The following is a 57,671-nucleotide window of genomic DNA, read 5'->3' as shown; positions in this document are numbered from 1 at the left end:
GAATCTCATAAGTGGAGAAATTAGTTCTCTCAAAATTATCTTCTAAGACGTCACTTGGTTCACTGGTGATGAGATAGAGCAGCTTTTTGAAGAGCCAGCTGACCATGATATTGGTATAGGCATTGTTTGTTAGTCCATCGTCATCATTGCCCGGATATCCTTCATGAAATTCATCAGGTCCCATGACATTTGAAATAGAGTACTGCTCGGTAATTGGATCAAGCTTAGCTAAATCTAGCCAGAATTTACTGATCTCTAGGAGCATTTCCAAGCCGTAGTCTGCCATGAAATTTTCATCGCGAGTCAAGTGGTAATAGTTCCAAATATTATAAGCAATAGCTAAGGAAACGTGACGCTGTTTACGTGAATTGTCTGGGTCCCACTGATTAGTGATAGGGTTGAGATGGACCTCTTGAGATTGTTCATCCCCATACATCGCACTTTGCCAAGGGTACATAGCACCGTTATAATCACTGTCTGACGCATAATCTTTTGCAGCCCCTAAACGATTGTAACGATACATTAATAAACTTTTGACTAAGTCTGGTTGATGGAGGACGTAGTAGTCCAAATCGAATAATTCATCCCAAAAGATATGACCACGATAGCCTTCACCTGTTAGACCACGGGACCCAATCGAAGCATCAAGATATTGGTTAGCTTCGATTTGAGCTGCACAATTCATACTGTAAATGTTGAATCTGAGCAATTTTTGCGCCGTTATATCGCCTTTGATCACAATGTTTTCGTTATGCCAGATTTTTTTCCATGAGGCTGTAGTTTCTGCTTGAGCTTGGGCAAAGCTTGGCAAAAATTCGTGTTTTTCCGCCGCAAGCTCGACATTAATATCGGTTTCAAGGGAAGTATATATCGTGACCTTTTTTTCGAAAGAGTATTTTTGACCGGCAATCGCTGTGAAAGCAACTTGTTGTTCGGCAATTTCATCTTGATTAGTTACCGAATATTGAGGGTCCTTAATCGTTGAATAGTCAATATCAGTCTTAATTGCCACTTGGACTTCTGATTGGTTAGTGTGCAACAACATCAATGATTGGGCAGCCGAATTTTTGATCGTATCAACGACAAGATGTCGTTTGGCTAAGTTGCGATATCTTTCGACATTTGAATTGACAACGGTGCCATCTGTTTGAGTATAAATTGTCACTTTGCCAGAAAAGTTGAGCGGCTCAACGATGTATTGTAAGTAATAATCATGATAGTGAGCTAGTGAGGCCAGCTTTTTTTCGGTAATCTTTAATTCTTTGCCATCCAGCAATTTCACTAGCATATCGATCGTCAAAACACCTGTCCGCAAGTCTAAAGAACGATTGCTTTCTAGGATAAAGTCTTCATCGATTGTAAAAGGTTCGCCATCATCGATTCCAAAACTGATATATTGAGCATTAGGTAAGTTAACTAAGTCTTCATTGATGATGTCACGTCCGTTAATAGGTGTTGATAATTGATTGAACACACCTGCTACATAAGTGGCTGGATAATTGTCGTCATTTGCTTTGGCTTCAAGATAAGTACCCCGTAATCCCAAGAAGCCATTGCCAATCGTTTGCATAGATTCTTGACCGTATTGACGTTTACCGTGATTGACTCCATAGTAATCCAGATGCCAAGTGGAATTATCGATTTCTTCTTGAACCGCTTGGTGGATATCGTCATGTTCAAGTTCATCCAGATTGATCACGGGAATATGGAAGACGTCTTCTATGGCAGTGGCAAAGTCGACGATATTGTTTTGGAAAACAAAAATATTATTTTTGAGTAAAAATACGTTAGGATTAGTAATGATAATCACGTCAAAGGAGTCATTAAATGTCTCTTTAAATTTTTGTAGGATTTGATTTAATTCCATATCATCACTGAAAGCAAAAAAATTATCATCAATATTTTTTATATTATCGGCATAATAGAATTTAGTATCTGTGACCTTTAAATACATTGATTTCATCTTAAGATCCTCCGTAGAATATTAAAGTTAGATTGGAACAAGTCTTGAATATATGTTTAAACACATCTCTACGTAGACTATTATACAACATGGTAATCTATATTTAATGCAAATTTCATAATAATAAATCTTCTAACTTGATGTTTACACATATTCAGTTGTACTATAGCTTTGGTTGGAATGTAACCATTTACAAAACTAAAGGAGGTTTTTTCCAATGAAGGGTTCAGTTAAACTACTTGCTCCCGTTTCTGGGAAAGTCATTGAAATGACCAAAGTTCATGACCCTATGTTCTCTGCTAAAGATATGGGTGAAGGTTTCGGCGTTATCCCTAACGATTCAACGATCGTAGCTCCTGTCTCTGGTAAAGTTATGTTAGTTGCTTCAACCAAGCATGCTGTAGGCTTTACGACCGATGATGGTTTAGAAGTCTTGGTACATATGGGTGTTGATACGGTTGAACTCAATGGTACACCGTTTGAAGTTTTTATTAAGGAAGGCGACACGGTCAAAGCTGGCGACAAGATTGCCACAATGGATCTTGATGCAGTCAATAAGGCTGGTAAAGCAACCGATATTATTGTCGCTATCACTAATACTGCCAAGGTCGTTAAAGAGATTCATGTGACGACTGGTGATATTAAGGCTGGTGATGATGCAGCCGAAGTCTTACCACTTGCTCCTGGAGAGACTGCTGCAAAGCCAAGTGGCAAAGTCGATTATGACCAATTAGGTGCCGATATTGTTAAAAATGTCGGTGGAGTCGAAAATGTTCGCAGCGTTATTCACTGTATTACTAGAGTCCGTTTCTATCTCAAGGATGACAATAAGGCTAATGATGCTGTCATCAAAGGGATGAATGGTGTCATTGATGTCGCTAAAGCTGGTGGACAATATCAAGTTGTTATCGGACCAGCAGTTGTGGACGTTTATGATGCTGTTGTCAAGGCCTTAGGACCTGGTTTTGGAGACAGCGATGACGCAGTAGCACAACCAAAAGCTAAGGCTCCAGATGGTGTCTGGCCAAAAACTAAGTTTTATTTCAGCTCATTAATCGGTGTTATTACTGCAAGTATGATGCCAATTATCGGACTGTTAGCCGCTTCAAGTATTTTGAAGGGACTTTTAGCTTTAATCGTTTCCGCTAAATGGATTTCTGCTACGAGTTCAACTTATATGATTATTAATGCAATGGGCGATTCAGTCTTTTATTTCTTACCAATTTTAGTTGGATTCACAGCTGCAAAACGTTTAGGTGCAAACCAAATTATCATGGGAGTTATCGGTGGTGTCTTGGCTTATCCAACATTAGTTCAAGTCGCTACTAAATCGAGTTCAATGGCGATGAATATCAATTCAAACTTCTTTGGTATTCCGATTCATATTGCCAACTATACCTACTCGATCTTCCCAATGATTGCTGCCGCATGGATTGCTTCTAAGCTGGAACCATGGCTCAAGAAACACATCGTACTCTCATTGAGAATGATCCTCAGTCCTTTACTTGAAGTATTTATTGTCAGCGCAATCATTATTGTCGTTGTGGGACCTATTATTACTTTAATTAGTTCATACTTAGCTGCCGGAATCGTGGCAATGCTAGTAATTAGTCCAGCTATTTCAGGTCTGATCATTGGTGGATTGTATCAATGTTTGGTTATTTTTGGTCTACATTGGGCCGTTATTCCAGTGGTTGCCAGTCAAATTGCGACAACTGGACATAGTGCTTTGAATGCTATCGTTTCAACAACGATGGTGGCTCAAGGTGCTGCTGCAATGGCTGTCTTCATTAAGACTAAGAACCATATTGATATTAAGCAAATTGCTGGTGCTGCAACGCTATCAGCCTTTTCTGGTGTTACTGAACCTGCAATGTATGGTATTAAATTGAAGTATGGTCGTATTTTCTGGACTGCTAATATTGGTAGTGCGGTAGGTGGATTATTGACCGGCTTGTTACATGTTGATATGTGGGGCTTCGCCGGTTCATTGATCGGTTTTGCATCATTTATCAATCCTAAGGGAATTGACAGTAGCTTTACTGGTTACTTGATTGCTTCTGCAGCTACAATCGTTGTTGCCTTTGTATGTACTTATATGTTTGGCTTCAAAGAAGAAGATTTCGATCACAGTCATGAAGTTGAAAAAGTAAGTTTAGGTAGTCGTGAACCAGCTGCTACTAATTAATTTAAGAGTCTCTTAAAAACGATTTTTTTATTAGGATTTGTCATATAATAATGGCAAGTCCTTTTTTTGTACCGGAGGTGTAGCATTAATGGGTGAAGTTAAAATCAGACCCACTCGGCCTGAAGAAGTTGAAGAATTATGGGAAATTGGATTCAGTGACCCCAGGGCTGAATGGACTAAATTCAATGGACCTTATTTTAATCAGAAACTACCAACCAAGGAAGAATTCGTCAGTGTTTTAGCCTATAAGAATTGGATCAACCGTCCCAACCGACTATTGATTACTTATGATGATCAAATTGTTGGTTCAGTCGGAGCAGGTTTTGAAGATGGTGATTTGCATCGTTGGTTAGATATGGGGATAATTGTTTATCGTAGTGATTTGTGGGACCAACAGATTGGTAGCCGTGCTTTAAAACTTTTCATTGATTATCTGTTCAAATTATATGATTTACCACATCTAGGTTTGACGACTTGGTCAGGAAATCCACGCATGATGCATGTCGCCCAAAAAGTGGGGATGAAGCAAGAAGCTTGTATCCGTCAGGTCCGTTATTACCATGACCAGTATTACGATAGCGTTAAATATGGAATTTTAAGAAATGAATGGAAAGATTTGAAGAAACAATAGGATCGACAGCTAATTTGTGGTTGGGTCTGAAGTGTAGCTTCATTCTCAGGCAATAAACATTTCATTGAAGTGAACCAGCAAAGTTGGTTGGTTCACTGTTTTTTTGTCTCGAAAATAGTGGTTAATTTAAGGTCTCAAACTCGGGACCAATAAGGAGTTAAGTGGACAATGTTTGTCTGACTGCTTACAATTAAAAACGAGTTTCTACTTATATAATGAGGAGTTTTGATTTTATGAAATATATGCTTGGCGTTGACATTGGTACGACAAGTACAAAAAGTGTACTCTATGACCTAAAAGGTAAAGTGATAGCCCATGCCAATAGTGGTTATAAATTGTATCAAGAAGTACCAGATATGGCTGAAGAAGACCCAGAAGAAATTTTTGATGCCGTAATTGAAGTGATGAGTCAAACTTTGCGTCAGATTGATGTTAAAGCCGATGAACTAAAGGGCGTTTCCTTTTCTTGTGCCATGCATAGCTTGATTCTGATGGATAAAAATGATCAGCCTTTGACGCGAGCCATTACTTGGGCTGACAACCGGGCTGCCAAATACAGTGAAGAACTAAATGAAAATGGTTGCGGAGCTCAGATCTACGCAAAAACCGGAACCCCAATTCATCCTATGGCACCACTGTCCAAAATCTTGTGGTTACGAAATGAAAAGCCAGAATTATTCAAAAAAACTAAGAAGTTTATTGATTTGAAGTCTTATATCTTCTTCAAATTGTTTGGTGTCTATAAAATGGACTATTCGTTGGCCTCGGCTACTGGATTGTTCAACATTTTTACGTTGGATTGGGAAAAACAGGTTTTGGATCTTTTGCAAATTCAATCAGAGCAATTACCAGATCTAGTCGAGACAACCGACATGATCACTGGATTAAAACCTCAATTTGCGGATCTTTTAGAGATTGATACTCAAACACCATTCGTCTATGGAGCTAGTGATGGGGTACTTTCAAATTTAGGGGTGAATGCAATTGAGCCAGGAGTAGTGGCGGTAACAATTGGTACTAGCGGTGCCGTCCGTGTAGTAGTGGATAAAACTATCGTTGATCCTGATGGAAAATTGTTCTGTTATGCATTAACAAACGATAAATGGGTCCTTGGCGGCCCCGTCAATAATGGTGGGATCGTCTTTCGTTGGGTCAAGGATCAATTATTTGCCCCAGAAAGAATTACAGCCCAACAAATGCAAATTTCGGCTTATGATCTTTTGACACAAATTGCTGAAAAGATTCCCGCTGGTTCAGATGGTTTACTGTTTCATCCCTATCTTGGCGGAGAACGGGCACCGATTTGGAATGCCTATGCTAGAGGCTCATTTTTTGGCTTAACTAGAAAGCACACGAGAGCACATATGGTTCGTGCAGCCTTAGAGGGAATAGTTTACAATCTGTACGTAGTCATGTTGACAATCGAAAAACTTACCGGTAAACCCGTCAGTATTCAGGCAACTGGTGGTTTTTCACGGTCAAGTTTGTGGCGACAGATGTTGGCTGACATCTTTGAACAGCCAGTGACCATTCCCGAGAGTTTTGAAAGTTCATGTCTGGGAGCAGCGGTTTTAGGGATGTACGCTCTGGGTTATATTGATGATTTAGCGGCCGTAAAAAATATGGTTGGAGTAACCCACGTTCACCAGCCTAATCAAAAAAACTTTGAAGTTTATCGTGAATTATTACCGATTTGGATCAGATTGTCTGATATCTTATCTCCGGAATACAAAGAAATTGCAGAATTTCAAAAGCGACATGAAAAATAAATTAGAATGCAAAAAAAGTTTCAAATTTAACTTTTAAAAAAAGATGCCAATAATCCTTTTATATCAAGGACGGTGGCATCTTTTTTAATCTTTTTATAACCTAAACGTTAATGAAATAAATGAAAATGGCGCTGTCTTGTGTCGGATTATGTCAATTTTTATAAAAAAAGGATCGTTGAATTATCAACGCTAAGTACCATTTATGTTGCAATTATATTACTAAGATTACAGAAAACAGCTTTTTTGTAAACTTACAGACGTTGTCATGTAATATATTCCTGTTAGTATATGCAACATAGCAAATGAGGGCTAAGAAAAATATTTTATATATAAGGATGTAATCAATTCATGAAAAAAGTTTTATCAATCGCTTTAGTAAGTACTATGGCTTTAACAGCAATCGCAACAACTACTAAGACTGCTCAAGCTGCAGTAATACTCGACAGTAAACACGTTCAAGTTGAAGCAGGGGACACATACAAGAGCATCGCTGCTAATGCAGGTGTAACAATCGCTGAACTAGAACAAGCAAACGGCCGTGAAGTTGGCGGATTTGACTTGATTTTCCCAGGTGAAACAGTTACATTACCAGGTGCTACATCAACCCAAGCAACACAAACTACACAAACTACACAAACAACTGATACAAGTTATCAAGCACCAACACAATCAACTCAAACACAAACAACACAAGCTGCTTCACAAACACAAACAGCCACACAATCAACTACTGCTACTACAGGTACATCACAAGGAACATTCAAGATTTCATTCTATGATCCAGCTGTTTTAGGTTCAAACATGGGTTATGGTGGTGTTGCTGCTAACCTTTCAGTATTCCCTAAGGGTACAACACTTAAGATCACACTTTCTGATGGTACAGTTTTGATCAGAACAGTTAATGATACAGGTACATTTGCATACAGTAACCCTAACCAATTAGACGTTGCTATGCCAAATAACCAAATCCCTTCATACGGTGTAACAACTGCATCTGTTGAAGTACTTTAAGAATAAATTGTCAATTATTGAGAGACTTGATTAATTTCAAGTCTTTTTTTGTTTAATTCACACTTTGCAAAGTCAGTTCGTAAATCCTATACTAGTTAGCAAAGAGGGAGTGAATTAAATGAAAAATACAAGTTCTGATTGTACTGAAATTCTAGTCGGTAAAGCCGCTAGTATGGATGGTTCCACTATTGTCGCCCGTAATGAAGACGGTTATGGTCCAATCAATCCGATTAAGTTTGTTGCTCATGAAGCTCAAGATAAAAAAGATGCTTTTTATGTCTCGGTAACTACTGGTGTTAAAGTTCCGCTACCTAATCACTCTTACCGTTATACCGCTACACCACAAGCTGACCAAAGCGATGGTCAGTACGAAGAGGCAGGTATCAATGAGTTTAACGTTGGGATGAGTTCTACTGAAACAACCGCAACTAACGCTCGTGTCTTAGGTTATGATCCATTAGTAAATGATGGTATCAATGAAGAAGCTATGTTGACACTAGTTTTACCTTACATTAAAAGTGCTAAAGAAGGAGCAAAACGCTTAGGTGCCTTGTTGGAAAAGTATGGTACAGGCGAATGCAATAGTATTGCTTTTAATGACAAGGATGAAATTTGGCTATTAGAGACAGCTGGTGGTCATCATTGGGCTGCAATGCGCTTGCCAGAAGATACCTATGCAATTGTTCCTAACCAAACAGTCATGCAAGAAGTTGATGTCAATGACACTGACAATTTCTTAGTTGCCACTGATCTAGTTGATTTCGTTGAGAAACATCATTTGAATCCTCAACCTGGCCACTTTAATTTCAGAGATATCTTTGGAACTCAAGATGAGGCCGATGCTTATTACAATACACCCCGTACTTGGTACGGTCAGAAGTTATTCAATCCTGAGATCGAACAAGAACCAACGTCTCAAGATATGCCTTTGTTGAGAAAACCTACGAAGAAGATTTCAATTGAGGATGTTCAATTCTTCTTATCATCACATTACAATGGAACGAAGTATGATCCATTTGGAACCTTTGCTTCAGGAACTGCCGCACAACAACGTCAATTCCGTTCAATCGCAATGGATCGTAATCAAGCTTCTTCAATTTTACAAATTAGAAATGACGTTGACGAAAATCATGCTGCCATACAATGGCTATCAATGGGCTTCTTTGCTTACAGTCCATACGTTCCATTCTATACAAATATCACTGATACACCTGAGGATTACAAGAATACGACTAATGATGTCGACATTGATAATGTTTATTGGCTCGAAAAAACTTTGTCCGTCTTGATCGAACCACATTATCATGAATATTCTGACATGATCCATGCCTATTTAGATGGTTGTCAGTCATTTGCACGTCAGCGCTTAGAGGTAACTGATCGAGTCATCGATGGATTTACTGATGATGTTTCGGAGTTTTTGACTGAAAGCAATTTGAAGACCGCTACTGAAATATCAAGTCGTACTCACAAGCTATTTGACCAAATCGTTAAAAAAGGTTTGCTACTTTCTAAGACAACTTGGGAGAAGGGACAAAACCTTTAATCAAAAGACCGTTGAGGTCTTTTTTTGTTGACTAAAAATAAAAATGTTTTAGAATTTGAAGATAAGAAAAGTTTGGAGTGAATTTATGAGAAAAGTTAAGTGGATCATACTATTACTTTTAATCATGATTCCTATTTTTAGTAATCAACAAACTGTTAGTGCCAGCACCGAAAAAAGACAAACACCGACCCTTTTTTTCCATGGTTTTGGCGGTACACAGCGGTCAATGGATTATTTGATCGATCAATCTCAACGTGATGGCTTCGCTACAAGAACGCTGACCATCGTTGTAACGCCTGGTGGCAAGGTTCTAACTTATGGCTCTTGGCCAAAATCGGCTAAGAACCCTGAGATTCAAGTGTTGTTTGAGAATAACCACGAATCAGATTATCATCATACGGCTCAGTGGATTGATTCTATCCTAACGAAATTGCATCAAAAGTATGGTGTCGACCATTTTAATGCCGTGGCTCATTCTTGGGGTAATAATGCCATTATGTATTACTTAGAGAACTACAGTCAGAAAAGAAATCAGCCCCAGATTAAATCACTAGTCAACATTGCTGCACCGATGCAAGTTCTCCAGCGTGATATTTATCGTCGCAACGATTGGCGTTATTCGAACCAATTACGCAAAGATTTTCAGTCATATACCAAACCTAACTCTGAAATTAGAAAACTACCGATCCGAGAATTGAATATTATGGGACAGTTGAGTCCTGACGACCACTTTGACAAAGCAGTCCCCGTTTCATCTGCACGTTCTTTAAGAAAAGTCTTTAAAGGGCCTGACCAAAGCTATCAAGCACATCTATTCACTGGTCCCAAGGCAGAACACAGTGCTTTAACTCGTCGTAATCCTCGAGTTTTACATGAGATTGAGCATTTTTTATGGGAAGCTGATTAATATTCCGCAAATCTTTATAGCGAATTCATTAAATCGTCACATTTTTTCTTTAAAGTAGCAGTTAAAATATTAAATGAGTGAAAAATGGGTGATGCAATGAATTTTTTGATAATTGCAGTGATTTTTATTCTTGGACTCAGCTTAGTAAATTTTGGCGGTCACATGAAGAGTAGAATAGCCGCAAAAATCTTCTATTTGATTGGGACAGTCAACATCTTGCTGGCAATGTATATAGCTTGGCCAAAGTAAAAAAGAGGTCCAGTAAGTCTAGTTTTTGGAACCCAATATAAAAAAAGTGATCTAATTCGTATTTTGAATTAGGTCACTTTTATTTTTGCTCAGCAAGCTATATGTATGTGAATGAAATTGGTAGAGATAATCGTTTTATTCGACGGCAACTAATTGAACATTGTCGACGGAAGTAGACAGTTTTAATTTTTCGATCAATTCACCAATTGTCCCATTGAGGTGACTGATATCTAACGAGATGACCACTGTAGCGACGTTATGAATTGGAATATTTTGATTGATCGTTAAAATACTGGCATTCGATTCAGAAATGTCGACGAGGACCTTTGAAAGAATACCTTGTTCGTGATCAAGCATCATTGAGATAACGGCTTTACGGTCGTTCATCTCTTCATCAGGTAGGAAGACTAGATCCTTATATTTATAATAAGTTCCTCGACTGATGCCGACTTTTTTGACCGCTTCACTAACGTTATGAACTTTTTTTGTTTCGAGAAGATTTCTTGCCTTGATCACGCGATCAAATGATTCAGGAAGAATCGAGCTATCGACAATATAATATTTTTCCACAGTCTGAATCTCCTATCGATTTAAATTAACATTTAAATTATATCATTGAACAAGGTTTGTTTGGTTTAAAGATGAGGCTTTTTTTGCTATTCTAAGAGTGATCGGAGATGTTAATATTGAAGACTTTAGTAGTAGTATCTCATCCAGAGATTAATAATTCACAGACACAACAATTTTTACAAGAGGGTGCCAAACTACAAGATGTTACTTGGCATCATGTTGAGAGTTTGCAGTCGATCGATGTTGCTAAAGAACAGAAGTTATTATTTGAAAATGATCGGATTATCCTTCAATTTCCATTATACTGGTACGCTGCTCCTGAAGGATTGAAGCATTGGGAGGATCAAGTTCTGACCCGCAATTTTGTTTATGGTGATGGCGATGACAATTTAGCTGACAAAGAGTTTGGTATCGTGGTCAGTACCGGAATGCCCTTAACAGCTTTTCGTCGTGGTGGAAGCGAAAATTTCACGATCGATGAGATCATGGCGCCTTATTATGCGATTGCCAAACGGGGAAAAATGCAGATCATGCCTACCTTCACAATTGCTCAATTTCAGTATTTGACAGAAAAAGGCCAGATGCAATTGTTGATCGACTATCAGCGTTTTTTGACTCAAGAGTATCCTGATACGTTGACACATCGTCAAGAATGGTTTGAACGAGAATTTACCGATCGCTTTAAAAACTTTGATGGCACGAATTGTAATGAATGCGAAACGATTTTAAATACATTCATTCAACAATCAGAAGACATTGAACAGTTGAAAAGCACGATTGGTCTAATTAAAAAAGGGGAGGATGAGTAAGTATGGATGATAATGGTGCTTGGTTAAAAAACAAAGTCAACGAACTATCAAAAGAACAGCATTCTTACGAAAACCGAGCTTTTTTAGTAGCAATGGAGAATATTATTGACGAACAAAATCGCCGCTTGGAACAATTAAAAGGCGAAGTCGATGGACGGCTTTGGAATCATGAACAGTGGTAAAAAAAAGGACAGCTAATTCCTAATTTGGATTAGCTGTCTTTTCGCTTCTTAATGAACGAAGATAAACTCACGGTTATCTTTATTGAGAAAGGTCAAATCGTTGATATCAAGATTTAAATAGTCGTGAAAGCGGGTTTTCAAAGCATTAGCGGCCTTGACATGATCTTCTTTTCGGTCTGGTTGAATATTTTCCATATAGAAAAGTAAGTTTTTAGTGTCATCAGTTGCTGCAACTCTGGCACTATCACGCCAAGCCCAGCAGCGGGATAGGATATCTTTATCATCGCGATAAACTACTTCTCCTGGTAAGGCTTCTTCGATCTCATCTTCACCGATAGGCGTAAACTTTTCACCGCCTTTAGCAACGGTTAAATGAATATCACCTATGATGTTATCGAGATTTTCAGCTGCAATGGGGAAAGCGTACTCTAAAGAAACTGAGTTGTAGACATCAACAACTGGATTGATATTGCCGACACCTTTATTGTTCTTAGCGCGTTTTAGTAAATTTTCGACCGCGTTGCGAGCGCCTTTTTTGGTTTTGAACTTTCGATAAGCTTCTCGCCAAGCCGCAACAACCGGATTGACACTGATGGGATCGTCAGGAACCCATTTCTTAGCAATTTCATTGGCATTTTGAATCAAATCAGCTGGAACATTTGTTGCATCGTGATTATCAACGTTGTGAGCTGTCATAACGGCGATTTCTACCTCAGGGAAAATATCCCAAAATTCTTGATCTACAATAATTTTTTGCATCCGTAATCCCTCCGAAAGATTATATAAACCCATTATAAGCTATTACTAGCTGATATTTCAGAAAATCAAAAATTAAATAATTGACTAGCTGTAACTGTGTGAGTAACATGTTATGTGATTAAGGGAGGAATTTGCTGTGAACTATTTAATAACTGGAACCACTGGACATTTAGGTCATCAGATCTTGCAACAATTGTTGAAATTAGTACCAAAGAAAAATGTAACTGCTGGAGTTCATACAATTGCCAAGGCCAAGGCAATTAAAGATGCTGGTATCAAAGTGAGCCCAATTGATTTTAATGATCCTAAGACCTTGAATCAAGCATTCTCGAATCAAGATGTCTTGATTTACGTGCCTAGCAAAAGTCATGACAGTTTTAGTCGTGTGTCGGAATTAGAGCACGTCATCATGGCCGCTAAAACTGCCAAAATCAAACATTTCTTGGCGATGGGATTTATTGCCGATCAAGTAAATAATCCGTTTGCCTTGTCAGCTTTCTATGGTTATTTGCCCAGACGCTTAGCTAGCAGTGGTTTGAATTATACTATCATCAGAAATGCTTTGTATGCAGATCCATTGGTGCCATATCTACCTGAGTTGATCGAACGAAAAAATGTTATTTATCCGATGCAAGATCAGGCTTTGTCATTTATTAGTTTAACCGAGAGCGCGGCAGCGTTTGCCAAAGTTGCGGCAACTGAAACGCTAATGGTTACTGGTAAAGTTTATACTTTAACACAAGCTCGTAATTATACGATGCCCCAGCTGGCAGAAGTTTTGTCGAAAGTTTCCGGAACAAAGATTGGTTACCAGCCAGTCAGTTCGAGTGAATTTGCCCAAATGTATAATCAGGGTAACGAAGGTCATATGTTGGCGTCGATGTATGATGCTGGAGCAATTGGCTTGTTGAATGAGACTAGCCGAGATTTTGAGACAATTATGGGTCATGGACCATTGACTTTAGAGGAATATTTAAAACAGAATTATCAAGCATAAAAATAGCCACTGATTCGCATTTTTAGAATCAGTGGCTATTGCTAATTATTTAAGGTTTTTGCTTTTTGTTCGACTAAGATTGTTTCAATAATATCCTGTAGCGTAACATTGTTAAATTTTCTCAAGGCCGCCATTTTAGCTTCTTCATAATAATTACCGAGGACTTTTTGAATATTTCCTCCCACAATACATTCTGGATTGGTATTCGTGTCCAATGTGAACAGCTGTCGGTCGTTTTCGACTGCTAAATAGATATCTAACAGCGTAATATCTTTAGGTTCTCTGGCAAGGCGTGGTTCAGCTGTACCTTTCTTAGTTGCAATCAACTGATTTTCTCTGAGGTTACTCATCAAACGACGAACCACTACCGGTGAAGTTTGGATACTCTGAGCGATTAATTCGCTGGATAGTTTTTGACTCTGATAGACTTCAATGAATGCTAAAATGTGAACCGAATCACTGAAACGTGTGGAAACTCTCATAAAATATTACCTCAATCTGTAACTTTTATTATTACAACCGCTATATTAGCTACTTTTTAACAAATAGTCAATAATTTGGTGATATGCTAATGAATTGACACTAATCTAGGGATAAACTATATTATTCATGTTACTTAAAAAGTTACATGGAAGAGATTAACATGATAAAGTTTGAGCACGTTTCTAAACAATATGAGGGCACTCTAGCTATAAACGATTTAAATTTAGAGATCTCAGATGGAGACTTCTTTGTTTTAGTTGGTACGTCAGGTAGTGGCAAGACTACTACTCTGAGAATGATCAATCGATTGATCAAGCCAACTGCTGGGGAAATTCTCATCGATAATAAAAATATTGAAAACTATGATTTACAAAAAATGCGGCTGAATATGGGTTATGTTTTACAAAACATTGCCTTGTTTCCTAATTTGACAATTGAGGAAAATATCACGATCCAACCTGATTCTTTACACTGGCCAAAAGAAAAACGCCATCAAGTCGCTTGGGATTTATTGAAAAAGGTGGGGCTTGATCCTCAAAAATACGCCCAACGTTTGCCAAATGAATTATCTGGTGGGGAACAGCAGCGTGTAGGAATCATTCGAGCACTGGCAACAAGTCCCCAATTAGTCTTGATGGATGAACCGTTCAGTGCTTTGGACCCCATTTCTCGGACCCAATTGCAAGATCTAGTCTTGAGATTACACCGTGAGTTACAGACAACTTTTATCTTTGTGACCCATGATATGCACGAGGCGATTCGTTTAGGAGATACAATTGCAGTTTTGAGTAAGGGTAAATTAGAACAAGTTGGCAATCGGGATGAAATTTTGAACCACCCTAAAAATGATTTTGTTCGTGGCTTCTTTCAAAATGAAAAGAACGGCCAAAATACGGTCGGAGAAATCATTGACGCTGGTTTTGGTACGATCACTGATGAGGTCTTAAATTCGACCTTATTAAAATCCGATTCCATCAATCGTTTGGCCACTGAATTAAAGGAAAATCAGGGTGTAGTGGTCTTTAATGATGATAGTGAAAACTATCAACTCTCTACGGCTGACTTATTGGACTTCTTAGCTAAGGAGAGTGAGGAATAATGAGCGCATTAATTCATGTTTTACAAACCCAAAGTAGTGGTATTTGGGAAGCTTTGGGTCAACACATTTCAATTTCCTTGATTTCATTATTCATTGCTGCTGTAATCGCCATCCCTTTGGCTATTATTTTAATGACGCATAAACGGATTGCGGAAATAATTTTACAAATAACCAGTATTTTACAGACGATTCCAAGTTTAGCACTGTTAGGAATTTTGATTCCTATTGTAGGTATCGGGACAATTCCAGCGATAATTGCTTTAGTCGTGTATGCCGTGATGCCTATCTTTCAAAATACATATTCAGGTCTAACGAATATCGATCCTAACTTAGAAGATGCGGCAGAAGCCTTTGGTCTATCGCGTTCAAAAAAATTGTTAAAATTTCAATTGCCATTAGCAATGCCAATGATTATTTCAGGTATTCGTATTGCCATGGTCATGATCATCGGAACCGCCACTTTGGCAGCTTTGATCGGCGCAGGTGGACTTGGGACGTATATTCTGTTGGGAATTGAGACGAACAACAATGCTTTACTGCTCGTAGGTGCCATTCTTTCGGCCATTTTGACCTTGATTTTCAGTGGTCTGATCAAAGGTATTTCCAAATTGTCGCTGAAAAAAATGGGAATCTTATTTGCAACATTTGTGGTCGTTTTAGGCGGTTGGGCAGGATACCGCAGTATTGTTAAACCACCTGTCGACATTACAATTGCCGGTAAGATGGGTAGTGAACCGGAGATCTTGATCAATATGTACAAAGATTTGATTGAACAAGATAATCCGAATGTAAAAGTTTCCGTTAAACCAAATTTTGGTGGGACTTCATTTCTGTATAAGGCTTTGCAGTCAGGTTCAATTGATATCTATCCTGAATTTACGGGGACAGTTTTGCAAGCTTTAGTCACTACCAAACAGACTGTCAGTCATAATCCTGAAAAAACATATCAGCTGGCCAAATCTTTGTTGAAAAAAGAAGCCAATATGGAATACCTCACACCAATGAAATATCAAAATGGTTATGATTTAGCGGTGAAAAAGAGCTTTGCCCAAAAATATAATTTAAAAACCATCAGTGACTTAAAGAAAGTTGAACATCGACTTCACGCTGGTTTCGATCCCGATTTTTATCAACAAAAAGATGGTTTCCCAGGTATTCAAAAGAAATACGGCTTAGAAATAGCTAGCGTTAAGACGATGGAGCCATCGATTCGTTATAAGGCAATTGCTAATGGGAAAGTTAACTTAGTTGATGGCTATACTACTGATCCCGAAATTAAAGAGTACAACTTGGTAGCACTGAAAGATGATAAGAATCATTTCCCACCTTATCAAGGAGCACCATTGATGACGGAAAAATTTGCCATGGAACACCCTGAAATCAAGCGAAGTTTAAATAAATTAGCTGGAAAAATCAGTGAGTCTGATATGCAAAAAATGAATTATTTAGTAACTGTTAAGCATGAGAAAGCTTCAAAAGTTGCCCGTGATTATCTAGTTGCTCATGATTTACTTAAATAGTTGAGTTGAATACTCAACTTTTTTTGTGTCTAATGGCAATTTTGTTGTAACATAATCTTCATTGAGAAGGAGTGATTTTATCAAAAATTCAATACAGACAAGGATCATCGGGTTGGTTTCAGGCTTGGTCCTCAATGCGTTTGGCAATGGACTCTGTATTTCAGCCAACATGGGTAGTGGCTTGTGGACAGCTTCTGCAGTCAATATGACAAAGTGGTTTGGATGGAATACTGGATTATTATTATTCATTATCGGGGTGATCAATGCGATCACCAATCAATTTCTAATTCGTCGCTTTGATGGTCGGAGATTAATTGGGGAAATTTTATATGTGATGTTCTTTAGTTATTTTGTAAATGTTTTTACCGTTATGCTCAATGCAATCGGGGTACCAAACTTATCAGTCTTTGTGCGCACTATTTTGTCATGTTTAGGTGTGGCCTTTTTCTGTGTGGCGATTTCACTTTATCAAAGAGCCAATATAGTTATGCACCCTAACGATGATACGACGAATATCTTGCGATTCATGTATTTGAAAGGTAATTCAACAGCAGCCCAAATTATTGATTTTATTCCACCGATTATAATAATTATTATTGCCGGTTTAGCAATCCACAACGTATATTCAGTTAATATTGGAACAATTTTTTCATTTATCTTCAATGGAATTTTGATTGCGGCTTCAGATAAGTGGATCTGGCCTAGCTTAAAGCATAATTTTGCTACCAAGTTTGATTAAAATAATGATATTTGGTATATAAGTGAAATTTTCTCTAATTAGTTATATAATGATTACACAGGTAGAAAGGAAAACGCTTTCACAAAGTATGCCTGTGTGGTTTTAATAATTAATTAGGTGGTGCGTATTGATGAAATTGAATGACAATACCGAAGCAAAGAGAGTTCTATCGGAGCTGTATACCGATATTAATAATGCCAAGGACTTAGATAAAGAGGGATATACTAAGGACTTTGTCTTAAAAACATATAATTTATTAAATAAAAATTATTCTTTCCAATATTTATTTGGTAGATTACGTGATGATCGACAAGTTAAACATACCCTTAATCAACTTGAGGGTGGCGAAGAATATATGGAACAAATCAATCAATTTGCTCACAATGTTGGCTATGCAATTAATTAAAAATTGAATATTTTACCGAAACCTCAGCTTGCTGGGGTTTTATTTTGGCCTTTTTTAAATCTTTTGTTGTATTTGCAACAAAATGAGCGTACAATATTTTTTATTCGAAAGCGAGGCAATTATCATGGCTGATATTTTGAGATCGATTGGCGTAATAGCTCGTTCCTTAGATTCAATCAGTAACATTGAATTTAAACAATATAATTTGACCAAGGGACAATACATTTACTTGGCTAGAATTTATGAGCATCCCGGAATTATTCAAGAAAAGGTTGCAGAAATGATCAAAGTGGATCGAACTACGGCCGCAAGAGCAATTCAGAAGTTAGAAAATAATGGCTTCGTTACTAGAGAGCAGTCTGTTGACAATAAAAAAGAGAAGAAGCTTTTTGTAACGCAAAAGGGCAAAGATACTTATCCAATTTTGGCTCGTGAGGAGCATTATTCAAATGAAATTGCTTTGAAAGGATTGTCCGCCAGTGAGCGTAAACAGATTTTTCAATTATTGGAAACTGTTGAAAGTAATATTGCTGACAATTGGGAGTACGTCAAGAAAGGTAATAAGCGGATCTATTGATGATAACGATTAAAAGATGTACTTTAGACGACTTGGCCACTTTACAAAACGTCAGTATTGAAACCTTTACCGATACTTTTGCACAATCCAATACACCGCAAGATTTAGCGGACTATTTAGAGCAAGCTTACAATCTTTCTACCTTGCGAAAAGAGCTATTGAATCAACATTCGGAATTTTATTTTATTCTAGTTAATGGTCAAGTTGCGGGCTTTTTAAAGATAAATATTTTGGATGCACAAACGGAAAAGATGGCAGATTATTTTATCGAAATTCAAAGAATCTATGTCCGAACTAAGTTTAAACGACAGCATCTTGGAAGCCAATTGATGGATTTAGCTTTGAGGCGCGGGGTTGAATTACATAAACATCAAGCTTGGCTTGGTGTGTGGGAGAAAAACTTCACAGCTCAGAAATTTTACGAATCAAAAGGATTTAAACGTTTTGGTTCACATAGATTTTGTATGGGAGATTCAGTGCAGACTGACTATATTTTAACAAAGGATTTGAGGGAAAATGACACAAGTAATCGTAGATAAAAAATTTTGGGAGCTATTCCCAGAGGCACAAATAAGTACCTTGACCATTCATCAAATTGACAATCATGTCAACGAAAAGGATGATCCTTATTTTACCAAGCTGTTGAATGATGCAGCTCAAATTTCACAACAATATATAACCAATGAATCATTTAAAGATAATGAAGTGGTTGATGAATGGCGACAAGCCTTTCGTAAGTTCAAAACTAAGAAGGGTGTCCGTTGTTCAATTGAGGCGCTATTAAAAAGGGTCAGTCAAGGACGAGAATTTACACCAATTAACCCCTTAGTAGACATTTATAACAGTATTTCTTTGAAATATGGTGTGCCCTGTGGTGGTGAAAATATCAATGCTTTTGTGGGTGACTTACATTTAGGAGAGGCCAAAGGTGGCGAGAATTTTAAACCACTGGGTGCGACTGAAGATTCACCCGCATTACCAGGCGAGATAATTTATTATGATGAAGCTGGAGCTATCTGTCGTTGTTTGAACTGGCGGGAAGCTCAACGAACTATGTTAACAGAAGATACTACCGATTCAGTTTTGGTAATTGAAGCCATCAATCAAAAACAAGCTTTGCGTGCTAATGAAGCTGTTGTAGAATTGAAAAAACTGATTGCAGATTACTTTAAAGTTGACGGTAAGATTGAACATTTGAGTAAGGAACATCCCCAAACTGACAATTTGTAATCATAAAAAAGGCAAAATCAACTAGGATAAACTAGTGATTTTGCCTTTTTATCTATTAAAAATTAAACAGTTGTTAACGATCGATATCGATCAAGCCAAAAGTTAAAACAGTGATACCAATAACTAAGGCACAAATGAAGTAAAAGAAGATCGTCGTGGTATTAATACCGATTCCTAGAGAGAAACCAATCAGGTAAGGTCCGACCGCAGCTCCGATTCTTCCAATTGATTGCGTAAAGCCGATACCCATACCTCGTAATTCGATGGGATATTGAGTTGGCGTTAGTGCAATCATGATACCCCAAGCGCCTAGAGTGAAGAATGATAAGAGACATCCGCTGAATAGTACCATTGCTTCAGAATTGGCGTTTCCAAAGAGAAAGGCGCCAATAATAGTCCCAATCAAATAAATTGTCAGAACTTTTTTGCGACTGATTTTTCCCATTAAGTATGCAGCTAGAAAGTATCCTGGCAGTTGAGCAAATGTAGTGATCAAGGTGTAAGTGAAACTCAATGAGATCGATAAGTTACGTTTGATCAAAATACTAGGTAACCACAGAAAGAGACCATAATAAACGAACATGATAACGAACCAGAGAATACTCAAGCAAAGCGTCGTGCGACTAAATTTGGTCGACCAAATTTCTTTGAAAGCAAAATTCATTTTTAATTTATCATTTTTCACATTAGTTTCTGCTGGTAAGTGATGACGTAAAACCAGTGTGTAGAGAGCAGTTACTGATGTAATGATGACAGTAAATTTCCAACCGTATGCAGGCATCACCAGCGTTGCTAGTAGTGAAGCAAAGATCCAACCCACAGCCCAGAAGCTATCGACTAAAATTAACATCTTGGAACGTTGGTGTCCTGAAAATGAGTCAGCAATAATAACGGATGCTACTGGCAATTCGCCACCTAGACCGACCCCAGTTAAGAAGCGGATGAAGAGAAATTCATTAACATTATTAGTTAAAGCTAAAAATAAATTGCTGATCGAAAAGATCAATAAGGTCACCATCATGATATTTTTCTTTCCAAAACGATCAGCTAAGTAGCCGAAGAGAACTGCTCCGACCATCATTCCGATTGTTGTGATTGAGCCTACTAAACCGATCTGACTCGCAGTCAATCCCCAATCCTTTTTGATCAATGGCATTATAAATGATAATAAAGCAACGTCGGCGGCATCGAATAACCAGGCCGTTCCAATGACCATTAAAAGTTTTAGACCACCGCGTTTAGATGTTTCAATCTTTTGTGATTCCAAATTGCACCTCCAAGATTTATAGTGAAATATTACTATTTTTAGTAAAGGTAAAATTTACCTTTAATACTATAAAAAAAGACTACCACTAGTCTTTTTGATGGTCAAGTTATCATTTCAATTGATACAGTTTGGCTGGACGTCCACTTTTTCCGTGTTCCAAGCCGATTTCTTTAAAGAGGTGAGCGTGAGTTTTGCGGAAATTGGAATTATCAATTTGTTGAATATCTTCTTTTAGGAATGTGGCATAGACTTCACGAGCCTGTTTCAGAGTGAAACTAGTGCCTAAAATCAACAGGATAGTTGGTAAATAATCCAGTCGGTTAAGGATACGTTTGAAAGCTAAACGCAAGATCAACGCATGATCGCTGACAAGTTGAGCTTGACCTTGATACTGGTCGATGGTGTTATAAAAGTCTTCAACCGAAATTTTTGAACTAAGAGTCGTAAACTCTAAATCTTGGTATTTTAGTAAGTATTGTTCAGCTGAATAGCCAACTTCAAACCAGTTCACTTTTTCGGCTCCATAACCGGCTTTTAATTTAGGCATGGTTGGCAAATAAGTCATATACGTTAATGCAATTTCTCGATATTCTTCAGAGCGTTTGACATTGCTAAAAGTAGCTAATTGTTCTGTATAGAAATTGGGCAGATTAATTCCGATTTTTTCACGGATCAGTCGTAGTGAAGCTTGATCGGCACTTTCATCACTCCGTAAAGCAGTGATAGGTAAGCCCCAACGGCCAGTGTAATTGCCCAAAGAATTTTTAACTAACAGAATTAGTACTTTTTTGGTTTCATGATTGTAGCTCCAAATGATATTAGCAACGTTGATGAATAATTTATTTTGAAAATTCACTTCTGACATTTTTTAAATTCATCCTTTAACTATTTAATTATCTACTATTATAATTGACCTTTCGTCTAATTGGCTTCTTATGTTTGTAAATAATTCCTGAAAATTATATAACCTACCTAGAGATTGGTTGATCTCTAATTTTTAAACCAGATTAGTCTTGCATTTCTTCCCGATGGTCCCTGAGATAGACTACTGCAAGATAAGGGACTATAACATATCGATTTTTGATAGATATGAAGGGGAATATCTCATGAAAAAAATTTTAAAAAATAGTATGTTAATCGGTGCAGCTGTTTTAGGTGTTGCTTCGGTAGCTGGATCAAGCTATGTGGTCAAGGCGGCGGAAACACCTACCCAAACTAGTTTATCAAGTAGTGCTACAGCTAATTTGCAACCGGGTACAATTCAGTTGCTGACTGTACCTAACATTGATTTTGGCACCGTAAAATCTAGTGCTAATGATGTTACTTATGAGTCGTCGACCTTTAGTAGTGGTTTGGAAGTTGCTAACCCTGGTGAACCTACAGGTTGGAATGTTGTCGTTTCAAGTCCAGGATTTGCAATGGGGACACCAACTGATACACCAACTACTGCCGTCGGTCAAACTTTATTAGGAGCTAAACTTTCGATTAAAGATTCAGTTGAAAGTCCAGTGCATGCAGTAGATGCAGATAACGTTTCAGTTGCACCTGTCTTCACAAGTAGTATTCCAATCACAACTGCACCAGCTCCTGTACTAAATGCACCAACTGATACTGGTGTCGGTGCCTTTATGACAAGTTTCAACAACAGTGATGCTTCGTTGAGCGTGCCTGCTGGTAATATCGGTGGTTCATATTCAGCCATTCTGGATTGGACTTTATCTAATGCACCAGCTTAAAAAATGAATTAAGAGGGGTATATTTTTATATGCCTCTTTTTTTTATAGGAGGTAATCTTTTGAAGAAATATCTGATGGTTTTTCTAACCATAGTTGTTGGTGCATTTGTAGCAATCGTTTTTAATCAAGGTGAAGTTAAAGCAGCAGCTACAGCATCGCAAATCAATTATAGCATCTCACCAGAATTGCCTGATAATCAAGTAGCTCAAAATATTGGATATTACGACCTCAAAGTCGACCCGAATCAAAAGCAAACTATCAAATTTAAGATTAATAATTATGACACCACAGATCATACTTATATGGTGTCGGTGAATCGTGCCACAACTGATTTCAATGGCATTATTGATTATTCAGCACATGGAGTGACACCTGGCAATGACTTGAGTTACAACATTGAAGATTTAGTGACTTATCCGCATGAAGTCTCTGTCAGTGCCAAATCTTCCAAGGAAGTTTCAATTAATTTAAATGCACCAAAGGGAAATTTTGATGGAGTATTGCTTGGAGGCATCTTTGTTGAAGAGAATAACCAAGTCTCCCAAGCCAAAGCCACCAAGGGGATCTCATTAAGAAATCGTTATAGTTATGTATTGGGATTACAATTGCAGCAAAACACTGATCCAGTGCGCCCTGATTTGAAATTTGTCAGTGCTTATCAAAATGACGTTAATGGTCAAATTGCTGTCAATGCAGTGTTAGATAACGATGTACCAACTTTGGAAAGAAAAGTCTCAGTCGATGCTAGAGTTACACCTGCAAATAGTAAAAAAGTTGTTTTGAAACTGTCGAAAAAAAATATGACTTTTGCGCCCGATAGTAAATTCAGTCTTCCAATTGATGTTAATAATACAACTGGTCCAAATAAGAATAAACGTCTCCAGCCAGGAAAATATACAGTTTATGTCAAAGTTTTGGCTAATGATCGCAAGAATTCTTGGAATTTGAAACGTGATTTCACAATTACCGCTCGTCAGGCTAACAAGATCAATCATAAGACACCAAACCGCTCGATGGATGTTTGGATCATTCTTGGACTGATTTTGATCCTAGTTGCAATTGGAGTCATCGTCATTATCTACTACCGGAGAAGACGGAAAAATAAATAATTAATTGTTGAATTAAAAAAACTGCCCTCCGATTCAATTTCAGAATCAAAAGGCAGTTTTTTGTTGTCAGAAAACGTTTATCAGGACAGTTCCAGAGATTACTAAGATCAGTCCGGCAATAGCGGTCGGTGAAATTGATTCGTGGTAAAAAACGATCCCAGCAATAGTAACTAAGATCAATCCCACGCTGCCCCAAGTGGCATAGGTCAAACTCAAAGGTAGACGTTTCAAAACGTGCGATAGGATGAAGAGACAGATAAAATATGACGCCAAAGTCCCTAAGGTTGGTAAGAGGTTAGTGAAGCCATCTGTTTTTTTTAGAAGTGAAGTTCCCAAGACTTCAAAACCGATTGACACTAACAGTAGTAAGTAGTTCATAGGCTTTTCCTCGGTTAAAATTTTTTCTCCAATATCATACACGTTTTTTATTTAAAAGACACTAGTTATTTTGAAAATGACATCAGTTTGAAATCTTTTTGAAATGAACAAAGAAATTATATTTTTTTATTGAAGAAAATATTTGCGCTTATATCAAAAGACTAATTGACAGTTAGTTTAAATTCCCTTAATTTTAATGATATTTGAAATGGGGAATAGGGGGAGATTTAATGTTCGAAAATGATGGTGCAATTCTCAAGATTCAAGTTAAAATTGCACTACGGGAAAAGTTTTATTTTATCTACACTTTGATCTTGCCAACTTTTATGGCATTTATAAACAAGAACCAATATTTTCAAGATAATGAATCAATCTATATGTACTGGTCGTATATTATTGTCACGACCATCTTCAATGGCTTTTTAATTAATATTATCCGTTTACGAGAAGGCGGGTTCTTTAAAACCCTTTCATATATGATGAAATCAAAGCATTCAATTATATTAGCTAATTTATTGGTTCAGTGTATTGTAATTCAAATTGAGATCTTGTTATTTAATTTGATCGTGACATTTTTTATCACGCCGCTGTCAATTTTCACGCTAGTTCACGGATTCTTAGTCGCTTTTTTAGCCACCGTAATTTGTTCAGCAATGCTGTCGATTTTACTGGTTTTAAAGATGAAACAAATCTATTTCAACTGGTTGATCGGGTGTTTGTTTGTGATTGGGATCGGTGCTCTTGGATTGCATCCAGTAGGGGTCTGGCACTATTTTTTGAGTGCTTTTAATCCCTTTCAAACGATCTACGGAATATATCAAATTCCTAACGTTTCTAACTCTTATGGCTTCTTTATGTTAATAATTGCCAGCGTTTATTTAATAATAGGAGGAATGATTTTTAAACACGTTTCGATTAAAAGTCAGTTAAAGTAGTGAAAATAGCAGATTTTAGTTATTCAACCAAGGATAAGCTGATATTTGAAAAGGTTGATTTTAGGTTTGAAGATAATGAAATTAATTTTATTCTCGGTCCAAAACAATCAGGGAAGACATTGCTTTTGGATAAAATTGCTGAAACTAGTAGGGATGAAGCTTTTATTGGTTTTCCACGGGTCGAAGAAATTGCTTACTTATCAGAACAAAATGACTTTTTGGTTAGCTTGACGGTTGCAGAAATTTTAGAATTTACTAATCAACTGGGGACATTTGTGCCGTTATTGCTACCGGTTGAAATTGAGAAATTGTTGTCGCATAAGTTTAATGATTTAAGTCGCTGCCAAAGAAAACTCGTTTTGATATATTTAAATGTGATTTTAGACCGGGAGTTGTATTTATTTGATGCGCCAGAATTAGATTTAAATCTTGCCGATTCTAAAAATATTTTCAGTTGGTTTCGTAATTTAGCTAACAGGGATAAAACCGTGATTGTGACAACTAATCGATTAGATAATATATTAGATACCGATAACGTTAACTATTTGAAGAATTCTCAAGAGGTTTTGGTGGATAGTTATTTGAAAGTGAAGTCACGAATGGCATTTTAAGAGGAGATTAATAATCATTTTGATTAGGAGCCTGGTTAATCATCGTAGAAAATGGGTATCTATTGCGTTATAATAACTTTTAATGCAAGTCATAATTTGTTATAACAAATTTTACAATTTGTTGAACTTGCGATTCTTTGGAGGAAACTTATGAAAGAGACGCCTAAATACGTAGTTGTGGCGAATCGTTTAAGACAGCAAATTTTAGAAAAAGAGTATGATATTAACGAACAATTGCCACAAGAAAATGCAATTGCCTCATCGTTAAACGTCAGTCGAATCACGGTAAGAAAAGCATTGGATATCTTAGTTAAAGAAGGACTGATTTATCGAATACAGGGATCTGGTACCTTTGTTAAGGATAATCAGCCTGGTGAAGAAATTGGTAAAAAAAATTCTTTAGAAATTTTTGATTTCAATAAATATCAGGTGAAGTTATTGAATTTTGGCGTTAGTAAGCCGGATAAAAACGTAATGAATCAGATGAATATTAATCAGTTTGATTTAACCTATGAAATTGAGAGAACTATTATAAGTGGCAGCGAGACTATTGCTTTACAATATATTTATATGCCGGTAAAAATAATTCAGGGTATGCGAATGGATTCCTTGATGGGTTCGATTTATGAATTTATTGAGAAAGAGTTAGACTTAACGGTGGGGACTGCTATCAGAACAATATCATCCGAAATTTCAAATACTGAGATTTCTAAAATATTGTCTCTCAAACAACCAGAACCACTGCTTACAATTGAACAAAGGTCTTTTTTAGATAATGGACAAATATTTGAATATACATACACTTATATTAGATCGTCAAAGTATTCGTTGCATGAATCAATTTAATCAGCACATTGGCTTTTAAGCCGATGTGCTTTTTTTTGCAATTTTATAATTTGTTATAACAACTTATAAAATTGTATTGACTTTAAAAGTATATGCTTTTATACTGAAAGCGTTAACAAATAGGAAAGGGGTTAGTTAGAATGAAACAATTAAAGATTGCAATTTTCTGTAGTGGGGGTTTTTCAACTAGTTTAGTTGGATCCAAGATGCAAAAAGTTTATGACGCGGAAGGAAAAGACGTTAAAGTTGATGCTTATGACTTCGGAATGATGGATGAAGTTGGCGATGATGTTGACGTAATTCTTCTGGCACCACAAATTGGTTGGGCCTTTGACCAGACTCAAAAGGCCTATCCCAACACAAAAGTCATTCTTTTAACAATGCAACAATTTGGCAGTATGGATGGTCAAACAATTGTTGATGTATTAAAAGAGAAAGGGATAGATTAAGATGAGTAAATCGAATGGAAATGGGATGCAAAAATTCCAAGCAAATTTTACTCGTATTGCTGGTAAAATTGCTGCTAACAAATTATTACTTACATTGCGTGATTCATTTATCATTGTTGCTGCCACTTCAATGATTGCTGGTTTTGCCATTATGATTCAAAATGTTTTCGTCGATCCAACCAATGGTTTGATTTTTGGTAAACAAGGTCTGCAATTGGGAAAACTAATAAGCGGTTCTTGGGCTGCATGGCAATCTTCAGGCCTGTTTAACGGATTAACGACAACAGGTAATTTAATTGGATTAGTTTCAAATGGTTCATTAAATACTTTTGCGGTATTATTAGTTGTTATTTTTTCACATACATTTTCACGTAAATATTTCCCAAAAAGTAAGGAACATATGACTTCTGTTCTTTACGCATTAGGTGCCTTCTTTATCTGTATGCCTTGGAAGTTTCAATACACTCCAGATGGATCAAAAAAAGCAATTGATGTTTTAAACTACATGGATACAACATTCTTTGGTACTAAGGGAGTATTCGCAGCTTTGCTGATCAGTGGTTTCTCAGTTTGGATTTATAATAAGGTTCTTGAAAAGAATATTACAATCAAGATGCCAGATTCAGTTCCACCAGCAGTAGCTCGTAGTTTTGAATCATTAATTCCCGGCGTTATTACTATGGGTGTCTTTATTATTTTAACTGGTATTAGTACAACCTTTACCGGTGAAACAATGCCAGAATTACTTTTGACAGCTTTACAAAAACCAGCTTTAGCAATTTCTGGTACAGGACTTTTTGCCTTTGTATCACAGACAACTTGGAGCTTATTGCAATGGTTTGGTATTCATCCAACATCAATTTGGGGACCTATCTTTGGATTAACATGGAACATCAATGATACTCAAAATATGTTGGGTCAAGCACATCATATTTATTCAACACTATTTATGAATTTCTCAACTGTCGCTGCAGGTTCATGTTCAGTTTCACCAGTGTTAGCGTTGATTTTGTTCTCAAAGAGAGCAGCAGCTAAGAAAGTATCAAAAATTGCATTAATGCCAGCTATTTTTAATATTTCTGAACCAGTAACATTTGGTTTACCTATCATTCTAAATCCTTTGTATTTCATTCCTTGGTTGGTAGCACAACCTTTGGCCTTTTACATTGGACTATTCTTTACAAAGATTGGATTTATTGGACCTATCGTTAATAATGTTCCTTGGACTGTACCAACATTGATATCCGGATTATTGTATACAGGCTCAATTAATGGCTTGATCGTACAAGCAGTTATTGTAATCATAACTACAGCTATCTATTATCCATTTGTCAGAATGGACAACAAATTGAATCCTGATGTAGCTGTGAAAGATGCAGAAATGGAATCAGCTCACGAAGCATCTACAAATAATGTTGAACCTGCATAAAAAGGAGAAAAAAATGGACGAAAAACAGCTTAAAAGAGCGATGGAACTCATTTCTGTTGCTGGGACTGCCAAGTCAAAAGCTATCGAGGCAATGACCGCAGCAGAAGATGACAATATTAAAGAAGCAGATAATATTCTAAAAGAGGCTCGTGAAATTTTACATAAAGCCCATAATATTCAAACAAAATGGATGACTGATGAAATGAATGGTGAAAAAGTTGAAAAATCGATCATGTTGATTCATTCACAAGATCACTTCATGTCAGCGGACATAATGATGACAGTGGCTGAGAAAGTTATCAATTTACATAGAGAAATTAATAAACTTAAAGAAAGTACCACTTCTCATGCATAAACTGATTCTAAATGATATATACACTGACGGCATGGTTGTTCCTAGCAACAAGACATTTAATATCAGTGGAACAACTACTGAAAATGCTCAGGTTAAAGTGATGGTTGTTGGGCGGGTTATTTCAACTCAAGCCGATGCCACAGGAGCTTGGTTGGCTCAAATCCATCCGTTACCAAATAATATAGAAACTTCTATTGTTATTGAGAGCTGTGGTGAAACCGTTACTATTAATAAAGTAAAGACGGGTCTAGTTTTACTTTTAACCGGTCAGTCGAATATTGAATTCAAATTTAGAGATGATGGTGAATATTCAGATCAAGTAGATAAATTTGATCTTAAAAATGTCTCATTTTACAATGTTCCGCAACTGGAATATCAAGATAAAAAAATAACTTTACCTACTGATCTCAAAAAGAATGTCTGGCAAACCGCCAATAAACATAATATCTGGGAAATGTCTGATATTGGTTATTGGATGGTTAAACGTTTAAAAGAGCTTAAACCAGATATGGTTGTTGGAATAATTGACTGTTATAAGGGAGGAACTTCTGCATCGTCATGGGTGCCTGAAGAAGTACTGCAGAGTGATACCTCTTTATCAGAACATTATATAAAACCTTTTTTGGAAGCTACTGAAGGTAAAAGTCAGGTTGAATATGATCAAGAATTAGTTCATTACAATAAATTAGTAAAAAAACATAATGAAGATTTGGATAAATTCTTAAAGGAAAACCCAACTGTATCGCTCAGTGATGCAAAGGATAAAGTCGGTCATACTCCATGGCCACCACCAATGACACCAACATCGTATCTTCGCCCCAATGGTCTTTTCCATACGATGATTGAAAAAGTTAAGGATTACTCAGTTAATAAAGTTATCTGGTATCAAGGTGAAAATGACGCCGAAAATGCAGATGTTTATGAAAAGCTATTAACTGGATTGGTTTTAAGTTGGAGAAAGTTATTTCGTGAGTCAACGTTGCCTTTTTATATTATTCAATTACCTGGATATGCAGATGAGCCACATAACGCTTGGGCAAAAATCCGTCAAAAGCAAATGCAAGTCACTCAGAATCTGAACGACGTCCATTTAATCTCGATTGCTGATACTGGTGAAGAACACAATATTCATCCGGCACACAAGCGTATCGCTGGCACAAGAATCGGCTTAATAGTTTCAGATGTCAGGTATAATGGAACTCCAGCTGTTTATCGTTATGAAGTTATGAACAATAACTTGATTCTTTTTGTAGATAAAGTAAGCGCTTTAATCAATCGTGGTAAAATTAAAATGATGGTACAGATTGATAATCAATGGAGAATAAGGAGCGCAAAATTATACGGTTCTTTGATTGTTGTCAATAATATTTCAGGAGCGGATAAGATACGTTATGCATATGAAAACTATCCTGAATGTACAATTTTTAATGAAATCGGTGCTCCTTTAGCGCCATTTGAAATGGGGATAAAAAATGATGAGTAATATTGGATTGGTTGATATTGGTGGCACTTCAATTAAATTTGCAGCTATGGTGGATGATAAGTTAGAGAAATTTGATTCAATCGTTACACCAAAGAATCTTGAAAATTTTTATACTTTATTGACCGATAAAGTAGCAATGATGAAAGATAAATATCAAATTGAAGGTGTTGGTATTAGTTCTCCAGGTGCTGTCAATAAGAAAACAGGTGTTGTGGAAGGAGCTTCAGCAATTCCATATATTCATAATTTTCCTATTCAACAAGAATTGGAGAAACGCTTTAACCTACCCGTCAGCATGGAAAATGATGCTAATTGTGCCGCACTAGCTGAACTTGATTCTGGGGCTGGCAGGGATGTCGATAGCTTATTGTTCTTAATCATTGGAACAGGCGTTGGTGGTTCAGTTATTATTAACCATCAGATTTGGCACGGTGCTCATTTATTTGGTGGGGAATTTGGTTTTACACTGGTAAATGATCAAGAAACCTTGAGTAATTTGGGAACTTCAGTGGGAGTTGCCGAAAGATATAACCACGGTTCAGTACCACAAACTGATTTTTCAGGAAAAGAAGTCTTTGAATTAGCTGATAATGGTGATAAAAGGGCTCAAAAAGAAGTACAAACTATGTATTATTCTTTAGCTAAAGGAATTTATAATCTTCAATATAGTTTTGATCCTGAATTGATTGTTTTAGGTGGTGCGGTTTCTAACAATAAAAATTTAATTCCAAATATAAATCTGAATATTGAAAAGATTCGTCAAGTTGTGAAAATAGCTTCGATTAAACCGCAAGTAGTTGCTTGTCATTATACAGATGAGGCCAATTTGCGTGGAGCAGCAGTTGATTTTTACCAAACATATTCAAAGGAGAAAAAAAGTAATGTTGAAATTTCCTAAGGGATTCAATTGGGGTGCTGCGACCTCTGGACCTCAATCTGAAGGGAACTTTCACAAGCCTAATCAAAATGTTTTTGATTATTGGTTTGAAGAAAGTCCAGATGATTTTTACGATGGTGTCGGTCCCGATACGGCTTCTAATTTTTATAATGATTATCGAACGGATATACCTTTGATGGCACAAGCCGGAATCAAAGCTTTGAGAACCTCAATTCAGTGGACGCGATTAATCAAAAATCTTGATACTGGCGAGGTTGATCCTGAAGGGGTTAATTTTTACAATAATGTAATAGATTGCTTGTTAAAGAACGGGATTGAACCTTACATAAATTTATTCCATTTCGATTTGCCAGTGAAGCTATACGAAGAGTATGGTGGTTGGGAATCTAAACATGTAACCGATCTTTATGCTGATTATGCCAATAAATGTTTTGAGTTATTTGGAGACCGTGTTAAGCATTGGTCGACTTTCAATGAACCAAAAGTTATTCTGGATGGAGAGTATTTATATCAATTTCATTATCCTTTAAAGGTTGATGGTCCTGCAGCAGTTCAAGTTGCCTATAATTTGAATTTGGCCTCTGCAAAAGCGATTAAGAAATTTAAAGTATGGAAAAAAGAAAATGATTCTGATGCAGAGATTGGAATTATTTTGAATTTGACACCAGCCTATCCCGCTACAAATAGTGTAGAGGATTTGAAAGCAGCGAAGTTTGCGACAATGTGGGATGATAATTTATTTTTAGACCCAGCAGTATTAGGTCATTTTCCAGAAGATTTAGTAAAAATTCTTAAAGAGGCAGGCGTATTGTGGAACAGTACACCTGAGGAGTTAGAAATAATCAAGGAAAATACTATCGATGTTTTAGGAGTAAACTTCTATCATCCTGAAAGGGTACAACAACCTAGTGTTTCGCCTAAGAGCTTGCAAAATTGGATGCCGGATATTTATTTCGATAATTATGAAATGAAAGGTCGAGTGATGAATGTAGATAAAGGTTGGGAAATTTATCCTCAGACACTTTATGACATTGCTATTAATATCCGTGATAATTATCATAATATTCCTTGGTTCGTTTCAGAAAATGGTATGGGAGTTTCACACGAAGAACGATTTATTGAAAACGGAATTGTTCAAGACGATTATCGTATCAAGTTTATGCAAGATCATTTAGTTCAACTACACAAAGGAATAGAGGCAGGTTCTAACTGCAATGGTTACTTTGTTTGGACAGCGATAGATTGTTGGTCTTGGAAAAATGCTTATCGTAATCGGTATGGTCTGATTCGTGACGAGATTCATACTCAACAAAAGACCTTGAAAAAATCGGGTCATTGGTATTCTGAATTGAGTCATAATAATGGATTTTCAATTGAAAAAGATTGAGTAAAAAAACAAATAGGGATGACGACTTGAGTTTAAGTCGTCATCCCTATTTGTTTTTAAGTTTTTTTTGATTAATCACTAACAACAATCATTGACTTGATAACCTTGCGGTCAGTCATTTCTTGATAAGCATCATTGATCTGATCGAGAGTAAAGCTCTTCGTAAAGACCAAGCCAAGGTTTATTTCACCATCTAAAACAGCCTTAAGTAGGACAGATTTGTCGTAAGTCGTGACTGATGCAGGGCCACCGCCGAGGATGATATTTTGACCGAATGATTTAGAAACATCCATCTTGCCAGTGTGTGGTAAACCAACACGTCCGACAATTGAACCAGGGCGGCCAACTGCCATAGCAGTTTCTGTGGAAAGTTCGGTTCCAACACATTCGAGCACGGCATCGGCACCTTCATTATTGGTTAAATCTAAAATCTGGCTAACACCTTCGTCACCACGTTTTGCTACGTTATCGGTTGCACCGAATTTTTTTGCTAGGGCTTCACGGTCAGGGTGACGACTGGTGGAAATGATCTTTGTGGCACCCATCATTTTTGCAGCAATAATTCCACATTGACCAACGGCTCCATCACCCATGACTACGACAGTATCGCCAGGTTTAATTTGGGCCACACGAGCAGCATGATAACCCGTTGCCATTACATCGGCTAAAGTTAAAAGTGATTTGAGCATGCCCTCACTGTAGTCGCTTGGTTGACCAGGTACTTTGACTAGTGCCCATTGACCATGTTGGAAGCGAATATATTCAGCTTGGTTACCGTTACTAAAATTATCGCTGTGAGATTGACAATCACCGTCGAACCCTGCCCGACAAGCCTTGCAGTATCCGCATCCATGCGTGAATGGAGCGATGACGAAATCGCCAGCTTTAACGGTTGTAATTTCAGAACCAACAGCTTCGACGATTCCGATCGCCTCGTGACCAGAATTCTCAGAATTTTCTGCTTTGTCCTCAAGTCCACGGTAAGCCCACAGATCTGAACCGCATACGCAAGCCCGAATGACTTTAATAATTACATCGTCTGGTGCCTGAATGGTTGGTTTTTCAACATTTTCAAGTTTGATTTGTCCAGCTTTTTCGAAAATAGCTTTTTTCATGCTGATATCTCTCCTCAATTCTTTACTTATTAAATTGAGTATAAACTTTATTAAAATAAAAGTACTGATTTATCAGTTAAAATTAATTGTTAGTTTGCCTAACTGTTCGATGGAACTGATTAAAGTATCTCCTGGTTGAATAAATTCTTGGGGATCACGCCCAGCGCCGACACCGCCAGGAGTTCCAGTAAAGATTAAATCACCAGGATAGAGTTTTGTAATACTTGAAAGATAGCTGACTAAGGCACTCGGATCAAAGATTAAATTAGCAAGCTGACTGTGTTGCTTTTCAACACCATTGAGGGTAGTCGTGATATCCAACTTACCTAGATTATCAATTTCATCTGTGGTTGTGAGCCATGGACCAATTGGAGAAAAATTTTCATATGATTTGGCCAATGAAAATTGGGGCTGGTCATTTGCAAATTGAAGTTGCCGATCGGAGAGATCTTGGCCGACCATGAATCCGCCAATATGAGCCAAGGCTTTGTCTTTGTCGATATTACGACCCCCTTGACCGATCACGATGACTAGTTCAGTTTCCCAATCAGTTTTGGGGCTGGGGATATGAACTGTCGGATTCGGTCCTGTCAGTGAACTGACAAATTTGGTGAAAATATTTGGGACTTGGGGAGCTTTGGTTTTCAGTTCGTTAAGATGATCACGATAATTGAAGCCAACTGCAAAGACTTGTTTGGGATTGGTGATTGGAGCAGACAAGTCCAAAGGATCAGGTAGTGTTTGCTTTGAACCTAGAGATAGTTTTTCCTGCAGATGGGGCAGTAAAGTTTGAATATCTGGGTAATCGTTGATTTGTTGAAGACTATCTTTAGTGACTAGGACGGGTTGTTGATGATACATCGCAAGTTTCATTTTTGAATTCTTCTTTCACTTGATAATAGTTTTATTTTAATACAAATTGGTTGATAGAGTTAGCTTAGTACCTTTAATTGCTATTTGACAATTAATCAAATTAAAATTAATATAATGTTTTATATTAAAGGGGGGATGAAGGTGAACAATAGTTTAAGTATTGATACAGCAATTAAAGATACTTTGCCAACGGTTTTTGGTTATATAGGAATTGGAATTTCTTTTGGAATTGTCGCCGCTTCTGCAGGGATGAGTGTTTTGATGGCTACTCTGATGTCATTGATCGTTTATGCTGGGTCAGCACAATTTATTTTGGTGAGTCTCTTAGCTATTGGCACACCAATGATTTCAATTGTCTTGTCAGTTTTTTTAGTCAACTCCCGGATGATTTTAATGAGTATGACCACAGCCAATTTTTTTAAAAAGAATTCACTGGTGGAAAATATCTTGATTGGTAGTTTGATCACCGACGAAAGTTTTGCACTGAGTATGAACAAGTTGAATTTTACCGATGGAAAATTGAATTTCAAATGGTTCAATACGGTAAACCTGTTGGCCTATCTGGTTTGGGCTGCGTCAACGATGGTGGGGGCAATGTTAGGCAAAGTTATTAGTAATCCTCAAGCTTTAGGATTGGATTTTGCCTTGGTGGCAATGTTTATTGGATTGTTGTATTTACAAATAATCAACGATAAGTCCATCTCTTTAAAAGTCCAATTACTTGTGGTTTTGATAATGTTGCCGTTAGTTTATTTTGGCCTGATTTTTATTTCGAGTGATTTATTGATTCTAGTTGTAACCTTGATTGGTTGTGCGTTAGGGGTGATTTTAAAACATGTCATCAATTAAATTTGTCCTAACAACGATTATATTTTGTGGGGTAGTCACTTGGTTATCAAGAACGTTGCCTTTTCTATTCTTGAAAAAGTTTAATTTGTCAGCAAAAGTTGTCGAATTTCTAGGCTTTGTAACGATTACGATTATGGCAGCTCTGTGGTTTGAGAATCTATTCCAGCAACATTTAGGTCAATTGCCAACAATCAATTATGCGAATCTGTTTGCTTCTCTGCCAACTGTTTTAACAGCGATACTGACAAAGAAGTTACTTTTGATTGTGGTAGTTGGAATCATTTCCTTAGCTTTAGTACGTTTAGCTATTTAAATTATTTGCGTGGAGAAAACACCTTCTGGGGAAGACTCGGAGAGGTTTTATTCCACGTTTTTTTTGTTCTGGAATATAATGGCTTTAATTGAAGAGTTATGGAGGCAATTTATGAAAGCAATTGTTGTAAAAAAAGCTGGTGGGCCTGAAGTATTGGAATATCAGGATGTCCCAACGCCTAAAGTTAAACCGGGCTGGTCATTGGTTTTAGTAAAAGGTTTTGGAATCAATCATTCTGAGATTTTTACCCGGCAAGGGGATTCACCTAGTGTTAAGTTTCCACGAATCTTAGGTATTGAATGTGTTGGGGTCGTGGAAGAAAGCACTACCGATAAGTTAACCAAAGGTCAAAAAGTAATCTCCATTATGGGTGAAATGGGACGAGCCTTTGATGGTTCTTATGCGGAATATGTCCTATTGCCTAATGAGCAAATCTATCCGGTGACAACTGATTTAGCTTGGCCTGATTTAGCTGCCGTACCAGAAACTTATTACACGGCTTTTGGTTCCTTAAAGAATCTTCACTTACAACAAACTGATCAAGTTTTGATTCGTTCAGGTGCTAGTGTGGTAGGGATTGCGGCTTTGCGTCTAATCAAAGCTAAGTATCCAGAGATAAAGGTGACTGGTTCGGTTCGTAATCCGGATAAAAAAGCTGTTTTATTAGAAAATGGCTATGATCAAGCTGTTGAAGATCGAGATAATCATTTGATGACTGCTGAGAAATTCGATAAAGTCTTAGAATTAGTTGGGGCAACGACTTTAAAAGATACCTTTAATCATGTCACATCAGGAGCAATTGTTTGTCAGACTGGGGAGCTTGGCGGTAAATGGTTCTTGGAAGATTTTGACCCGATTGCTGTGATTCATCAAGGAGCATATTTAACCACGATGTCATCTGGAGAAGTTACTAGTGAAAAACTCAATGAAATGTTAGATTATGTGACGAAGTATCATGTGAACGTGAAACCAACCAAGGTCTTTGAACTAGATCAAGTTAAAATGGCACATGAATATTTGGAAAGTGGACATAATTTAGGTAAAGTTGTTGTCGTAAATGATAAATAATTTTAAACGGTCTCGATAATGAGGCTGTTTTTTTGATTTAAGTGCAGTATTATATAGTGATGTTATTTCAGGGGGAACTGCTGATGGAAAAATTTGCACTTTTAATCGTCTTATTTGCGGCTTTAGCGACACCATTAATCACCGCTAAATTTCATTTAACGAGAATGCCGACGGCAATTTCGGAAATTATTATGGGTATCATCATTGGTAAAACTGGGTTAAATATCGTGCACATGGGTACTAGTGTTCAGTACATCGCCAATTTGGGCGTGATCATGTTGATTTTTTTGGGTGGAATGGAGATCGACTTTTCATTATTCAATCCTCAAAAGGATCCGACAGTTTACTCACCATTAAAGCCTTCAATCTGGGGATTTTTGGCGATCTTTGTGATGTCAATAATTCTTAGTTTGATTTTGTATATTACGGGTATTTTTACGCAATTGATTTTAGCAGTGATCTTATTGAGTACGATCGCAATGGGTGTGATTATCTCGTTGTTAAAAGAAGTCGATCTAGTCAAAACAAATTACGGACAAACGATCTTGTTAACATCTGCCTTAGGTGAATTTATTCCCTTAATGGCGCTGACAGTCTATTCTGCAGTTCAGCAAGGTCATTTCTTGTCCGTCTTAGGCTTACCTGCAATCTTTATCATTGCGATTATTCTCTTATACCGATTCAATCGAGTCTATATATTCTTTGATAAGATCGATAAAGCTACGACTCAGCTAGATATTCGGTTAGCCTTTTTCTTGATTTTCACATTAGTGACATTTGCGGAACAAATCGGCGCTGAAAGTATCCTTGGTGCTTTCTTAGCGGGTGCAGTGATGAAATTGTTGAAGCCAAAAGCTGATACTCAAGAAAAGCTTAGCTCAATGGGATATGGGTTCTTTATTCCGGTCTTTTTCATCACTACGGGAGTTAAATTGAATCTGCGACAGTTAGTAACTAATCAAGACGCTCTAATGTTGATCCCAATTTTCTTGATTGCCTTTGTCTTGTCGAAGTCATTAGTTTACTTTGCCTTTAAAAAACAGTTTGGGAATCACTATGCTTTGGCGGCAACAATTTTGACCTCGACCACAATTACCTTAGTATTGCCAATCTTGGAAGTTGGTCGTAATTTAAAATTAATCAATTCAGCTCAGTCCAGTGCAATCACCTTAGCAGCTATTATTACGTGTTTAGTCTGCCCAATTATTTTTAATAGAATTATTCATCAAAAGGTTGAGATTACTAAATAATTTTTTATGTTCATCGAGTATAAATCCCAGCTTATTTTGGAAAAGTAGATTAAACTGAACTTGTTAATAAAACAAGTCAAAGGTGGAATGTGCAATGAATAAGAAATATGAAGCAAGTACAGCCGAGAACCATATTGATATTGTTAATTTGGCTAGTTTGGAAGCTCGAGTCAGAGACCATATGAGCAATGAGAAGGGTGCTTTTGGCTACATTCGTGGTGGAGCTGAAGATGAATGGACGATGAGTGAAAACACCGCTGCGTTCAACGACAAACAAATTATGCCTCGAGTTTTGCAAGAAATCGATCACGCAGATTTAACTACTAAGATTTGGGACATTGATTTGAAGACACCGATCATTGAAGCTCCGTCAGCCGCTCAAGGTTTGGCTCATGTTAAAGGTGAAACCGATACTGCCAAAGGTGTTGCCGCTGCGGGATCAATCTTTTCTATCAGTACTTATGCCAGCACTAAAGTTGAAGATGCCGCTGCCGCTGCTCCAGATGCTCCCCAATTTTTCCAATTATATATGAGTAAAGATGACAAATTTAATCAATTCTTACTTGATAAAGCAGTCAAGGCCGGTGCTAAGGCTATCGTTTTGACAGTTGACTCAACTCTAGGTGGATATCGTGAAGCTGACGTCGTAAATAAATTCCAATTCCCACTACCAATGCCTAATTTGGAAGGATACTCAGCCGGTGATGGTGAAGGAAAGGGAATTTCCGAAATATATGCTTCGGCTAAACAAGCAATCGCACCAACTGATATTCAAAAAATCAAAGATATGTCGGGTCTACCAGTGATCGTTAAAGGAATTCAATCTCCAGATGACGCTGAATTAGCACTTGATTTTGGAGCTGATGGTATTTGGGTTTCCAATCACGGCGGTCGTCAATTAGACGGTGGTCCTGCTTCATTTGAAGTTTTGCCATATATCGCTGAAGTTGTTGACAAACGAGTCCCAGTTATCTTCGATAGTGGAGTTCGTCGGGGTGAACATGTTTTCAAAGCTTTGGCAAGTGGTGCTGATTTAGTAGCACTCGGACGTCCAATTATTTATGGTTTGAATCTTGGTGGAGCTCAAGGTGTTACTGATGTAATTGAACATCTGAACAAAGAACTTTCAATTACTATGCAATTAGCAGGCACAAAGACTATTAACGATGTTAAGAATACTGAATTACTAGACTAAGTTAAAAAAATTTAATAGTGGACTCAAAGAGTCTCGGAAAATCCGAGGCTTTTTATATTGCCAAAAAAACAAAAATTGACTGGTTTCTGTGAAAAAATTTAATTTTTTTAGAGACATTTGAGAAATTTGTTGAGTTAAAGTGAGCTCTAAGGTGTAAAGTAAAGAACAAAGTTTATAAAGGTGGTGAAATAAATATGGGGATTTTTTCTCGATTAAGTTGGTTTTTTAAACACCAATGGAAGCAGTATTTACTTGGTGTAATTGCCTTAATTCTTGTGGCAATTTGTAATGTTATTCCACCACGGATCATCGGGGATATTGTCGATGCTGTCAGCAAGAAGAATATGACGCAACGTTTCCTAATAATTAATCTAGTAATTCTAATAGTTACGGGGATCGGTCAATATTTATTGCGTTTTGTCTGGCGAAAAATGATCTTCGGCAGTTCTTATGTTTTGGAGCGGGATTTGCGGAGCCGGTTATTTCGGCATTTTATGCGGATGGATACAACTTTCTACCAGAAGTGGCGAACCGGGGATTTGATGGCGCATGCGACTAACGATATTGATGCGGTCAGAGATGTTGCCGGACCGGGTATTTTAACTTTAGCCGATTCTTTGATAACGGGTTCTTCAATGATTTTAGCGATGGGATTATTGATCGACTGGCAATTGACCGGATTAGCAGTTTTGCCCATGTTATTATTAGCTGTCATGGCAAATGTTTTAGGGAAGAAGGTTCATTTTGCTTTTAAAAATTCCCAAGCTGCTTTTTCCAGTATCAATAATAAGACTCAAGAGAGTGTAGTCGGAATCAAGGTTCTCAAAGCTTTAGGTCAGGAAAAAGAGGACGAGGCGGACTTTGATAAATATGTTGACCAGAATATCAAAGCTAATAAACGTTCTTATCGGTTGGATTCGCTGTTTGATCCACTAACGACCGTTATTATGGGGTTGTCTTATGTTATCACCATCATCTTTGGTGGCTTGGCAGTGTTACATTCCCGAATTACGATTGGTCAATTAGTTTCATTTATTACTTATATGGCCGAATTGATGTGGCCAATGTATGCGGTCGGAAGTTTGTTTAATTTATTGGAGCGAGGTTCTGCTAGTTATGACCGAATCAATGAATTATTACAAGAGAAGTCATCTTTGGTTCAACCCAAAGATGCTCTGACGACTGTACCCAATGCGACTTTAAATTTTGACATCAATACTTTTCACTATCCAGATGATCAGGCAGTTGCTTTAAGTAATGTCGACTTTGACTTAGCACCAGGACAGACTTTAGGAATTGTTGGACCAACTGGTGGTGGTAAATCGACCATTATTAGTTTGTTAATGCGTGATTTTGATCATTACGACGGAAAAATCGAAGTCGGACAGATCGATATTCGCAAATATAACTTGGAAAGTTATTTGGCCACAATTGGGTATGTTCCTCAGACTAATTTTTTGTTCTCGACCACGGTGCGTGATAATGTGAGATTCGCCAATATCAGCGCAACTCAAGAACAAGTTGAAGCGGCGAGTCATATTGCTGACCTGGATGGAGATATTGCCCGTATGCCAGAAGGTTACGATACTCAAGTTGGTGAATTAGGGGTTTCTTTGTCAGGCGGCCAAAAACAACGCTTAGATATTGCCAGAGCTATTTTGAGTGATCCTAAGATGTTGATTTTGGATGATTCTTTGTCAGCGGTTGATGCCAAGACTGAACGCAATATTGAAGCGCGATTACAAAAAAATCGCCAAACAGGTACGACAATTATTGCTGCCAGTCGTTTAAGTTCAGTTGAAAATGCTGACAAAATTTTAGTAATTGGAAACGGAACTATCCTCCAACAAGGTAATCATCGAGAACTATTGGAACAAGCCGGTTGGTATGCCGATACTTATAATCTTCAAGCTCACCGAGCTCAAATTGAGGGGAGGCTAAATCATGAATGATCCGAATAAAAAAAATCCAAACGAGATGCCTACTTTAACTAAGCAAGATCAACGACAAGTTTTAAAACGCCTCTTTAAATTTGCTTGGTTATTTAAGCGTCAGTTTGGAATTGCTATTATTTTTGCCTTGCTGTTGAGCGTGATCAATGTTTTGTTACCAAGAATGTTGCAATACTATATGGATAATTACTTATCGAAACAGAGTACTGGTCTGCAGATAATCATTGGCTTTGCAACTGTTTATGCGATTGGTATTATCATCAAAGCAATTGTTCAATTTATCCAAGAATTTGCCTTTGCTATGGGAGCTGAACGAACTCTCGAAAAAATTCGAAGCAGATTATTTCATAAATTACATACATTAGGTTTAAATTACTTCGATACGACGCCCGCAGGTTCAATCGTATCCCGAGTTACCAATGACACAAAGACGCTTTACGATTTTTGGATGTTATTTTTAACCTTGGTCTTGGCCTTCTTTGCGATGATTTCAGCCTTTATCGCAATGTGGACAGTTAAACCAATTTTGGCACTGGCGACAGCCTTTTTTGTGATTATTTGGTATAGCTTGATCATGTTATATCAAAAGTTGAGTTTCACCATTTATCAACATTTACGGGAGTACTTGAGTCAGATCAATACTAAGTTGAACGAATCATTGATGGGGATCAACATTATTCAACAATTTGGTCAACAACAGCGAATGATTGCCGAATTTGAAGATCGTAACGGAGCTTATTTTCAAATGAGAAATAAGATGATCAATGTCAATTCATTGTTACTCTATCCTACGATCAGCTTGATGTTTGTTTTGGCCGAAGTAATTTCTCTTGGCGGTTTTGGCTGGCAAAGTATGCATCTGGTCGTCCAAGCTGGTGTGATCTATGCTTTTATATCTTACCAAGAGAACTTCTTCAATCCTTTGGCCGATGTGATGAATTACATGTCCTTTTACCAAGATGGTCTCGTGGCCGGATATCGAATCATGAAGCTATTTGATAATCCAACTGCTGCTCCAGCGCAAAATGAGTCCAGTCAGTTGAAGATCACAGCTGGTAAAATTGAATTTCGCCACGTGACCTTTAGTTATGTCCCTGGTAAGCCAGTTTTAAAGGATATTAATTTTACCGTTCAACCAGGGCAGACAGTAGCTTTTGTAGGACACACCGGAAGTGGAAAGAGTTCCATTATCAATTTGATGCTGCGATTCTACGAGTTTGGTGAAGGTCAGATTTTGATCGACGGTCATGATATTCGAGACTATTCAACACAAGAATTGCGGCAGAATTTGGGCTTAGTGATTCAAGAACCATATTTATTTTACGGTGATATTGCAAAGAATATTCGGATGTTTGATGAGAAAATTACGGAACAACAAGTTGAGCAGGCAGGAAAGTTTGTCGACGCTGATGATTTTATTCAAAAACTTCCCAATAAATATCATGCTAAAGTAAGTGAAAGAGGAGCTAGTTTTTCAACCGGTCAAAGACAATTGATATCCTTTGCCCGCACCATCGTCAGAAATCCCAAAGTATTGATTCTTGATGAGGCGACGGCTAATATCGATCCTCAGACGGAACAGAGTATTACTCAAGGGCTTGCTAAAATGCGTGACGACCGGACTACAATTGCAGTGGCTCACCGTTTATCAACCGTTCAGGATGCTGATCAGATTTTAGTCTTGAATCAAGGCAAGATCATCGAACGAGGTACGCATGAAGAATTGTTGGCAAAAGGTGGTCACTATGCACAATTGTATGAATTACAAAACGATGATTTAAATTAATTATAAGTAAAAAGCATGATTAACTATTTAAGATGAGTATTTAACATATTTCTTTTTAAACCTTAAACTAAAATCATAAATCAATAATTGGAAGTACTTAGATGAGAAAACAAATTTCAGAAGGCTTTTTTGATGGTGAACGTCCACTATTCAAAATTCAAGCTACAGATATTAAAGATACAACCTTTGGTGAAGGTGAATCACCATTGAAAGAAGTTTCAGATTTAACCCTAGATAATGTAGTATTCAAGTGGAAATATCCACTCTGGTATGCCAAAGACATCAAAGTTTCCAACAGTATTTTTGAAACTATGTCCCGTTCTGGTATTTGGTATACACATAATATTGAAATCAATAATTCGGCTTTGCAGGCTCCTAAGTTGTTCCGGAGAGCAACTGATATTCGGCTCAAAAATGTTCATTTTGCTGATGCTGAAGAGACTTTGTGGACGTGTAGCGATATTGATCTGCGAGATGTTCAAGTTAATGGAGATTACTTTGGTAAAGATAGTGACAATATCTATGCCGAGAATCTTAATGTAGTAGGTAACTATGTTTTTGACGGTGCGAAGAATATTGAAATTCATAATTCAACTTTTGTCTCTAAAGATGCCTTTTGGAATTGTGAAAATGTCACGATTTATGATTCCAAGATCAGTGGTGAATATTTAGCTTGGAACACCAAGAATATTACGTTGATCAATTGTACAATTGAAAGTGATCAAGGACTCTGTTATATCGATGGTCTAAAGATGGTCAATTGTAAAGTCTTGAGAACCGATTTGGCATTTGAATACTGTTCAAATATAAGGGCTGAAATTACTACCGGTCTGATGAGTATCAAGAATCCAATCAGCGGTTTGATCAAAGTGAAATCAGTCGATGAGATTATTTTTGATGATCCTAAGATCGATCCAAAAGCAACCGATATTCAAGTTCAAGAAAAAAGTTCTTCACGAGGTGTTTAGATGGAATATGACTTTGAAACTCTAAATCGTGTCCGTGGCGGCAACTCTTCTAAGTGGGATGTTGGCACTAATGAATTACCAATGACTACCGCCGATATGGATTTTCCCACAGCCCCTGAAATCATCGCGGCCATGCAAGAAAAAGTTAAAATGGGCTTATTTGGTTACGAGGAGATTCCAAATGAATATTTCCAGGCAGTAGATAACTGGTATCAGACAGAACATCATGTCAAGCCAGAAACTGACTGGATGCTCTTTGCGACCGGTGTTGTACCAGCTATCTCTTCGGCAGTAAGACGACTGACTTCATTAGGCGACAATGTCTTAGTTCAAGCTCCGGTGTATAATATCTTTTACAATTCGATCGTAAATAATGGGCGTCATATCGTTTCAAACGACTTAGTCTACGACCAAAAGAGCCTGACTTATCAGATTGACTTTGCTGATTTGGAAGAAAAGTTAAGTGATCCTTTGACTAATATGATGATTCTTTGCAATCCCCATAATCCAATCGGTAAAATCTGGAGTATTGAAGAATTGACCAAAATTGCTAAATTGTGTCAGCAATACCAAGTTAAATTATTTAGCGATGAGATCCATGGCGATTTAACTTTAACTTCTAAGGATTATCAGCCACTCTTTGGACTTGAGACTAAGTATTTGGATAATGTGGTAGTGGCCGTTTCACCAAGCAAAACGTTCAACGTAGCGGCGTTACATGCAGCAACTTTGATTGTTCCAAATGCCAACTTGCGAGCCCAAGTTAACCGGGGGTTGAATAGTGAAGAATTGGCTGAACCCAATCTTCTAGCTGTTCCCGGAACGATTGCTGCTTACAATGAAGGACATGCCTGGTTAAAAGCTTTGAAAAAACAATTACGGAGTAATCGGCAATTAGTAACTGATTTTGTAGAACAGAAGCTTCCTGAAATTAGATTAGTTCCCAGTGAAGCCACTTACTTGTTATGGTTTGATGTGGGACAGCTCACGCAAGATTCACAAGCTTTGAGTGACTTTATTCGTCAAGACAGCGGTTTGATCGTTAATCCCGGTTCAGTTTATCGTGGCGATGGTCAACACTTTATCCGCATGAATATTGCCAGTCCACAGGTTATGATTCAAGATGGTTTAACGCGGCTGCAAAAATCAATTCAAGATTATCAAAAATAATAAGATTTTAGACTATAATAATAACTGAAAATAGTTTCTTAAAGCAGGTGAATTTATGAATGCTGCAACGTCAGTTATTACTAAACCAAAAGTCCAGCCCCAATTACAAACGACTGGACATAAGAAGCATGTCGGTATTTTGGCTGGACCGTTCAATCCGATTCACAATGGTCATTTGATGATTGCTGAACAAGTTTATGAACAATTGGATTTGGATAAGATTTTATTTATTCCCGATAAAGTACCGCCACATCAAGGAATCAGTCGTTATATTCCCAAAGTTAGTGTCGATGATCGAATCAACATGGTAAAATTTGGAATCAGAGACAATCCTCACTTTGAGCTAGATATGACCGATATCGATCTTGGTGGAGTCAGTTATACTTATGAAACGGTCAATAAACTAAAACAGCGTCATCCTGATACGAAATATTACTTGATCGTCGGCTATGATATGGTTGAGAATCTTTCTAAATGGTCCCATATCAATGAACTTGTCAAGGAAGTTCAGTTCGTCGGTGTCTGTCGAAAAGGATTTGAGAAAAAGTCTCATTTCCCAATTATGTGGGTCAATACGCCCGTGATTGAAATTAGTTCAACAGTTATTCGGCAAAGGGTTCGTGAAGGAAAGTCGCTGAAATATTTTGTTCCTGACGATGTTGCTTGGTATATTAAAGATCGAGGAATTTATCGTAAATAAGCTAATTGGCTATTAATCAAAAAGAGAGGACCTAATTCGTGTGAATTAGGTCCTCTCTTTATTACTGTTAAGGGTTGATTCGTTGTTGCGATACGTTGGCATTACTATGCGTGTCAGCAAGCAGTAGAGTATATAGATTGAATCCGAAAAAAGCAATGATTACTAAGACGCCAGTCAATAAAAAGCCGAAGTACATAAAGCCCAGACCCATGATTAAGCCTAAGACCGCAAAACATCTAATTAAGTTTTTAGCAAAATTGACTAAACTATTTTCAGTCTTAAAAGCTTGATGATAGGCGGTATCTAACCTCTGGATCGAACTGTTACGTGGCTCGCTTTGATGAATTTCTAGCGTTAGATGGTATGGTTCGACACCGTCGACGATTTTGTCATCACCATATTCATCCGTGACAACCTCTTTAAAAGGGCCACCATGAATCAAAAGGGTAGGATAAGAATCTTGCTTGAGTGCAGACTTTAAGTCGTCGTCCAAGATTATCGAGCCAATATTTGTTGACTCTTCATTCCAAATGTTCGCAAAAACTTGGAGTTGTTTGCCATCGAAATGCGTGTCAACATGCGCTAAATCAAGATTTTCTAATTGGTAGATTTTAAAGATGAATTTATTCTTTAGAATTTGGTGGTTATTTAAACCCTCATAAATGTCTTTTTGATTAACCGCTTGGATGTGTTCAAGATATTCTTGAAGAAATGATGTGGCAGCGGTTGATAGATTGATGTCTTTCTTTACTAATATAGTCATATTTCCCCCAAAAAATGATAACGACTAACCTGAGTATAACAAAAATGTATCCGCTTTTGTGGCTTTTTATGAAAACGCTTTAAATTAACTACTGATTTCCTGATTTAGCCAATTTATTAGTAATAAACTTATAATATTTTGTTGTTTTACGTTACTGATCTGAGCTTTGTGATCACCTTTCTGTAATCCATAGCTTCCAAAACCACCATGGTTGCCACCAGCAATTTGTTCAAAATCTGTATTGGCTGGTAACAGCTTTTTGGCCTTTTGGTAGTTTGCTCTGTTTAAAACTCCATCTCTTGAAGCAGTTACGGAGAGGACGGGGATTTTGATCTTATGTAAATCACCTTCAGTTTCAGGATAGCTGGCTAATAAGAAGACACCTTTTAACTTGTCGGCATGATTCTTAGCGTAACGGCAGGCCATCGTACCACCTAATGAATGACCACCGATGATGTAAGGCTGGTTGTTTTGAACCTTATTTGCTGCATTCGTATTTAAAATTGCCAAGTCTAATGGAAATCTGACAATGTAAACGCTGTAGCCTGCTTGAGCTACTTTTTGCGCCCAAATGCTGTAACTCTTAGGGTCAACTAAGGCCCCAGGATAGAAGATAATCATTGGTTTGGTATCATCGCCTTGAAATTTGATAGTATTGCTGACGACTGTGCTTTCTTTGGCGGCGTTGTTGGCTAAGACGGAGGGAGGATACTCCTTGATTTTAATGAAACTGATACTGGCGATAACTAGAATAATTAGAAATATACCCAAACTAAGCAAAAATTTTGAGACTTTTTTCATGCTTTCCTCCATTTTCAATTATTTCTAATAATATTGTACTTTACATTCCTTATGAAAATATGCTACATTTAAGAAAATAAAAATATCTTAGATATTGAAAAGAAGGAGTACTATGTACTTTATCCACAGGGAGTCAAGATAAGTGAGAACTTGGCGTGTCGGTATATAGGAAAAACATCTTTGGTCTTCTGGCTGAAATTTCGAGAGTAGGTTCAGACGTATTCCAGTACGTTATAATTGGCAAGTATTTGATGTACTTTGAGGTGTTTTTTATAAAAAAACTTGGGTGGTACCGCGGAAAGATCTTTCGTCCCTTTTACTGGGGATGGAGGATCTTTTTTTCATTTCATCACATAGTATTCCAAAGAATTAAGGAGAAATAACAATGGAAGATGTCTTAGTGAAAGATTTATACAAAAAAGAATTTGCTGATGGTGACAAGATCACTGTATCAGGTTGGATCAGAACAATTAGAGGTTCTAAGCGTGTTGGTTTTATTGAACTAAACGATGGTTCATTCTTCAAGAATGTGCAAGTCGTTATTACTAGCGATATGGAAAATTACGCAGAAGTTGTAAAGTTTCCTATTAGTACAACAATCAAAGTTGTCGGTGAATTAGCTTTAACGCCAAAAGCTCAACAACCATTCGAAATTCATGCAACTGAAGTTGTCGAAGAAGGAGCATCAGATCCCGACTTCCCACTCCAAAAGAAAGCACACTCATATGAATTTATGAGATCGATCGCTCATTTGCGTCCTAGAACAAATACTTTTTATTCCGTTTTCCGTATTCGTTCACTAGCAGCCTTTGCCATTCACGAATACTTACAAAAACATGACTTTGTTTATGTTCACACACCAATCATCACTAGTTCAGATGCTGAAGGTGCCGGTGAAATGTTCCAAGTTACAACATTAGATTTGAACAACGTCCCTAAAACTGATGAAGGTAAAGTTGATTACAATGAAGACTTCTTTAGAAAGGAAACCAATTTGACCGTTTCTGGACAACTTGAAGTTGAACCATTTGCTTTAGCTTTCAGAAATGTTTACACATTTGGCCCAACGTTTAGAGCTGAAAATTCCCATACTGGACGCCATGCTTCCGAATTCTGGATGATTGAACCAGAAATGGCCTTTGCAGACTTGCAAGATGAAATGGATTGTTCAGAAGAATTGTTGAAATACGTAATCAACTACGTTATGGACAATGCTAAAGAAGAACTTGATTTCTTGAACGAAAACGTTGATAACACTTTGATCGACCGCTTGAAGGCAACTGCCGGTGAGGAATTTGCTCATGTATCTTATACAGATGCAATCGATATTTTGGAAAAAGCAACTGACGTTGAATTTGAAGTTAAACCATATTGGGGACTTGATCTTGATTCCGAACATGAACGTTATCTTTCAGAACAAGTTTACAAGAAGCCAGTCTTCATTACTGATTATCCAAAGGAATTCAAAGCCTTCTATATGCGTGCTAATGACGATGGTAAGACTGTCGCCGCTGCTGACTTGTTAGTTCCTGAAATTGGTGAATTGATCGGTGGATCACAACGTGAGGAACGTTTAGATAAGCTTGAAAAGAGAATGGCTGAACTTGATATGAACGAAGAAGACTACAAGTGGTACTTAGAATTGCGTAAGTACGGTGGTACAGTTCACTCAGGCTTTGGTATTGGTTTTGAAAGATTAGTTATGTACATTACTGGTATGGAAAATATCAGAGATGTCATTGCTTATCCAAGAACACCAGGTAATGCTGAATTTTAATTAGGTACGAAAAAACGTAAAGTCATTGGGCTTTACGTTTTTTTAATTCGCTGGATTTTATAAAACAGTTACGGCATCGGTTGGAACAAATTGATTTGTGGCAACACGATAGTAAGTTTTACCATTGATATAAGCGATACGATCTACTCTCCATGCAGTGTTAGCAAGAAGTTCATGGCTTGTAATGTTATTGCCTTGTGAGTCAACTAATTGTTGATCTGCATTAGTTTGGATAACAATATTTCTATTTTCATAGACATAAACACTCGCTGCTTTGACCCATTCGTTAGTAGCAACACGATAGTATGTATCACCACCGAAACTCATTTCTTTATCACTGAACCAGTCGGTCGCGGGTTTTAGACTACGATTTTGAACTTTTGACACTTCAAGCGTGTAAAGAGTGACATTGCCCAACTTAGGATGTGTAGAAACTAAACGGTCAACATCGTTAATGTCTTCAGGTGAGTTAGGTGAAATTAGTGGATCACTTGTGTCAGTTGACGTTCCACTTGAGTTATTTGAAGAGCCAGAATTATTTGTAGATGATCCAGAATTGTTATTCTTTGCAGGGTCTGCAGTAACGGTGACTGTCTTAATGATAGGAGTACCATCTTTTAGCTTGTAAGTATAAGTAACAGTGAACGTACCAGCCTTGACGACTTTACCATCTTTTAGAACACCATTTTTGTCTGTGATTGTTGTTGAAACAGCATTGACAGCATCATTACCAGTTAAAGTGGTATCATTGTTGTCTTGAACTGATTTCAAGTTGTCTGCTGCGGTCCAAGTTTCACCAACTTTTGTAGTGCCATCGGAGGCATTAATGACGTGTCTCATGGAAATATAAATGCCAGGAATTGTTCCAATAGAAGAGCCACCTGAAGTGCCTTCATTGTTAGGATTAGGATGAATAGTGGGGCCAGTTTGAGATCCAGAATTTATATATGAATATTCAGTTTGCTGTGAACCGTCAGGATTCAAAAGCATTGAGTAGCCATCGTTGTTTGCAATTTTTGTGATGCCGTTGTTAACCAAGTTAACGTAGATATCACTGATATATGTCCAATTAGTTTTGTTTGCATCAACAAGTTGGTTCTTGTCTGATTGATTAAAATTATTGATTTGGATATCGCTACCAGAAATGTAAGAAGGCATTTGATCTTGAAGTTCTTTATCAGCTGCTGTATAAGAAACATTCAACTGATTGACAGTTACGGCTGGATATTGCCCCTTGATGCTACTGCCAGATATATTATCACTAAAACCTTTAAAATAAGCTGTTAAATAAGCTTCTCTAAAATAGTTTGTATATGTATAAACACCAAGCGTAGCGGTTTGGGCTTGAGTGGTACTCTTATTATTATTTACAAGAGGTATGGTTACCTTGATTGTTTGACCCACTCCTAAAGAAGTTCCAGATGGAACAATCTTAATTTCATTTACACTGGATAGTTTAAAATTAGGATCGTCTGCGATATGTTGCTCATAAGTAGCGTAGCCACCAGTGTCTGTTAGGTAAGTAACTTTAGCCCCTGTAGGTAGTCCGGTAATGTAGGACTTTAGGTCAGTGTCATCAGACATCAGAATACTATTATTATTATACATTTTTTCATATTTTGGCAACATCAAAACTGTTTCATAGTCAGATTGTGCCTTATCAGAGGTATTGGTAATCGTGTAATTTGCAGTTATAGTTTTTGCATGTGCATCTACAATTATAGTGTCATCTTTGTTGTCATCAGTTGATTGAGATGTTGCACTGGCTTTGTCATTAGTTGCACTGATAGAAACTGCCGCCTTAACTGGATCTGGATAATTAAGGGGCTTTACTTCTGGATTATTGATCAAAACATCGTCAGAATTTGTGGCAGTATCAACAACAGGTTGAGCTTCTTGAGTTGAATTTTTAGTGGTATCGGTGTCAGAGCCATTATTTGTATTATTAGTAGTGGTTGATGATTCCAAATTCGTTCCAGCTGTTGTACCGGTTGAAGTATTTGAAATATCATCACTAGCAGCTACGACACCAGATTTGGTTGTGTCAGTTTCAGAATTATTTTGGCCAGCGTTGGAATCCATCTTATTTGATGTTTCATTAGTGATGCTGCTATTTCCATTGTCTTTGATACTTGAGCTGTCAGCGATTGCTGCTTCATTCTTGTTAACATTGCTTGCTTGTTCAGTAGATGAACCAGTTGAATCCGATGTAGTATCGGCCTTTGCTGTATTAGTTTGAACTAATTGGACTCCTAAAGCTGCTACTCCGAGGGCAGTTACGATAAACTTTTTATTAAATTTTTTGTATGAATTAGAATGTACTTTTTTCATTATTATCCCTCACAATAAATTTTCCTGTTTTTAAAAGTATAATTTTATCTTTAATTACTATCCAATTCGTATTCTAGTTCTATGTGAGGACATTAATATATCATTATATGTAAGAAATAATTTCCTAATATGATTAGACATAAAAAATAATATGCTTAATAGTTATTGTAACCTTAGGAAAATAAATTTGTGATTTAGGATAAAAATAAAAACCGATATGGTGAGGATCACCTGAAACTATAAATAATTATTTTAATATTGATTTGCTGATAAATTTACTCTATTATTAAATTGTTCATAATATAGGATGAACTTTTATAAGGGGGATTTTTTATGAAAACTGCAAAATCTGTAGCTTTGCTTGCCGCTTTAGCTATAGCAACTATAGGGGGACTTGCTACATCGCAAAATGATGTTTCGGCTTCTGGAGTTGCCACAACCACTACTCAAGGTCCAGCTAGACTTTATACATCTACTGGAAGTTTGATTACTGATCGAGAGCTCGCTCCAAATACTAAATGGGCTGTTGGTAAAACAATTTCTATTAATAATGAAACTTTTTATCAAGTTGCAACTAATGAGTATTTGAAAGCAGCCGATTCGAGCTTAGATGGTAGCGCTACACAACAACCTGCTCAAACTGCTTTGATTGGAACAGTATCTACACCAAGTGGAACACTTACTATCAGCAAAAGGTCAAATGATTTTTCTGATACCTTTTTGCCACAAGGTTCTCAATGGAGAATTGGTAAATACATTGTTAACCGTTTAGGTAAGAAGTATGTTCAAATTTCTAATGACGATTATGTGCCAATTAGCCATATGACTTTTAACCACCCATTGCCTGAGCCAACATCTGATCCTGATTTTTATTATTACTGGCAAATGGATCCAAATTTGAATCCTGGCTATACTCCACACACTGATTATTAATTACGAAAAGTGGGTCTAAACTTTATCGTGTTGGTAGATTATTTCTACTGACACGATTTTTTTAGACCAATCAAAAAAAGGACATCAATAATATCCTTTATAATATAACCACGATTTTTGCCGCGAAACGAAAATCAGAAAATATAAAGAGGTATTATCATGTCCCAAGATGATTTTGTCCTAAAAATACTAAATATAACAGTTACTAATATCAAAATAATTGATTGTATCATCAATATCTAACAATCAATATAGTCTTTCATTATCCAAAGTTAAAGATTGCAGTGATGAAGGTGGCTGCACCAAGGAAAATGCCAGGAATATTAGCCCAGACGATTGGCCAATCCCTTTCTTTCTTGAGCAAACCGTAAGCTGTCCAAATCGTGCAGTTGATAAATGCAACTAATGGCTGAATAGGATTACCCTTAGATCCTGATAGGTTTGACATGATTTGTGGGATGTACGAAACATACATCAAAACTGACATCAAACTAGCCACTGTCCCAATTTTTTCTACTTTTTCTGAACTGATTTTCTGCAAATAATAACTTCCTTTCATCTCTCAGCTTTTTTTGTCATCAGTTTAATTGGACAAAAATTCTTTTATTAGATAATTCAGTGTATTTACACTAAATCAGACAAACTGTCTTGTCAATTAAGACGCTGTTTCACGGAAACAATTGTATTCAAAAACCCGCAATGTAAATAAATCATTGCGGGTTTAGTCTTTTCAACAAATTAGTTTAGATATTGATCACGATTTTTTAAAACTTCTCGCACCTCGTCAGTACTTTTTGCATCAAGCATAGCGTTTCTTAAATCAGTCGCTCCCAGTTCAGGACGGGCATAGATTTTAAAGAAGCGTTTTAAAGATGGGAAACGGGGAACGTCGTAGTGGGTTGAGAACTCATCAAATAAATCAAGCTGCATTTTCAATAATTCTAGGAGTTCATCTAATGAGTGTTCTTGGGGTTTCGGTTCAAAAGCAAAAGGACTTGCAAAGACGCCACGGCCAATCATGATACCATCTAATCCGGGATGTTCTTGAGCTAGTTTCAGACCAGCTTGATAGTCAGGTACATCACCATTGATTTGGAGGAGTGTTTCAGGAGAAATTTCATCACGTAATTTGATTAGATCATCAATTAATTCAAAGTGAGCAGGAACTTTACTCATTTCCATTTTTGAACGCAAATGAATCGTTAACAATTGAACGTGTTGATTCAACAACACTGGAATCCATTCCTTGTATTCTTCTGCTTTACTGTAACCTAGGCGAGTTTTGACACTGACAGCAAGGTCAGTAGATTTGGCGGCTTCAATAACAGCTTCGGCAGATTGTGGATTACGGATCAGGTCGCTACCACCATGATTTTTAATGACAGTTCCGTCAGGACAGCCAGTATTGATGTCAATTGCCTTGAATCCTTGATCCTTTAAAGCAGCACCGGCGAGCACAAAGTCCTCTGGCTGGTTCCCCCAAAGTTGTACGACAGGTGTCATTTTATCAGTAGGTTCCATATATAGTCGTCCATGAGCAGGAAATTTGGTAGTGGAGTCAGTGATACTCTTGGCATAAACGAATTCACTGAAAAAGACGTCCGGGGGGCAGGCTTTAGCTATTACTTGGCGAAAAACAGTGTTGCTAACTGCTTCCATTGGAGCCATCGTGAAGAAAGGCCGATGTTCTTTCCGAGCTTTAGCAGCAATCTCTGGCCAAAAATTTGATTCTGTCACGTTCATTACTTCCTTTAATCTAATTGTTTAATTCCATATCATTATATATTACTAGTTTCTTTGAGTAGAATCTAATGATTGCTTTTTATAAATGATATTTGTTGTAAGAAAAAAAAATACCAATCTTTCAATTAGTATCCCTAATTTGTGATTAATTATTTAATATCGCTCAACCGTCCATAATAAATCAAATAACGACGTCCACTATCCGACAATTTCAACTTGGTGACACTCGCATTATCAGGTTCCATAATATCGACGATATCTGGTACTTGGGTCACTAATTTAACCAATGATCTAGTGACGAAACCATGACAGACAACTAAAATCTTTTGATCGCCTTTTTCTTTCATATCTTTCAGAAAGCTTTCTAATCGCTCCCAAACTTGTTGATATGATTCACCTTGTTGGGCGTACTTAATATAGTCTTCAGTGATATAGCCATTTTCATCAAAGCCATCCGGATGTTTTGCTTTGACTTCATCTGCGACCAAGCCGTCCCAAGATCCATAATTGATTTCTCGCAAGCGAGCATCGGTATGAATCTCGTGAACATTTTGGTTCAAAATCTCGGCCGTCTGATAGGCACGTTTTAAAGGACTGGAATAAACTTCATCAAAATCATTAATATTTAAAGATTTAAGCAAATAATTAACTTGTTTGCGACCTGTTTGATTCAAATCGAGATCGGTAGCGGAACCATTGATTTTTCCAGTGTAATTAGTATCAGTTTCACCATGTCTGACAATATATAATTCAACCATTTTGAACCCCCAAATTATTTTAGTATTCCATAAATACGTTTTCATTTCTTCTTATATTATACCCATAAAAGTTTTGATTGTTGAAAAATTCATTTAGATATCAGTTTTAAGATGGAGCAAATTGATTCAGAAAATTAAACTTAAAACTTGCAATCATTAATGGATAGTCGGTATAGTTTATAGGATTGAATTAATTGTGAATGGAAGTGAGATTGTGACCCAGTCAACTTACTGGAATCGCATTGCAAATAAAGCTAAGAGTGAAAATCGTCCTTTTTTTAGTTTGGCACCAATGGAGGCTGTTACGGGATCGGTTTTTCGTCGGGTAGTTATGAAAGCTGCAGCGCCAGATGTTTTTTATACCGAATTTACTAATGCCTTGAGTATTACTCATCCACTGGCAAAAGAAACTACCAAAGGGCGCTTATATATCGACCCCAAAGAGGATCCTAAGCCAATCGTTCAACTGTGGGGGAATAATGGCGAAGATTTTGCCAAAGCCGCAATTGAGGTTAAAAAGCAAGGCTATGAGGCAATTGATATCAATACGGGTTGCCCCGATATTGCTGTGATAAAAAATCATAGTGGTAGTGATTTGATTCGTCATTTTGATACGACCAAGGAGATTATTGAGGGCGCTCGTAAGGCTGATCTGCCAGTCAGTGTCAAAACTCGACTGGGGTATAGTCAGATTGAAGAATTTGAAACCTGGATTCCTTTCCTCTTGAAACAACAAGTTCCTGTTTTGACCGTCCATGTTAGAACTAGAGAAGAAATGAGCAAGGTTGCCGCTCACTATGAGTTGATCGACCAATTGGTCCAGATGCGTGATACTTACGCACCAGATACTTTGTTGCAGATCAATGGTGATATTGCCGACTATCAAGCAGGATTACAATTGGCAAAAGATCATCCTGGAATTGATGGTATTATGATTGGTCGAGGGATTTTTATGAATCCATATGCCTTTGAAAAAGAACCCCAGCAACATTCGAGTCATGAATTGCTGAATCTCCTACGCTATCAATTAGATCTTTACGATCAATTTGTAGCCATGGGTATCCCAGGTCACTTTGCGCCACTACAACGTTTCTTTAAGATCTACGTTCGAGGGATGAAAGGTGCCTCGGCAATTAGAAATGATTTGATGCAGACGAAGACGACTGATGATGCACGTAAGATCATTGATCAAATCGATCCTGGAAAATAATAGGGTACACACATAAATTTCAAAAAAGCTGATGAACGAATTATATTTCATTCATCAGCTTTTTTTATTCATTATTAGTACTGGTTCGATATTGAAAAACAATCTTTTTTAAAATCACGATTGAGCCTAAGAAAAAGCTTGAGGCAATAATTGCAGTGATAGGCAACATGTGGAACATATTAGTTGGTAAAACTAAAGCCAAAAGTGGAAAGGCAAATGCGGCTGGTAACTTTATCTTGAGAATCTGTAACAAAATAAAGACTAATGGTAATGATATCAAGGCCGACATTAACCATGAACTAAAGATTAGATGGATAAATACGCCAATTGAGGCAGCTCCAACTAAGGCTAAAAAATGTTTGCTAGCCATTTTCCAGTCATACGTTGGTTTTTGTAGAACCTCAAAGAAAACCACCATTACAGGTGGGATGGCAGCCATTTGTGAAAAGCCAAAGGCCCAGACGCCACCAACCCAAAGAATCGCCATGATTGTAAAAATTATCATATGATGATTTTGAATCAGATTGCTTGCAGGAGCTTTTCGGTAATGTCCTTGTAAGTAGACGCCAACCATAAGCAGTCCAGTGAAAAGCAGGATGGCAACGATAAATGACCAGTGGGTCGCATTGATGATAATTGGCAGTAAACCAGTTGCAAACGATGGGGCTAGGTTAGAATGTAGCAATCTTAATAATAACAGCATTAAAATTAAGCCTATCAAAACTTTTTGTGCGTAAATGATGGGGAACTGATTGATAACAAAGCCGATAATGGCAGTTCCTGATGGTGCTAAGAAAATTTTACTAGGTTGATTGATCCAACCGCTGTTGTGATAAATCCAAGTTCCAGTCGTTAAGGCTCCAATTTCGGGAAGGATAATTTCCAGGTCGTTTAGTAAAGTGGCGATTGCAACCATGAAAATAATGAAAGCAAAGCCGATTAAGTAATTCTGTTTTTCATTGATAGATAAGTTCATAAAGCTAGATATCCCCTTTTAATCTATTGTTCTGGAGAAACTAGACTATTGTAACACACAAATATAATTTCTGAAAATAATTCTAATATATTAAAGTTAATAAATTTATATATTTTTGGAATCCATATAAGGATTTATACTTTTTTTACAATAAAATAATATATACAAATTGGATAAGATGCTGTTTTTTTACGAATTACACTTTAGAATAATGGTGTAGACCAAATGAGAAATAAATAATTATTGGCTTAGAAATAGAGAGGACATTTATTATGAAGGAAAATAATATTGTAGATACACGGACTTACGACTTAGATCAGATTGATGACGTCATCCGAGAACTAGATGCCGCTAAGATCAAAGTCAATGCTTTGATGGATTACAATTTGAGATTACGGCGTTTGAATGATCAAGAACCAAACAAAAAATTGATGGCTCATGAATTTAATCGACTCAGTCCGATTATGGAATTGCTTAATACCGATATTTTTGAATCGATCGATAAGGCGATTGAAATCTTGAATAAAGGGAACAAGGCTCCAGAAAAAGAATAATTATCGTTTTAGTAGAAGTCATTCTAATTGTGAAAATTAGGATGATTTTTTTTTTTATTTTTTTCTAT

Annotated in this window: 58 protein-coding genes and 1 other annotated feature (1 of these 59 running past the window's edge); of the genes, 42 read left to right on the top strand and 16 right to left on the bottom strand. The window is 37.1% G+C overall.

Going from position 1 to position 57,671, the window contains the following annotated elements:
• Positions 1–1,963, bottom strand: partial view of a glycoside hydrolase family 65 protein gene (locus tag ACG72T_RS08025; RefSeq protein WP_395265673.1) — the 5' portion only. Its footprint begins 737 nt before the window's first position; only the first 1,963 of its 2,700 coding nucleotides appear in the window; it begins with the start codon at positions 1,961–1,963; its stop codon lies beyond the left edge, outside the window.
• 217 nt (positions 1,964–2,180) lie between these two features.
• Here ACG72T_RS08025 and ACG72T_RS08020 point away from each other — a divergent pair, with 217 nt between their 5' ends.
• The 7 genes from ACG72T_RS08020 to ACG72T_RS07990 all read left to right on the top strand — a co-directional run bounded on the left by ACG72T_RS08020 (position 2,181) and on the right by ACG72T_RS07990 (position 10,264).
• Positions 2,181–4,151, top strand: coding sequence for a glucose PTS transporter subunit IIA (locus ACG72T_RS08020; RefSeq protein WP_395265672.1), 1,971 nt, complete (start codon positions 2,181–2,183; stop codon positions 4,149–4,151).
• 88 nt (positions 4,152–4,239) lie between these two features.
• A complete protein-coding gene (locus ACG72T_RS08015) occupies positions 4,240–4,782 on the top strand; it encodes a GNAT family N-acetyltransferase (RefSeq protein ID WP_395265671.1) in 543 nt (180 codons plus the stop codon).
• 233 nt (positions 4,783–5,015) lie between these two features.
• Positions 5,016–6,551 (top strand): gluconokinase, encoded by a 1,536-nt coding sequence (gene gntK, locus ACG72T_RS08010; protein WP_395265670.1) that lies wholly within the window; start codon positions 5,016–5,018, stop codon positions 6,549–6,551.
• A 348-nt stretch (positions 6,552–6,899) separates the two neighbouring features.
• Positions 6,900–7,562 (top strand): LysM peptidoglycan-binding domain-containing protein, encoded by a 663-nt coding sequence (locus tag ACG72T_RS08005; RefSeq protein WP_395265669.1) that lies wholly within the window; start codon positions 6,900–6,902, stop codon positions 7,560–7,562.
• A 118-nt stretch (positions 7,563–7,680) separates the two neighbouring features.
• Positions 7,681–9,108 (top strand): C69 family dipeptidase, encoded by a 1,428-nt coding sequence (locus ACG72T_RS08000; protein WP_395265668.1) that lies wholly within the window; start codon positions 7,681–7,683, stop codon positions 9,106–9,108.
• An 85-nt stretch (positions 9,109–9,193) separates the two neighbouring features.
• Positions 9,194–10,015 carry an alpha/beta fold hydrolase gene (locus ACG72T_RS07995; protein WP_395265667.1) on the top strand — a complete coding sequence of 274 codons (822 nt, stop codon included), beginning with the start codon at positions 9,194–9,196 and terminating at the stop codon, positions 10,013–10,015.
• 96 nt (positions 10,016–10,111) lie between these two features.
• Positions 10,112–10,264 (top strand): hypothetical protein, encoded by a 153-nt coding sequence (locus ACG72T_RS07990; protein ID WP_395265666.1) that lies wholly within the window; start codon positions 10,112–10,114, stop codon positions 10,262–10,264.
• Between the two features lie 135 nt (positions 10,265–10,399).
• On the opposite strand, the gene ACG72T_RS07985 is transcribed toward ACG72T_RS07990, so the two are convergent.
• Entirely contained in the window at positions 10,400–10,834 is a 435-nt protein-coding gene (locus ACG72T_RS07985) for an ACT domain-containing protein (RefSeq protein ID WP_395265665.1), read from the bottom strand.
• Between the two features lie 116 nt (positions 10,835–10,950).
• On the opposite strand from ACG72T_RS07985, the gene ACG72T_RS07980 reads away from it, so the two are divergent.
• Positions 10,951–11,643, top strand: a complete 693-nt coding sequence (locus tag ACG72T_RS07980) for an NAD(P)H-dependent oxidoreductase (protein WP_395265664.1) — start codon at positions 10,951–10,953, stop codon at positions 11,641–11,643.
• A 2-nt stretch (positions 11,644–11,645) separates the two neighbouring features.
• A complete protein-coding gene (locus ACG72T_RS07975) occupies positions 11,646–11,825 on the top strand; it encodes a hypothetical protein (RefSeq protein WP_395265663.1) in 180 nt (59 codons plus the stop codon).
• A gap of 48 nt (positions 11,826–11,873) precedes the next feature.
• On the opposite strand, the gene ACG72T_RS07970 is transcribed toward ACG72T_RS07975, so the two are convergent.
• A complete protein-coding gene (locus ACG72T_RS07970) occupies positions 11,874–12,584 on the bottom strand; it encodes a B3/4 domain-containing protein (RefSeq protein WP_395265662.1) in 711 nt (236 codons plus the stop codon).
• Positions 12,585–12,720: 136 nt separating this feature from the next.
• Here ACG72T_RS07970 and ACG72T_RS07965 point away from each other — a divergent pair, with 136 nt between their 5' ends.
• On the top strand, positions 12,721–13,581 hold the full coding sequence (locus tag ACG72T_RS07965; protein ID WP_395265660.1) for an NAD(P)H-binding protein: 861 nt from the start codon (positions 12,721–12,723) through the stop codon (positions 13,579–13,581).
• Positions 13,582–13,622: 41 nt separating this feature from the next.
• On the opposite strand, the gene ACG72T_RS07960 is transcribed toward ACG72T_RS07965, so the two are convergent.
• The gene (locus ACG72T_RS07960; protein ID WP_395265659.1) at positions 13,623–14,063 is read right to left on the bottom strand and encodes an Rrf2 family transcriptional regulator; all 441 of its coding nucleotides are present in this window, start codon (positions 14,061–14,063) and stop codon (positions 13,623–13,625) included.
• 161 nt (positions 14,064–14,224) lie between these two features.
• Between ACG72T_RS07960 and ACG72T_RS07955 the strand changes: the two genes are divergently transcribed.
• The 7 genes from ACG72T_RS07955 to ACG72T_RS07925 all read left to right on the top strand — a co-directional run bounded on the left by ACG72T_RS07955 (position 14,225) and on the right by ACG72T_RS07925 (position 19,635).
• Complete coding sequence (locus tag ACG72T_RS07955) at positions 14,225–15,163, top strand: ABC transporter ATP-binding protein (RefSeq protein ID WP_395265658.1); 939 nt, start codon at positions 14,225–14,227, stop codon at positions 15,161–15,163.
• Complete coding sequence (locus ACG72T_RS07950; protein ID WP_395265657.1) at positions 15,163–16,683, top strand: ABC transporter permease/substrate-binding protein; 1,521 nt, start codon at positions 15,163–15,165, stop codon at positions 16,681–16,683. The genes ACG72T_RS07955 and ACG72T_RS07950 overlap by 1 nt, the downstream gene beginning before the upstream one ends.
• Positions 16,684–16,852: 169 nt before the next feature.
• Positions 16,853–17,422 (top strand): hypothetical protein, encoded by a 570-nt coding sequence (locus ACG72T_RS07945; RefSeq protein WP_395265763.1) that lies wholly within the window; start codon positions 16,853–16,855, stop codon positions 17,420–17,422.
• Positions 17,423–17,552: 130 nt separating this feature from the next.
• A complete protein-coding gene (locus ACG72T_RS07940; RefSeq protein ID WP_395265656.1) occupies positions 17,553–17,828 on the top strand; it encodes a hypothetical protein in 276 nt (91 codons plus the stop codon).
• A 124-nt stretch (positions 17,829–17,952) separates the two neighbouring features.
• Positions 17,953–18,405: a MarR family winged helix-turn-helix transcriptional regulator gene (locus ACG72T_RS07935; protein ID WP_395265655.1), complete on the top strand. Its 453-nt coding sequence runs from the start codon at positions 17,953–17,955 to the stop codon at positions 18,403–18,405.
• Complete coding sequence (locus ACG72T_RS07930) at positions 18,405–18,944, top strand: GNAT family N-acetyltransferase (protein WP_395265654.1); 540 nt, start codon at positions 18,405–18,407, stop codon at positions 18,942–18,944. The genes ACG72T_RS07935 and ACG72T_RS07930 overlap by 1 nt, the downstream gene beginning before the upstream one ends.
• Positions 18,922–19,635: a B3/4 domain-containing protein gene (locus tag ACG72T_RS07925; RefSeq protein ID WP_395265653.1), complete on the top strand. Its 714-nt coding sequence runs from the start codon at positions 18,922–18,924 to the stop codon at positions 19,633–19,635. Before ACG72T_RS07930 ends, ACG72T_RS07925 begins: the two co-directional genes overlap by 23 nt.
• A gap of 73 nt (positions 19,636–19,708) precedes the next feature.
• On the opposite strand, the gene ACG72T_RS07920 is transcribed toward ACG72T_RS07925, so the two are convergent.
• Positions 19,709–20,887, bottom strand: coding sequence for an MFS transporter (locus ACG72T_RS07920; protein ID WP_395265762.1), 1,179 nt, complete (start codon positions 20,885–20,887; stop codon positions 19,709–19,711).
• A 124-nt stretch (positions 20,888–21,011) separates the two neighbouring features.
• Entirely contained in the window at positions 21,012–21,767 is a 756-nt protein-coding gene (locus tag ACG72T_RS07915) for an NrtR DNA-binding winged helix domain-containing protein (protein WP_395265652.1), read from the bottom strand.
• A gap of 241 nt (positions 21,768–22,008) precedes the next feature.
• On the opposite strand from ACG72T_RS07915, the gene ACG72T_RS07910 reads away from it, so the two are divergent.
• Positions 22,009–22,638, top strand: a complete 630-nt coding sequence (locus ACG72T_RS07910; RefSeq protein WP_395265651.1) for a WxL domain-containing protein — start codon at positions 22,009–22,011, stop codon at positions 22,636–22,638.
• A 59-nt stretch (positions 22,639–22,697) separates the two neighbouring features.
• Positions 22,698–23,747 carry a DUF916 and DUF3324 domain-containing protein gene (locus ACG72T_RS07905; protein ID WP_395265650.1) on the top strand — a complete coding sequence of 350 codons (1,050 nt, stop codon included), beginning with the start codon at positions 22,698–22,700 and terminating at the stop codon, positions 23,745–23,747.
• 66 nt (positions 23,748–23,813) lie between these two features.
• Here ACG72T_RS07905 and ACG72T_RS07900 read toward each other — a convergent pair whose 3' ends face one another.
• Positions 23,814–24,125 carry a DMT family transporter gene (locus ACG72T_RS07900; RefSeq protein ID WP_395265649.1) on the bottom strand — a complete coding sequence of 104 codons (312 nt, stop codon included), beginning with the start codon at positions 24,123–24,125 and terminating at the stop codon, positions 23,814–23,816.
• Positions 24,126–24,355: 230 nt separating this feature from the next.
• Here ACG72T_RS07900 and ACG72T_RS07895 point away from each other — a divergent pair, with 230 nt between their 5' ends.
• From ACG72T_RS07895 to ACG72T_RS07855, 9 genes are all read left to right on the top strand, one after another.
• Positions 24,356–25,060 (top strand): hypothetical protein, encoded by a 705-nt coding sequence (locus ACG72T_RS07895; protein ID WP_395265648.1) that lies wholly within the window; start codon positions 24,356–24,358, stop codon positions 25,058–25,060.
• Entirely contained in the window at positions 25,060–25,671 is a 612-nt protein-coding gene (locus ACG72T_RS07890; RefSeq protein WP_395265647.1) for a hypothetical protein, read from the top strand. Before ACG72T_RS07895 ends, ACG72T_RS07890 begins: the two co-directional genes overlap by 1 nt.
• Positions 25,672–25,821: 150 nt before the next feature.
• Positions 25,822–26,517: a GntR family transcriptional regulator gene (locus ACG72T_RS07885; protein ID WP_395265646.1), complete on the top strand. Its 696-nt coding sequence runs from the start codon at positions 25,822–25,824 to the stop codon at positions 26,515–26,517.
• 140 nt (positions 26,518–26,657) lie between these two features.
• A complete protein-coding gene (locus ACG72T_RS07880) occupies positions 26,658–26,966 on the top strand; it encodes a PTS sugar transporter subunit IIB (protein WP_395265645.1) in 309 nt (102 codons plus the stop codon).
• A 1-nt stretch (position 26,967) separates the two neighbouring features.
• Positions 26,968–28,395, top strand: a complete 1,428-nt coding sequence (locus ACG72T_RS07875) for a PTS sugar transporter subunit IIC (RefSeq protein WP_395265644.1) — start codon at positions 26,968–26,970, stop codon at positions 28,393–28,395.
• A 13-nt stretch (positions 28,396–28,408) separates the two neighbouring features.
• Entirely contained in the window at positions 28,409–28,750 is a 342-nt protein-coding gene (locus ACG72T_RS07870) for a PTS lactose/cellobiose transporter subunit IIA (protein WP_395265643.1), read from the top strand.
• Positions 28,743–30,233 (top strand): sialate O-acetylesterase, encoded by a 1,491-nt coding sequence (locus ACG72T_RS07865; RefSeq protein ID WP_395265642.1) that lies wholly within the window; start codon positions 28,743–28,745, stop codon positions 30,231–30,233. The genes ACG72T_RS07870 and ACG72T_RS07865 overlap by 8 nt, the downstream gene beginning before the upstream one ends.
• Positions 30,226–31,131, top strand: coding sequence for an ROK family protein (locus ACG72T_RS07860; protein ID WP_395265760.1), 906 nt, complete (start codon positions 30,226–30,228; stop codon positions 31,129–31,131). Before ACG72T_RS07865 ends, ACG72T_RS07860 begins: the two co-directional genes overlap by 8 nt.
• Complete coding sequence (locus ACG72T_RS07855) at positions 31,115–32,518, top strand: glycoside hydrolase family 1 protein (protein WP_395265640.1); 1,404 nt, start codon at positions 31,115–31,117, stop codon at positions 32,516–32,518. Before ACG72T_RS07860 ends, ACG72T_RS07855 begins: the two co-directional genes overlap by 17 nt.
• Before the next feature lie 71 nt (positions 32,519–32,589).
• Here the strand turns inward: ACG72T_RS07855 and ACG72T_RS07850 are convergent, their stop codons facing one another.
• Positions 32,590–33,633 (bottom strand): alcohol dehydrogenase catalytic domain-containing protein, encoded by a 1,044-nt coding sequence (locus tag ACG72T_RS07850; protein ID WP_395265639.1) that lies wholly within the window; start codon positions 33,631–33,633, stop codon positions 32,590–32,592.
• A gap of 72 nt (positions 33,634–33,705) precedes the next feature.
• Positions 33,706–34,506, bottom strand: a complete 801-nt coding sequence (locus tag ACG72T_RS07845) for a fumarylacetoacetate hydrolase family protein (protein WP_395265638.1) — start codon at positions 34,504–34,506, stop codon at positions 33,706–33,708.
• Positions 34,507–34,647: 141 nt separating this feature from the next.
• On the opposite strand from ACG72T_RS07845, the gene ACG72T_RS07840 reads away from it, so the two are divergent.
• The 10 genes from ACG72T_RS07840 (at position 34,648) to ACG72T_RS07795 (ending at position 45,757) form a co-directional block, all read left to right on the top strand.
• The gene (locus ACG72T_RS07840; RefSeq protein ID WP_395265637.1) at positions 34,648–35,355 is read left to right on the top strand and encodes an AzlC family ABC transporter permease; all 708 of its coding nucleotides are present in this window, start codon (positions 34,648–34,650) and stop codon (positions 35,353–35,355) included.
• Positions 35,342–35,668 carry an AzlD domain-containing protein gene (locus tag ACG72T_RS07835; RefSeq protein WP_395265636.1) on the top strand — a complete coding sequence of 109 codons (327 nt, stop codon included), beginning with the start codon at positions 35,342–35,344 and terminating at the stop codon, positions 35,666–35,668. Before ACG72T_RS07840 ends, ACG72T_RS07835 begins: the two co-directional genes overlap by 14 nt.
• A gap of 111 nt (positions 35,669–35,779) precedes the next feature.
• Positions 35,780–36,736, top strand: a complete 957-nt coding sequence (locus ACG72T_RS07830) for a zinc-binding dehydrogenase (protein ID WP_395265635.1) — start codon at positions 35,780–35,782, stop codon at positions 36,734–36,736.
• A gap of 83 nt (positions 36,737–36,819) precedes the next feature.
• On the top strand, positions 36,820–37,986 hold the full coding sequence (locus tag ACG72T_RS07825; RefSeq protein ID WP_395265634.1) for a cation:proton antiporter: 1,167 nt from the start codon (positions 36,820–36,822) through the stop codon (positions 37,984–37,986).
• Between the two features lie 94 nt (positions 37,987–38,080).
• Positions 38,081–39,181, top strand: coding sequence for a lactate oxidase (locus ACG72T_RS07820; RefSeq protein WP_395265633.1), 1,101 nt, complete (start codon positions 38,081–38,083; stop codon positions 39,179–39,181).
• Between the two features lie 194 nt (positions 39,182–39,375).
• Positions 39,376–41,133 carry an ABC transporter ATP-binding protein gene (locus tag ACG72T_RS07815; RefSeq protein ID WP_395265632.1) on the top strand — a complete coding sequence of 586 codons (1,758 nt, stop codon included), beginning with the start codon at positions 39,376–39,378 and terminating at the stop codon, positions 41,131–41,133.
• Complete coding sequence (locus tag ACG72T_RS07810; protein ID WP_395265631.1) at positions 41,126–42,919, top strand: ABC transporter ATP-binding protein; 1,794 nt, start codon at positions 41,126–41,128, stop codon at positions 42,917–42,919. The genes ACG72T_RS07815 and ACG72T_RS07810 overlap by 8 nt, the downstream gene beginning before the upstream one ends.
• A 101-nt stretch (positions 42,920–43,020) precedes the next feature.
• On the top strand, positions 43,021–43,887 hold the full coding sequence (locus ACG72T_RS07805; RefSeq protein ID WP_395265630.1) for a DUF3737 family protein: 867 nt from the start codon (positions 43,021–43,023) through the stop codon (positions 43,885–43,887).
• The gene (locus tag ACG72T_RS07800; RefSeq protein ID WP_395265629.1) at positions 43,888–45,057 is read left to right on the top strand and encodes a MalY/PatB family protein; all 1,170 of its coding nucleotides are present in this window, start codon (positions 43,888–43,890) and stop codon (positions 45,055–45,057) included. It abuts the gene before it with no gap.
• A 55-nt stretch (positions 45,058–45,112) separates the two neighbouring features.
• Positions 45,113–45,757, top strand: coding sequence for a nicotinate-nucleotide adenylyltransferase (locus tag ACG72T_RS07795; protein WP_395265628.1), 645 nt, complete (start codon positions 45,113–45,115; stop codon positions 45,755–45,757).
• A gap of 67 nt (positions 45,758–45,824) precedes the next feature.
• Here ACG72T_RS07795 and ACG72T_RS07790 read toward each other — a convergent pair whose 3' ends face one another.
• Both ACG72T_RS07790 and ACG72T_RS07785 read right to left on the bottom strand, forming a co-directional pair.
• Positions 45,825–46,520 carry a hypothetical protein gene (locus ACG72T_RS07790; protein WP_395265627.1) on the bottom strand — a complete coding sequence of 232 codons (696 nt, stop codon included), beginning with the start codon at positions 46,518–46,520 and terminating at the stop codon, positions 45,825–45,827.
• Between the two features lie 84 nt (positions 46,521–46,604).
• Positions 46,605–47,321, bottom strand: coding sequence for an alpha/beta fold hydrolase (locus ACG72T_RS07785; RefSeq protein ID WP_395265626.1), 717 nt, complete (start codon positions 47,319–47,321; stop codon positions 46,605–46,607).
• Positions 47,322–47,405: 84 nt separating this feature from the next.
• Positions 47,406–47,639 (top strand) — a binding site (T-box leader).
• Between the two features lie 67 nt (positions 47,640–47,706).
• Between ACG72T_RS07785 and asnS the strand changes: the two genes are divergently transcribed.
• A complete protein-coding gene (asnS, locus tag ACG72T_RS07780) occupies positions 47,707–49,098 on the top strand; it encodes an asparagine--tRNA ligase (RefSeq protein WP_395265625.1) in 1,392 nt (463 codons plus the stop codon).
• 57 nt (positions 49,099–49,155) lie between these two features.
• Here the strand turns inward: asnS and ACG72T_RS07775 are convergent, their stop codons facing one another.
• Complete coding sequence (locus tag ACG72T_RS07775; protein WP_395265624.1) at positions 49,156–51,429, bottom strand: SLAP domain-containing protein; 2,274 nt, start codon at positions 51,427–51,429, stop codon at positions 49,156–49,158.
• Positions 51,430–51,762: 333 nt separating this feature from the next.
• Between ACG72T_RS07775 and ACG72T_RS07770 the strand changes: the two genes are divergently transcribed.
• The gene (locus tag ACG72T_RS07770; RefSeq protein WP_395265623.1) at positions 51,763–52,362 is read left to right on the top strand and encodes an SLAP domain-containing protein; all 600 of its coding nucleotides are present in this window, start codon (positions 51,763–51,765) and stop codon (positions 52,360–52,362) included.
• Between the two features lie 262 nt (positions 52,363–52,624).
• Here ACG72T_RS07770 and ACG72T_RS07765 read toward each other — a convergent pair whose 3' ends face one another.
• The 3 genes from ACG72T_RS07765 to ACG72T_RS07755 form a co-directional block, all read right to left on the bottom strand.
• Entirely contained in the window at positions 52,625–52,921 is a 297-nt protein-coding gene (locus ACG72T_RS07765; RefSeq protein WP_395265622.1) for a SemiSWEET family transporter, read from the bottom strand.
• Positions 52,922–53,100: 179 nt separating this feature from the next.
• Positions 53,101–54,099, bottom strand: coding sequence for a tRNA dihydrouridine synthase (locus ACG72T_RS07760; RefSeq protein ID WP_395265621.1), 999 nt, complete (start codon positions 54,097–54,099; stop codon positions 53,101–53,103).
• A gap of 155 nt (positions 54,100–54,254) precedes the next feature.
• The gene (locus ACG72T_RS07755) at positions 54,255–54,863 is read right to left on the bottom strand and encodes a histidine phosphatase family protein (RefSeq protein WP_395265620.1); all 609 of its coding nucleotides are present in this window, start codon (positions 54,861–54,863) and stop codon (positions 54,255–54,257) included.
• A 214-nt stretch (positions 54,864–55,077) separates the two neighbouring features.
• On the opposite strand from ACG72T_RS07755, the gene ACG72T_RS07750 reads away from it, so the two are divergent.
• Positions 55,078–56,073: a tRNA dihydrouridine synthase gene (locus ACG72T_RS07750; RefSeq protein ID WP_395265758.1), complete on the top strand. Its 996-nt coding sequence runs from the start codon at positions 55,078–55,080 to the stop codon at positions 56,071–56,073.
• 64 nt (positions 56,074–56,137) lie between these two features.
• On the opposite strand, the gene ACG72T_RS07745 is transcribed toward ACG72T_RS07750, so the two are convergent.
• On the bottom strand, positions 56,138–57,049 hold the full coding sequence (locus ACG72T_RS07745; protein WP_395265619.1) for a hypothetical protein: 912 nt from the start codon (positions 57,047–57,049) through the stop codon (positions 56,138–56,140).
• Between the two features lie 272 nt (positions 57,050–57,321).
• On the opposite strand from ACG72T_RS07745, the gene ACG72T_RS07740 reads away from it, so the two are divergent.
• Positions 57,322–57,603: a hypothetical protein gene (locus tag ACG72T_RS07740; RefSeq protein ID WP_395265618.1), complete on the top strand. Its 282-nt coding sequence runs from the start codon at positions 57,322–57,324 to the stop codon at positions 57,601–57,603.
• Positions 57,604–57,671: the final 68 nt, after the last annotated feature.

Origin of the sequence: Companilactobacillus sp. FL22-1 (genome assembly GCF_043951805.1) — a bacterium.
GTDB lineage: Bacteria > Bacillota > Bacilli > Lactobacillales > Lactobacillaceae > Companilactobacillus.
This window is presented reverse-complemented; position numbering and strand designations above follow the sequence as displayed.

What these genes read in the sequence shown, in the direction of transcription:
- ACG72T_RS07910 (WP_395265651.1), top strand. Translation starts at nt 22,009, where the DNA reads ATGAAAAAAATTTTAAAAAATAGTATGTTAATCGGTGCAGCTGTTTTA.
- ACG72T_RS07795 (WP_395265628.1), top strand. Translation starts at nt 45,113, where the DNA reads ATGAATGCTGCAACGTCAGTTATTACTAAACCAAAAGTCCAGCCCCAA.
- ACG72T_RS07765 (WP_395265622.1), bottom strand. Translation starts at nt 52,921, where the DNA reads ATGAAAGGAAGTTATTATTTGCAGAAAATCAGTTCAGAAAAAGTAGAA.
- ACG72T_RS07930 (WP_395265654.1), top strand. Translation starts at nt 18,405, where the DNA reads ATGATAACGATTAAAAGATGTACTTTAGACGACTTGGCCACTTTACAA.
- ACG72T_RS07900 (WP_395265649.1), bottom strand. Translation starts at nt 24,125, where the DNA reads ATGAACTACTTACTACTGTTAGTGTCAATCGGTTTTGAAGTCTTGGGA.
- ACG72T_RS07805 (WP_395265630.1), top strand. Translation starts at nt 43,021, where the DNA reads ATGAGAAAACAAATTTCAGAAGGCTTTTTTGATGGTGAACGTCCACTA.
- ACG72T_RS07865 (WP_395265642.1), top strand. Translation starts at nt 28,743, where the DNA reads ATGCATAAACTGATTCTAAATGATATATACACTGACGGCATGGTTGTT.
- ACG72T_RS07975 (WP_395265663.1), top strand. Translation starts at nt 11,646, where the DNA reads ATGGATGATAATGGTGCTTGGTTAAAAAACAAAGTCAACGAACTATCA.
- ACG72T_RS07860 (WP_395265760.1), top strand. Translation starts at nt 30,226, where the DNA reads ATGAGTAATATTGGATTGGTTGATATTGGTGGCACTTCAATTAAATTT.
- ACG72T_RS07830 (WP_395265635.1), top strand. Translation starts at nt 35,780, where the DNA reads ATGAAAGCAATTGTTGTAAAAAAAGCTGGTGGGCCTGAAGTATTGGAA.
- ACG72T_RS07940 (WP_395265656.1), top strand. Translation starts at nt 17,553, where the DNA reads ATGAAATTGAATGACAATACCGAAGCAAAGAGAGTTCTATCGGAGCTG.
- ACG72T_RS07820 (WP_395265633.1), top strand. Translation starts at nt 38,081, where the DNA reads ATGAATAAGAAATATGAAGCAAGTACAGCCGAGAACCATATTGATATT.
- ACG72T_RS07800 (WP_395265629.1), top strand. Translation starts at nt 43,888, where the DNA reads ATGGAATATGACTTTGAAACTCTAAATCGTGTCCGTGGCGGCAACTCT.
- ACG72T_RS08015 (WP_395265671.1), top strand. Translation starts at nt 4,240, where the DNA reads ATGGGTGAAGTTAAAATCAGACCCACTCGGCCTGAAGAAGTTGAAGAA.
- ACG72T_RS07745 (WP_395265619.1), bottom strand. Translation starts at nt 57,049, where the DNA reads ATGAACTTATCTATCAATGAAAAACAGAATTACTTAATCGGCTTTGCT.
- ACG72T_RS07955 (WP_395265658.1), top strand. Translation starts at nt 14,225, where the DNA reads ATGATAAAGTTTGAGCACGTTTCTAAACAATATGAGGGCACTCTAGCT.
- ACG72T_RS07775 (WP_395265624.1), bottom strand. Translation starts at nt 51,429, where the DNA reads ATGAAAAAAGTACATTCTAATTCATACAAAAAATTTAATAAAAAGTTT.
- ACG72T_RS07835 (WP_395265636.1), top strand. Translation starts at nt 35,342, where the DNA reads ATGTCATCAATTAAATTTGTCCTAACAACGATTATATTTTGTGGGGTA.
- ACG72T_RS07790 (WP_395265627.1), bottom strand. Translation starts at nt 46,520, where the DNA reads ATGACTATATTAGTAAAGAAAGACATCAATCTATCAACCGCTGCCACA.
- ACG72T_RS07925 (WP_395265653.1), top strand. Translation starts at nt 18,922, where the DNA reads ATGACACAAGTAATCGTAGATAAAAAATTTTGGGAGCTATTCCCAGAG.
- ACG72T_RS07880 (WP_395265645.1), top strand. Translation starts at nt 26,658, where the DNA reads ATGAAACAATTAAAGATTGCAATTTTCTGTAGTGGGGGTTTTTCAACT.
- ACG72T_RS07815 (WP_395265632.1), top strand. Translation starts at nt 39,376, where the DNA reads ATGGGGATTTTTTCTCGATTAAGTTGGTTTTTTAAACACCAATGGAAG.
- ACG72T_RS07855 (WP_395265640.1), top strand. Translation starts at nt 31,115, where the DNA reads ATGTTGAAATTTCCTAAGGGATTCAATTGGGGTGCTGCGACCTCTGGA.
- ACG72T_RS07885 (WP_395265646.1), top strand. Translation starts at nt 25,822, where the DNA reads ATGAAAGAGACGCCTAAATACGTAGTTGTGGCGAATCGTTTAAGACAG.
- ACG72T_RS07960 (WP_395265659.1), bottom strand. Translation starts at nt 14,063, where the DNA reads ATGAGAGTTTCCACACGTTTCAGTGATTCGGTTCACATTTTAGCATTC.
- ACG72T_RS07755 (WP_395265620.1), bottom strand. Translation starts at nt 54,863, where the DNA reads ATGGTTGAATTATATATTGTCAGACATGGTGAAACTGATACTAATTAC.
- ACG72T_RS07990 (WP_395265666.1), top strand. Translation starts at nt 10,112, where the DNA reads ATGAATTTTTTGATAATTGCAGTGATTTTTATTCTTGGACTCAGCTTA.
- ACG72T_RS07875 (WP_395265644.1), top strand. Translation starts at nt 26,968, where the DNA reads ATGAGTAAATCGAATGGAAATGGGATGCAAAAATTCCAAGCAAATTTT.
- ACG72T_RS08005 (WP_395265669.1), top strand. Translation starts at nt 6,900, where the DNA reads ATGAAAAAAGTTTTATCAATCGCTTTAGTAAGTACTATGGCTTTAACA.
- ACG72T_RS07935 (WP_395265655.1), top strand. Translation starts at nt 17,953, where the DNA reads ATGGCTGATATTTTGAGATCGATTGGCGTAATAGCTCGTTCCTTAGAT.
- ACG72T_RS07845 (WP_395265638.1), bottom strand. Translation starts at nt 34,506, where the DNA reads ATGAAACTTGCGATGTATCATCAACAACCCGTCCTAGTCACTAAAGAT.
- ACG72T_RS07915 (WP_395265652.1), bottom strand. Translation starts at nt 21,767, where the DNA reads ATGTCAGAAGTGAATTTTCAAAATAAATTATTCATCAACGTTGCTAAT.
- ACG72T_RS07945 (WP_395265763.1), top strand. Translation starts at nt 16,853, where the DNA reads ATGGGTAGTGGCTTGTGGACAGCTTCTGCAGTCAATATGACAAAGTGG.
- ACG72T_RS08020 (WP_395265672.1), top strand. Translation starts at nt 2,181, where the DNA reads ATGAAGGGTTCAGTTAAACTACTTGCTCCCGTTTCTGGGAAAGTCATT.
- ACG72T_RS07995 (WP_395265667.1), top strand. Translation starts at nt 9,194, where the DNA reads ATGAGAAAAGTTAAGTGGATCATACTATTACTTTTAATCATGATTCCT.
- asnS (WP_395265625.1), top strand. Translation starts at nt 47,707, where the DNA reads ATGGAAGATGTCTTAGTGAAAGATTTATACAAAAAAGAATTTGCTGAT.
- ACG72T_RS07810 (WP_395265631.1), top strand. Translation starts at nt 41,126, where the DNA reads ATGAATGATCCGAATAAAAAAAATCCAAACGAGATGCCTACTTTAACT.
- ACG72T_RS07950 (WP_395265657.1), top strand. Translation starts at nt 15,163, where the DNA reads ATGAGCGCATTAATTCATGTTTTACAAACCCAAAGTAGTGGTATTTGG.
- gntK (WP_395265670.1), top strand. Translation starts at nt 5,016, where the DNA reads ATGAAATATATGCTTGGCGTTGACATTGGTACGACAAGTACAAAAAGT.
- ACG72T_RS07740 (WP_395265618.1), top strand. Translation starts at nt 57,322, where the DNA reads ATGAAGGAAAATAATATTGTAGATACACGGACTTACGACTTAGATCAG.
- ACG72T_RS07785 (WP_395265626.1), bottom strand. Translation starts at nt 47,321, where the DNA reads ATGAAAAAAGTCTCAAAATTTTTGCTTAGTTTGGGTATATTTCTAATT.
- ACG72T_RS08000 (WP_395265668.1), top strand. Translation starts at nt 7,681, where the DNA reads ATGAAAAATACAAGTTCTGATTGTACTGAAATTCTAGTCGGTAAAGCC.
- ACG72T_RS07970 (WP_395265662.1), bottom strand. Translation starts at nt 12,584, where the DNA reads ATGCAAAAAATTATTGTAGATCAAGAATTTTGGGATATTTTCCCTGAG.
- ACG72T_RS07770 (WP_395265623.1), top strand. Translation starts at nt 51,763, where the DNA reads ATGAAAACTGCAAAATCTGTAGCTTTGCTTGCCGCTTTAGCTATAGCA.
- ACG72T_RS07850 (WP_395265639.1), bottom strand. Translation starts at nt 33,633, where the DNA reads ATGAAAAAAGCTATTTTCGAAAAAGCTGGACAAATCAAACTTGAAAAT.
- ACG72T_RS07825 (WP_395265634.1), top strand. Translation starts at nt 36,820, where the DNA reads ATGGAAAAATTTGCACTTTTAATCGTCTTATTTGCGGCTTTAGCGACA.
- ACG72T_RS07870 (WP_395265643.1), top strand. Translation starts at nt 28,409, where the DNA reads ATGGACGAAAAACAGCTTAAAAGAGCGATGGAACTCATTTCTGTTGCT.
- ACG72T_RS07895 (WP_395265648.1), top strand. Translation starts at nt 24,356, where the DNA reads ATGTTCGAAAATGATGGTGCAATTCTCAAGATTCAAGTTAAAATTGCA.